This window comes from Candidatus Hydrogenedentota bacterium (genome assembly GCA_035416745.1).
Taxonomy (GTDB): Bacteria; Hydrogenedentota; Hydrogenedentia; order Hydrogenedentales; family SLHB01; genus UBA2224.
Window position 1 is genome coordinate 9575 of sequence record DAOLNV010000009.1, and the last position, 57671, is coordinate 67245.

Here is a 57671-nt window from a genome sequence, read left to right on the forward strand (position 1 = left end):
GCGTGCCTTTCTCATGACGAGACTTCCCTGCGCCCTCATTGGGATTCAACCATTTTCTATACATAATGATACCATCCCGCCCGAGAAACGAAACCAGAAAAGTCCGTGCCCCGGTCCGGACCCGTCCCAGGACGGGGGTTCTCTGCCGCGAAGAAGGCCGAGAATGCAAACCGGACCCTTTTCTCAAATCCGTCAACATCTGGTAGCATGTGCCACAAACCTGAACCGTTACGTGAGCCATCGTGGAGTATGCTCTGGAGGTTCTCCCCCATGATCCATCGCAGACTGCCCACATTCAGGACCATTGTCATTGTCTGCTTGCTGCTGACTGTGCTGGCGCCCGCATCAAGGTCCTATGCCGCTGTTCCCAATTCCCAGCCCATACTCGAGAATGTAGGGCTGCGGGTGGCTTTTGACGGGGCAACCGGCCAACTCGCCGAATTCACCGATACGCGAAATGGCCATGCATTTCTCGACCCTGCCGCCGGCGGCGAACTCTGGTCGCTTCAGTTTCTGCCGCCGTCGCCGATCAGCGAACTCATGCCCGCCAATGCCAAATCCTTTGTCTGCAAACGCCAGGAAGGCCCGAATGACATCCTCGTGCTCACCTGGCAGGAATTCAATGTTGCGGAGGCGCCCGGCCTGCAGGTCACCGTTACGGTCTCGCTCGACACGGAAAACCCCACGGCATACTGGACCATCGCCATCGAGAACACGGCGAACCTCCTCCTTGCTTCGCTTCGGTTTCCGCGAATTCCCGGTATCGCCGCTCAGGAAAGCGAGCGCCTCGCCGCGCCAATCTGGATGGGACAGCTCGCCGAAGACCCGCGCCGCTTCCTCTCTAACCCCGAAAAGCCGGGACGCATGGAGTGGGAGTATCCGGGACTGCTCTCGCTGCAGTGCGTCGCTCTGTATCGCGAGAACGGCCCGGGGATCTTTCTCAGCGCCGATGACACGGCGGCTTTCGCGAAGCGGTTCTGCGTGTTCGGCGGTGCTGGCGGCCGCCTGGGCTTCGAGGTCCTGCACCTTCCCCAGGGCGGATCGGGTGGAGAAAGACGGTATGAGCCCCCGTACCGCTTGGCGCTGGGCGCGTTCGAGGGTGATTGGTTCGCGGCAGCCGAACGATACCGTCAATGGGCCTTGAATCAGCCGTGGGCCAAAGAAGCCCGGCTGAAGACAAATGCCGTCGAGGACTGGGCTGCCGCTACGGGACTCTGGGTATGGAATCGCGGCCGGTCAGCACAGGTCCTTGGCCCTGCCTTGGATTTGCAGGAACAGTCGGGCGTTCCCGTGAGCGTTTTCTGGCACTGGTGGCACGGATGCCCGTACGACATCGGTTTCCCCGAATACCTGCCGCCGCGTGAAGGAGCGGAGGCGTTTCGCGACGCCGTGAAGAAAGCCCGCGACGCCGGAGTCAACGCGATGGTTTACATGAACCAGCGGCTCTGGGGAATGACTACCGCCAGCTGGGAAGCGGAAGGCGCCGAACGGTACGCCGTCAAAGGTCCCGATGGCAAGGTACATCCCGAAACGTACAACACCTTCAAGCCCGCACCCTGCGCGGCGATGTGTATGGGCACTCCGTTCTGGCGCGACAAGTATGCCGGCCTTGCCCAACAAGTCGTGAATGATCTCGGCGTCAGCGCTATCTACATGGACCAGGCTTGCCTGAGCCTTGCGTGCTACGACCCCGCGCACGGCCATCCCATCGGGGGCGGGACATACTGGATGAACGGGTTCCGCATGCTACAGGCCGACATCCGAGAACGGTGCCACGCGGAGCCTGACCCAGCGGCCACAGCCCGCCCCGCCTCACGAAACGTCGTTCTTGCGGGGGAAGGCTGCGGTGAGGCCTGGCTGCCCTACCTCGACCTGATGTTGAGTCTTCAGGTGAGCATGGAACGCTATGCCCAACCGGGCGTCTGGGAGCCCATTCCGTTTTTCCATGCGGTGTATCACGGGTACGCCATCTTCTTCGGCAACTACTCGTCGCTTACCATGCCGCCTTACGATGATCTCTGGCCCGCTGAATTCGCCCCGAAAAAGCCCCTCGAACTGCTCGACACCAAGTTCTCGCAACAATTCCGGCTCGAACAGGCCCGCGCTTTCGTCTGGGGACAGCAACCCACGATTGCCAATTTCCTGCCCGAGCATTTCGGCCAGCGTCCCGCGGAAATTGCCTATCTGACCCGCTTGGCCAAGGTCCGCCTCCAGGGACTTAAATACCTGCTGCATGGAACCATGCTGCGGCCGCCTGCCCTGGGTATTCTCGACCAGGAAATCGACATCTCCCGGCTGTCCATCTATGCGGGACAACAGAACGCGCTCAAACAGTACCGCAAATCCTGTCCCCGCGTGATGGCAAGCGCGTGGCAAGCAGCTGACGGCGGCGTGGCCGTTGTCCTGGCAAACGTGAGCGATGATCCCCAGCCGGTTTCGGTCGACCTTTCTCGCGGGCTCTACCCCATCCCCGCTTCGTGCACGATAGCGCGACTCGACGCTGACGGCAGCCGGGAGATAGGCCCCATCGGGGGCGAGCCCCGTCTGGAACTAACGCTGCCCCCGGCCGAGGCCTGCATCTACGAATTTACTGTAAAATGAGAGGGGCGTCCCCCCGACGGTGCGGTAAGACGCCCCAAATCGTCCAAAGAGCCTATTGTGCCCCCTCCGCGGCGAGGCCTGAAACAGCCTTCTTGAACCACTCCGCACATTCACGGACCTGCGGCAGGTTGTTGTCCCAATTGGATTCGTACTCGATTCCAAACAGGGCGGGAGTGAGGCGGAGTTCGCGAATGGTCCGCAAGACCTTTTCGAGTTCCCCGCACCCTTGCCCCCAGGGCCGGTCCGTCCCGTCAGGCGCGGCCTTGTCTAAATCCTTGAGATGCAATGACATAAGCCGTCCGCCCAGCTTTCGCACCGATTCTGAAGGGTCAAGTCCCGAACGCAACCAGTGTCCGGTATCCGCGCAAACGCCGATGCGCGGGCTGCGTCCTTCACACGCCCGCAACGCCTCTTCCGGACTCCAGTACCGCGACTTGCCTTCGGGATGGTTGTGGATGGCCACGTTGATCGCATATTCGCCGCAGAACCGTTCGACAAGGTCGAAGGCCTCGGGGGCTGGCTCTGAGACAATGTATTGCACACCCAGTTTCCGTGCAAACTTGAATGTGCGGCGGCAAGCTTCTTCCTCGCCCGGGATAGCGCCAATATAGATGCCCGGCAGCGAGACTTTGGACTGTTCGAGCTTGGCGCGGATCTCCTGGATGACCTGGTCGGGCAGCTCGGCAGTCAGCTTCAGGTCGGAATCGGGGCGCACCCGTTGTCCTTCAAACGCCTCGATATAGCCAAGGCCGGCCGATGCGGTCTTGTCAACGGCTTCAAAGAACGAAAACCGGTTGAAGGTCCACGCGGTCGTGCCCACGCGCCACCCGAACGGGGTCTCAGCGCCGGACGCGCTCAACGCCCCCACCAGCATACCCAGACCGGCCAAAAAGGGCACAAGTTTTCCCGTGCGCATGGTTACAGCTTCCATCCGTTGTGCATGTCGCGGTGGAGCCTGGCATTCGCCTCGTCGTTGTCCACGAAACGGGCGGCAGCCGGGTCCCACTTGAGTTTCTGCCCGAGCCGCGCCGAGATATCGGCCAGCATGCCCAGATACGAGGCGATGTGCGCGGCATCGACGTCCGACACCGGGTCTTTGCGGCTCTTCACGCATTCGAGGAAGTTGCCGGCATGATTGGTGGAATCGGTGAGACGGACGTCGCTCTCCTTGAATTCCACCGTCAGCAACGATTCGGGCTCCGCCGAGATTCCTTTGCGGCTCACATGAACCCAGCCCTCGTCGCCAATGAACCGGCAGCCTTGTTTCATCTTGTCGCTGTCCTTGAAAACCATCTTGAGGCCGTCGGGATACGTGAAAAGAGCGTCCCAGCCGTTCACGTTGTCCGTGAAACCCTTGTTGCGATAGTCGGCCTGGCACTCCAGTTCAAAGGGCTGGGTGGCAATCCGGGGGCATCCCCAGTTCGCCTGATCGAGGTTATGGACGCCCCAGTTGCAGATGAATCCCACGCAGTAATCCCAGATCAGGTACCAGTCGGGCCACTCGACACGCCCGGGATTGTACGGATTGTCGGGAGCGGGGCCCTGCCACATCTTCCAGTCAAAACCGTCGGGAACGGGTTGTGGGTCGAGCGAACCCTCGTATTTGGGAACGTACTCGGGGCCCGGCGCGGCGACTTCCAGGGTATGAATTGCCCCCAGGTAGCCGTTCCTGGCAAGCGTGCAGCCCCGCTGGAAATGCTCGAGCGAACGCTGCCACGTCCCCGTCTGGAATACCCGCTGCGTGCTGCGGATGGTGTCGCGGATCAGCAGGCTTTCTTCGAAAGACACCCCGAGCGGTTTCTCGCAGTACATGTCCTTGCCGGCTTTCGCGGCAGCGGTCGCGATCAGGGCGTGCCAATGGTCCTGCACCGCAATGGCCACGGCATCGATATCCTCCCGGGCGATGACCTCGCGGAAGTCGCCGTACATGGCGCACCCTTGATCCCCATAAGCCTCGTCAATGATGCCTTTGGCAATTTCACAGCGGTCCCGGTAGGCATCGCAGACCGCCACGACCCGGCACTCCTTCAGAGGAAGGAAATTCTTCAGGTTGCTCCGTCCCATGCCGCCGACGCCGATGAAGCCGACAGTGATAGTCTCGCTCGGCGCTGGCGCGTCTTCGGCGCCCAAGGCGGATGACGGGATAATGACAGGCATCGCAGCCGCGGCCCCCGCGGCGGCTGAATAGCCTAAAAAGGTACGACGATTGAATTCGCGACTCATAAGCACCTCACTTTTGATGGTATCCGCGCCACTCTGGAACACATGCTCAGCGCACATCCCGGCCTTGGTCCCCCGTGACGCGGCACGAAACACGAACCCGTGTGTTGTACTCCTTGTAGACGGCCATAATCAACAATCCGGATTTACTTATGGTGCGGGCTTCCAGCGCGCTCAAGAATTTTGGCACGATGCCTCCCCCACAACCTCTCATGAACCCGGGAGGAACTCCCTTGGCGACGAGCTACCCCCACGATCGGCCGGTCTTCAGCCAGCCGCTTGAGTCAAAAGTCCTCGCGCCCAGCTCAAGCACCCTATGCCAGGGCGGCGGCCACCTTCTTCACGCCCTGCACTACCCAATCCACGTGCTTCTGTTCGTAACGCTGCGTGATATCGATTTGGATCGAGCGTCCAAGCACATCAAGGGTCTGGGGGCACATGTCCGGGCTGTACCGGCGGCTCTGGTCGTGCAGCGGCGAGGTCCAGGGACGCCCGTGCGCGTCGCCCGAAGTCATTTCCATAACGTACTCCCAGTAGCAGTAGATGTGGCGGTCAGGCACGGACTTGTCGTAAATGCTGTTCGCCGGAATACCCTCCGCATTCAGAGCCGCGGCAAACCGTTTCGTATCTTCTTTGGTCTTACACAGAAGGATGGTGCAGATACCCAGGTCACCGTCAGGGCAGTTCACGGGCGCCAACCGGACGCCGTCAACATCTTCGAGACCCTGGACTATGGCGCGTTTGGCCTTTCGGGTCCGAGAAAGAATGCTCTCGAGACGCTCGAACTGGGCGCATCCCAGGGCGCCCTCCATTTCATTCATGCGGAAGTTAGTGCCGGGAAATGCTTTGACACTGGTCTCTTCCGGACGCCAGAAAAGCATGGCCGAGTCATGCCGCAACGCCGCGCGCTGGAAGACTTCGGGGCTGTCCGTCACCACAATGCCGCCTTCGCCCGCCGTGATGACTTTGTATTGCTGGAGGCTGAAGCAGCCCGCCTCGCCGAAAGAGCCCAGCGGCCTGCCTTTGTACGATCCGCCGCATGCCTGGGCGACGTCTTCGATGAGCAGAAGGTTGTGTTTGCGGGCCAGCGGCACGAGGCGATCCATGTCGCACGGCAACCCTCGCATGTGAACGGGTACGATGGCTTTCGTGCGCGGGGTGATCTTCTTTTCGACGTCCCGGGGGTCCATGGTGAGCGTCTCGTCTATCTCACAAATGACGGGGACCGCCCCACACACTAATACCGCCGCGGCAGTGGCAATGTAGGTATATCCGGGAATGATGACCTCATCACCGTCGCCGATCCCGACTCCCGCGAAACCGCAGACCAGCGCCGCGGTCCCTCCACCGACGGCCAAGGCGTATTCCCGGCCCGTGAGATTCTTGAAATTATTCTCAAGACGCGTACACCACGAGTTCTTGTGATCGAGGAAGCGAAAAACCATCTTGTTGCGCAGAACCGACGTCACGGCCTCTATCTCGGGTTCTCCGATTTCCGCCGGCCCCAGAAAGCCCAACGGGAATGCCTCCTTTGCCACAGGTGTGCCGCCGTCTATCGCCAGTTTTTCTGTCGCTGCCATCCCTTTACATCCTTCTTCAACGGTTGTTTCCACCCCGCCCGTCAGGCGCTCGATGGAAATACCTCCAAACGCGCTCTAATTCATTCCGCGTCCACACGGTCCATCCGGGAAAGACGCGTCGGCTCTATGGTTGAACCGCCGGGGCTCCGGACGGTACAGCAACCCGTGCCCCGGGTATCGGTCTGGATATCGGGACCGCTGCTTCGGGCGCTGCTTCGGGCTCGCCGCCCGGCTCCGCAGGCGCCGCTTCCGGCTCACCGCCGGATTGGTCAGGCATCGCTTCAGGCTCTTCGATGCCTTCCGTCGAATCCTCCGAGGCGCCGGGTTCGGATGGCACTCCGAATTCGTATTGTGCCTCGTTGAATGCTTTCTGCAGTTCAGGGTGTTCCCCAATAAATGTCCCCATTCCAATGAACCCGACCTCGGGATTCTCATTCACGTAATCCCGCACATCCGTGGCGGCTTTTAATTCGCTCTCAGACACTTCGCCATCTTCGAAGGTGGATTGAATCGCGACGAAACACATCAGGATGGCCGGGAACGACGCTTTCTCATTATTTGCCAGGTCCCGCAACTCGTCGAAGAGAGGCTGGTTTTCTTCGGGGATCAGGCCTTTCTGGACGTACTCATCGTATTTCTTGTTCAGTTCGGCAGTAATCTCGCCTTTGCCCTCTTCCATGACCTTGCGTGTGGCAAAATAGGCCAGGCCGCCCATCAATACTATCCCGATGATAGCCGCAACCACGAGGATCCCGCAGCCGATCCCGCACCCCATTAACCATCCGGGAACCCCGCTCTTTTGCCCGGGCCGCATAGTCGGTTCGTATTGTGCCATGAAACGCTCTCCTCCGTTGCTTAGCCGCCACGCCGCGGTGCCCCCACTCTGCCACAGAACCGCCGCCATTATACGAGGAACCCGCCTGGAGACAAAGTCTGACGTCCTTAGGCGCAGACATCACCGTTTGGCTGGGAACGCAGGGCTGCAATGCGTGAATTCAGCTCGATATCTTCCGGATGTTTCGCCTTTTTCAAGCGGCGCGCGGCCCTGCTCCAGGCGTCCTCTCTTCGTCCGGCACGGCGCCGCAGAATACCCCCGAGCCGAAGGCTCGTGCCCCCATTTCGGGCCCGCTATTCTGGTCTGGGGCTTCATTGATAGCGCGCCACCCATGCGGGTCAGCTCTTCTTCGAGGTCTTTACGCCAAAGAGCCCTAACTGTTGCCGGGCCTTGCGACTGCCGCACTTCGGGCATTTGACCCGTTTCTTGTCGTGTTCCGACATGGTCATTTGCAGCGAGAATTGTTTCCTGCACGCATCGCACTGGTATGAGTATGTGGGCATAGCCAGTTCCTCCTGCGAAAGCCCTCAGCCCAGAAACCGCTCCAATGCCCGATATAATAGCATAATGCCCGCCTTTCCGATTGACGCCGGGCACTATTGCCCGGGCGCCTCGCGCGAACGGGAGGCCTGCGACCGCAGCATGGCCGGGATTCCGCCACGCAAACGAATGCGCAGACGCCCTGAACTGAGGCGCCGCCGGTTGCAGGGGCATATTGCGATACGCCCTCCCCGGAGTTCCTCACTGTCCGACTGACAACGACGACCTCATTGATTCCCCTTCCTGCCTCCCGTACCATTTCCCGGTGAAAAGCCCTGCCGCCAGGGAATCTGAACTCGGTATGCACACAAGGAGGAGCCATGGCCGCGACATCCCGGGAACTCGTCCACCAGACGCTGAATTTCGTGAACCCTTCCCGTGCGCCACGCAACCTGTGGACCCTGCCCTGGGCCGAGAAGCGTTTCCCCAAGGCTCTTGAAGACATCCGGCGGGACTTCCCAGACGATTTCGCGGGCGCTCCCGGCCACTATCGCGAAATCGCCAGGACCAACGGCGACCGGTACGGCGTCGGCCGCTATGTCGACGAGTGGGGTTGCGTCTTCGAAAACATTCAGGAAGGCGTGGTCGGGGAAGTTAAGAACCCCCAGATCAAGGATTGGGCGGCGGATGCCGGGAAGGTGCGTTTCCCGCGCGAATGGTTGACCATCGACAGAGACAAGGTTAACCAGTTCTGCGGACAGTCTGACAAGTTTGTCAACGGCGGCTGCTGTCCGCGCCCATTCGAGCAGCTACAGTTCCTGCGCGGCACGGCCAACCTGTACATGGACCTGCTCCATCCGCCTGCGGAGATGAGGGCGTTCGTCGCCAGGATGCATGCGTTCTATTGCGAATTGCTCGAGACATGGGGCGCCACCGATGTAGACGCGCTGAACTTTATGGACGACTGGGGAGGCCAGAACAGCCTGCTGATAGACCCCGCCGTGTGGCGCGCAGTCTTTAAACCACTTTACCGGGATTACGTCCAGCTCGCCCACGGCGCGGGCAAGAAAATATTCATGCACTCCGATGGGCATACTCTTGCGATCTATCCCGATTTGGTCGAGCTGGGCGTAGATGCCATCAACTCGCAGCTCTTCTGCATGGGCGTCGAAAATCTGGCGCCCTTTTCAGCAAAGATCACCTTTTGGGGCGAAATCGATCGGCAGCACCTTCTCCCCCACGCCACGCCCGGGGAGATTGACCGGGCTGTCCATACAGTACACCAAACGCTTTGGCGAAACGGCGGGTGTATCGCACAATGCGAATTCGGCCCCGGAGCAAAGCCCGAAAACGTGCGCCAAGTATTTGCTTCCTGGGACGCCCTCACCTGTCACGCGTAGAACACGAAGATTACGCCGGGTTCGAGCCGGGTATTTCGCGTTCGAGTTCCGACAGTGCCGCGTATTCGAACAGCACCGTCCCCCGACAAATGCTGCGGTTCCTGCAGGAATCCTTCAACCGATTGCGGCTCACACGATACTTCCGGAGAAGAGCCTTGATGACATGAACGGCTTGCTGGGCGCTAATTCTTGAGGCTGTGCAACGGCGCGGGAATACGTCCCCCGTAAGCCACGAACCGGTTGGAATACCCGGCATTGCGCACATCGGCGACCGCCCCTTCGCCGAATAAGCCACCGAATACCGCCCGATCCCCAACCTTCTTTCCGGGTGCGGGGATGATGCGCACGGCGGTTGTCTTGTTGTTGATCACTCCGATCGCCATTTCGTCAGCAATTATGGCGCTGATGGTCTCGGGATCGACATCGCCCGGAACCACCACCATATCGAGGCCCACCGAACACACGCTGGTCATCGCCTCCAGTTTCTCGAGCGTCAACGAGCCTTCGGCTACCGCATTCGACAAGGCTTGATCCTCGCAGACCGGTATGAACGCCCCCGATAAGCCGCCCACGCTGGACGATGCGAAAAGCCCCCCCTTCTTTACCGCATCGTTAAGCAGCGCAATTGCCGCCGTACTGCCCGGAGCGCCGATCTTGACAATACCCATGGTCTGGAGAATCTCGCCAACGCTGTCCCCGACGCGCGACGTCGGCGCGAGGGACAAGTCCACCACGCCGAACTCTACCCCGAGCTTCTTGGCCACCTCCCGTCCCATGAGTTCTCCCACGCGCGTAACGCGAAAACTCGTCCGCTTGATCTCTTCGGCGATATGCCCGAGATCCACGCGCCAGCCGCTCTCGAGAAGCCGTTCCAGCGCCCGCTTGATAACGCCCGGCCCGCTGACTCCGATGTTCGCGACCGTACCGGGCTCCCCCGGTCCGAGAAACGCGCCCGCCATGAACGGGTTGTCCTCGGGAATGTTGGCGAACACGACCAGCTTGGCCGCGCCGAAACCGTCTTTGTCGGCGGTCAATTCCGCGGTGCGTTTGATCTGACGCCCCATGAGCAACACGGCATCCATGTTGATCCCCGACTTGGTGCCCGCAACGTTCACGGAGGAGCAGACCCGCTCCGTATGGCACAGCACCTCCGGGATCGAGTCGATCAGCCGGCGGTCCCCATCGCTGAACCCTTTTTGCACCAGCGCCGTATAGCCGCCGATGATGTCTACGCCGACGCCGCTGGCGGCTTCATCCAACACTCGGGCAAGAGGAATACACACGTGAGCGCCGTGCGCCTCCAACAGCGAACTTATCTTCGAGACCGCCAGACGCTTGTTAACGATGCTTATCCCGTATTTCGCCGACACCTCGTCGCAGCAGGTCACCAGGTTTTCCGCGACGCTATGAATGCGAGACCGGATCTTGCCCACCATGCGGTCCGCATCTCCGTCGGCGCAGCACATCAGGTTGATGCCGAGGGTTACCGCCCGCACGTCCAGGTTTTCGAGCTGAACCATCTCGATCGTCTTGAGAATGTCCTCGGTGGGTATCACAGGTCATCCTCCAGGTCGCGCTCGAGATCCTCGGCAGGGTCATATACGCCCAGCACGAGATAGAGATGCCCTTCACCGTCGAGAATCAGCGTATCCTCGGCGCCGTCCCCGTTCATGTCCTCGCGAACCACCGAAGCCGGTCCCGGCGCCAGTTTAATGTTTTCGGCGATGCTTTGGGGTTTGTCATAGACGCCATCCCCCCGGTTTTCGATAAGGAATATCGAGCCCTTCGTATTCACTACCACAATGTCCTCGCCGGTAAGCGTGTCGGGGTCCGATAAGGCCATGATATGGATGCCGCCCTCGGGGCCCAGCGGGGGCGCGATCTGTTGAGGGCGAGAAGCGAAGACGCCCTTTCCTTCATTCTCAAGGAGCACAATCATCCCTGCCGGTCCCATAATGATCAAATCGTCGTCGCCATCGTAATCGTAATCGGATACTTCAATATCCACGCTTCCCGGCTTATCTTTCCTGAAAGGTCCGGCGATATGCCTCGGCTCGCCGAACCGCCCCCCGAGGTTCTCCAGCACGAAAACCGTGCCGATACCATCGATGAAGACGATTTCCTCATCGTTATCGAAGTCCAAATCAGTGAACACAAAATCGAATAGTCCGGATTTGACGTTTGGAAGCTGCACCATAAGGGAGGCGTTTCCGAAATGGCCGGTGCCGACGTTCTCGATCTTGTACAAAGCGCCTTCCGGAGTCGCCAATACAATGTCTTCATCGTTGTCGAGATCAACGTCCGAAACACGCACCTGAACCAAGCCGCTTTCCTTATTTAACGCATCGGAGATCTTTTGCTTGGGACGGTAGCGCCCGCCGCCCTCCGCGGACACCAGATAGACCTCCCCCATGCTGCTTGAAATCAGGATGTCTTCGTGGTTATCCAGATCAACGTCGGACAGATCGAGCGAAACCGGGCCCGGCACGGCATTCACGGGTCCGGCGATCGACACAGGCTTCGAGAACCCCTTGGTGCGATTGTTCAACATGAGCCGCACATTTCCTAACGCATCCACGAGCAGAATGTCTTCATCGGCATCCTGATCCGTGTCGGTAGTAGCAACCGAGACGTACCGGCACGCGACTTGGCCCGCATCGAGAATCTTCTCGACCACTGTCTCGGTAACGTGTTCATCGTCCAGCAAGGACTCCTCGGACGCCCATCCCGTACCGAATCCAAGTGCCAGGCAACAGAGAACACCTGAGATAACGGTTGTTCGCATCAAAATCACCTCCGAAACTTCAAGGCACTATCCCTGCTCTGGACGCGTATGCACAGACAATGAATTGGTCGCCACGAAGATATCCTGGTGCCGCACCATTAGCGACACGTTCAGCTCTTTGGCGGCGTTTTCAAGTTCATGCCGGACCTCTCCCGGGTCCACAGCCGCCGGAATTGTCACGTGGAAGATAACAATGAACTGTCCTTCCCGCACCTCAAACCAAACGTCGTCGATGTTTATGCCCCTCTGCGAAAAACAGCGGGTCAGCCGCCGCACGATACCGGGCTTGTCTTCGCCCTTCACCGTGACGATAAACGGCTCGCCTTCCAACGGTTTTCCTTCTCTCAACCCATCATGGGGCAGCACGATAGCGCGGTAGTCCCCCGAGCTTTCCACTGCTTCCTTGATTTCTTTGGCGCTCACGCGCCGCGGAAATTCGCCGCAGACGATCATGGTGAACCAGCCCCAAACCACGGTCTGGCTCAGGGCTTCGAGATTGCCGCCAAGCCGGAACAGCGCGTCGCTGACGTTGGCGATAATTCCAACCTGATCGCGCGTCACGACGTTTATGACGTAGCGGGACGTCCCCGTATTCATGGAATGATGCCTGCCTCGCCCTCGAAGGGTTTTATTCGCCAGAACCTACCAAGAACAAGTATGCAAAGACGGCGAGTGCCAATGCAATGCGATAGTAGCCGAAAACCTTGAAATCATGGTGGCGGATGTAGTTCATGAAGAATGCCACAACGCCATATGCCACAACGAACGACACAACGGACCCGATGCCCAGGAGCCCCCACTCCGTCGCGTTGAACGCAGCCCCGTCTTTCGCTATCTCCAACGTGGCCGCCCCAAGCATGGTCGGAATGGCCAGAAAGAACGAGAATTCCGCGGCCGCGGCGCGGCTTGCCCCCAGAACCATGCCGCCAATGATGGTGGCCGCGGACCGCGACGTGCCCGGAATCATGGCCAGGCACTGGAAGAGTCCGACAGCCACAGCCCGCCCATACCCCGCATCGGCAGCCTGCTCAAACACCGGCCGCCGGTCACCTCGCTCAAGCAGGATGAGTACCACCCCGCCGACGAGAAGAGCGATCGCTACAACGGCTGGATTGAACAACTTCTCCTCAATGAAATCGTCGAATAAGAAACCCAGAAACCCCGCGGGAAGGAAAGCGGCCACGATTTTCGTCCATAGCGTCAGAATAGCATTACGCTCTTTTGCCGGCTTGCCGAAAGGCCACAACCGCGGCCAGAAATACACCACCACAGCCAGAATGGCCGGCAGTTGAATAACCACCATGAAGGTGGCCGGAAATCCATCGCTTTGTTTGAACCGCAGAAACTGCTCGACCAGGATTAGATGGCCCGTGCTGCTGATGGGCAAGAACTCCGTGACCGCCTCTACGACGGCCAGGATTACCGATTTGACTACTTCCATACGCTCGACACCAATCCTGTCTTCCGGAAGCCGTGCGCCCAGTCCCTGCCCCGAACACCGCACAAGACCCCTATTGATACGCCCGAAGTATAACCAGCGCAAGCGCGGCACACAACGTATTCAAATAGGGTCACATGGCACTTGGCATTCATGCTGACCCTTTCTATAATAGGAGGTCCAGCAAGCAACAGCAGCAACCACACTCGTGTGGAGGAGGGAGAAGTATGGCCAAGAAAAAAGTGAATGTTGCCATGGTGGGCGCGCAATTCATGGGGAAAGCCCACAGCAACGCGTGGCGCAAGGTCGGGATGTTCTTTGATGCCCCCGTCGAGCCGGTCATGAAAGTCTTATGCGGGAAATTCAAAGAAGAAATCGGAGTCGCGCGAAAGTGGGGATGGGAAGAGGCCTCGCTCGATTGGAAAGAGGTGGTCAACCGTTCCGATATCGACATCATCGACATCTGCACTCCGAATTTCCTGCACCCGAGCATCGCCATCGAAGCCGCTAAGGCAGGCAAGCACATCGTGTGCGAGAAACCGCTCGCCAACACGCTGAAAGAAGCCCAGGACATGCTCAAGGCGGTTGAGAAAGCCGGCGTGAAGCACATGTGCGGGTTCTCGTACCGGTTCGCCCCCGCCGTGCAGACCATCAAGAACATGATCGTCAGGAAAGAGCTGGGCGACATCTACCATTTCCGTGCCGCCTACCAGCAGGACTGGATCGCCGACCCGGATTTCCCCATGGTCTGGCGTTTGAAGAAGAAGCACACGGGCAGCGGCGCACTCGGCGATATCGGCGCCCATATCACCGACCTGTGCCATTTCCTCGTCGGCGATGTGTCGGAGCTCGCGGCCACCATGGAAACGTTTATCAAGAAACGCGTCGTGGCCGACAGCGACGTCGGCGCGTGGGGCGCGAAGGGCAGCAAGAAACAGAAAAGATACGACACGGTGGACGTGGACGATGCGGTCGCGTACGTCGCGCGCATCAAGGGCGCCAATACGATCGCGACCTTCGAGGCAACCCGGTTTGCCCCCGGACGCCGCAACTACAACTCGATCGAGATCTACGGCAGCAAGGGCTCGGTCTTGTGGAACAAAGAAGATATGAACCTGTTCCACTATTACAATTGCAGCGATCCCAAGACGCTTCAGGGCTTCCGGAAGGTGCTCGCGACGGATTCGGGCCATCCCTACACCCACGCATGGTGGCCGCCGGGACATCTCATCGGCTACGAGCACCTGTTCGTCCACGAGATCTACGAATTTCTGTGCGGCCTCAACCGCAAGAAGAATGATTTCCCGACGTTCGCGGACGCCGTCAAATGCCAGAAGGTCCTCGATGCGGTCGAGAGGGCTGCGAAATCCAAGCGATGGGTAACGGTTAAGTAAACGCTGACCCGACTCGGTTACCCAAGGGCGCCGCGGGAACATGTGCCCGGGGCTCCAACGATAAGGCTGACCAAGCCGGGTTGGCTCGAGACAGCGCCAATCCGGCTTGGATTTCCTAATCGTTTTCCGTGTGCTTTCAGCTGTACACGCTTTTTTGCGTGAAATTTCCGGAATGTCCGATTACACTGAACGAACCGCAACTTCAACGGACATTGAGACGGTAGGCGCCAGGCCGGGTGCGCGGCGCATCTTCTCATGTCCACCAGGGTTCAAAAACCAGAGGAGGGAGAACGACCATGAAGTTAGGTTTTCTCACAGCGCTCTACAGCAACATGCCGCTCAAAAAAGTCCTTGAACTCACGCGGCCGCTGGGCCTCGAGGCCATCGAAGTGGGCACCGGCAACTATCCCGGCGATCCCCACGCGCCCCTGCAGGAACTGTTGAAATCCAAGCCCAAGCGCGACGAACTGTTGGCCCTTGTCAAGAGCGAGGGGCTCATCATCAGCGCGCTGAGCTGTCACGGCAACTGCCTCCATCCCGACGAGAACTTCGCTAAGAAGAGCCAGCAGGTGCAGACCGACACCATCAAGCTGGCCGAATTGATGGGCATAAAGACCGTCATCGACTTCTCGGGCTGCCCGGGCTCCGACGAAGGCGCGAAACGGCCTTCCTGGGTTACTTGCCCATGGCCCCCGGAATACCTCGAAGCCCTCGAATGGCAATGGGACAAGAAAGTCATCCCCTATTGGTCCAAACAAGCCAAGTTCGCCAAGGAGCACGGCGTCCAGGTCGCGTTCGAAATGCACCCCGGTTTCGTGGTCTATAACACCGAGACCTTGCTCAAGATCCGGAAGGCCTGCGGCAACAATCTCGGCGCGAACCTCGATCCCAGCCACCTGTTCTGGCAGGGAATGGAGCCCATCGACGTCGTGCGCGCCCTCGGCAAGGCGATCTTCCACGTGCATGCCAAGGATTCGCTGGTCTACCCGCAGAACGCCCGTGTGAACGGCGTGCTCGACACCAAACACTATGGCGACGAAATCAACCGCTCGTGGATCTTCCGCACCTGCGGCTTTGGCCACAGCGTCGAGTGGTGGAAGGATTTCGTGTCCACCCTGCGCATGGTCGGCTACGACCACGTATTGAGCATCGAGCACGAAGATTCGCTCATGTCCAACAACGAAGGCTTGCGCAAGGCCGTCGAGTGCCTGAAACAGGCCATTATCTCCGAGAAAGTTACCGCGATGACCTGGGCCTGAGCCCCCTCCATGCATCGCTTTCGCGGGAGCCCCAACGTGGCGGGCTCCCGCTTTTGTTTTTCCCATGCCCGAAGCGGTGCCGCGATCGCGCCCAATGTGGTAGCATACGCCTCTCGGAAGGAGTGTTATCATGCGGATTTCGGTAATCGGAACGGGATACGTCGGCTTGGTCGTGGGCACCTGTCTCGCCGACACGGGGCATCGCGTGACCTGCGCCGATATCGACGCGGCCCGGATCGAACAGCTCCAGAAGGGGGAGATGCCTATCTACGAGCCCGGTCTCGAAGAACTCCTCACCCGCAATATTGAAGAGGAACGCCTGCGGTTCACCACCACTATCGAGGAGGCCATCGCCGATTGCCTGCTCGTCTTCCTCTGTGTGGGCACGCCGTCTCTCGAAAACGGCGAGCACGATGTTTCCGCCGTGATGGATGCCGCCGAACACATCGCACGGACCATGGACGGCTACCGCATCATTGTGAACAAAAGCACCGGCCCCGTCGGCGCCACGGCCCGCCTTGCCAAGCGCATGAAAGAACTCACCAGCCAGGAGTTCGACGTCGTCGTCAACCCGGAGTTCATGAAAGAAGGCGCCGCGGTAGACGACTTCATGCGGCCCGACCGCATCGTGATTGGATGCGAAGACGTCCGCGTACAGGAAATCATGCGCGAGCTCTATGCCCCCTTCCTGCGGACCGGGAAACCGTTCCTTGTGATGGATCTCGCCAGCGCGGAGATGAGCAAGCTCGCCGTAAACGCCATGATTGCCTCCCGCATCTCCGTCATGAACGAGTTTGCCACCTTCTGCGAGGCATCCGGCGCCGACGTGTCCCACGTGCGCGAGGCCGTCGCAGCCGACGGGCGCATCGGCCCCGCCTACCTGTTCCCAGGATTGGGGTACGGCGGCTCCTGCCTGCCCAAGGACGTCCTCGCCTGCGCCGCCTGGGCCGAAAAACAGGGTCTCGACGCGTTCATGCTGAAAGCGTGCGCGGCAGTAAACGACGGAATGTTGCGCCGTTTTACCGGCCGCGTCCTCTTATTCTACGGCGATGCAATCGCGCAGAAACGCCTCGCCGTGTGGGGCGCAACCTTCAAACCGAGGACCGACGACCTCCGCGGAGCACCCGCGCTCCGGGTCATCGACGCCCTCCTCGGCGCCGGCGCCGCAATCCATGCCTACGACCCCGTCGCAGGCAAGAAACTCGCGGCCCTGTATGGCGACCGTATCCAGGTGGCCAACAAGAGCTACGACGCACTCGCGGAAGTCGACGGCCTCATCATCTGCACCGAATGGAACGAGTTCCGCCGCCCCGATTTTGACCACATGGCCGAACTCATGCGCGGCCGCGTCATCTTCGACGGCCGCAACCTCTATACCCCCTCCATTCTCAAACGCAACGGCTTCCAGTACTTCAGTGTCGGGAGGGTGTAAACCGAGCTGCGGCGCCGGGAAGTAAAACAGGCCGGTAGAAGCGCCAACGGCGCGCTATATACCAGCCCAGCCTGAAGGGCTGGGACACGGCACAACACGGAGGTTGAAGGGCTGAAGGCCCGACACATGCGCGATCCGGCCTCATTTTGAGAATTGAATGCCTCCTGTACCGCGCTCCTTATTCGCCCTTCCATTCACACCCTTTACACCCTTCACACCTGCCATGCGAATCGGCATCAATGACGGCCGGAAAGAGACAAAAATCCACCCATCGTAGGCACTCTCATCCGTTAATAGCCGTCGTTCTTGCGGGGACAGCGCTGTGGCGCGGTCTTTTCCCCAGTCATGCAAGATGCGACGGTTACTCTTCATGGCATTACTATACAAGAACTGAATGGCTCCCAGCCGCGCCAGCCTTTTGCATACTCCCCCGCCGCGTGATAGTATTACGGCTTCCTGGGCACGGTGCGCGTGTCCAAGGTCCAGGAATCCTTAACGTTAGGGGGAGCACAGCATGTCCAAGTATAAGATTGCACTCATGGGTGGCGACGGCACGGGCCCCGAGGTGATGGCGGAAGCAGTGAAAGTCGTTCGAGCGGCCGCCGCGCGCTGCAACATCACCCTGGAAACCACCACCTACGACTTCGGCGGCAACCGCTACCTCGCTACCGGTGAAATTCTTCCGGATTCCGCGTTGGATGAATTCCGCAAACACGACGCGATCCTGCTGGGAGCCATCGGCCATCCGGATGTAAAACCCGGCATTCTTGAAAAAGGCATTCTTCTGCGGACCCGTTTCGAACTCGACCAGTACATTAACCTGCGCCCGGTCAAGCTGTATCCGAATGTCGAAACTCCTATCAAGAACAAGGGTCCCGAGGACATCGATTTCGTGGTCGTGCGCGAGAATTCCGCCGGACTGTACACGGGTTTCGGCGGTGTCCAGAAGAAAAACACGCCGCACGAGGTAGCCGAACAGTGCATGGTCTATACGCGATTCGAAGTGGACCGCTGCCTCAAATTCGCCTTCGACCTCGCACGCAAACGAAACAAGACGAACACGCTCACCCTTTGCGGCAAGACAAACGTGCTCACCTTCGTCTACGACCTGTGGGAACGCGCATTCCACGCCATGGGCGCCGCCGACTACCCCGACATCAAACGCGAGTACGCTCACGTGGATGCCATCACGATGTGGATGGTGAAGAACCCCGAATGGTTCGACGTCATCGTAACCGGAAACATGTTCGGAGACATCATCACGGACCTTGGCGCCATGGTCCAGGGCGGCATGGGAATCGCCGCGGGGGGCAACATCAACCCCGAGGGCGTGTCGATGTTCGAACCCATTGGCGGCAGCGCCCCAAAATACACCGGCCTCAACGTCATCAACCCGCTCGCGTGCATTTTCGCGGGCCACATGATGCTTGACTACCTCGGCGAACAGGAAGCCGCCGATCTAATCGAGAAAGCCTGCATCGGCTTCCTGAAAAGCGGCAAACTGCCCGGCATGTCGGCCAAGGAAATCAAAGAAAGCGGAATGTCAACCACCAAAATCGGTGATGACATCGCAAACCGGGTCGCCACGCTCTGACCCAACGTGGTGGGGCTTTTGTGAACGCCGCTCCTGGAACGCTTTTGCCAGGAGCGGCCCTCTCTTGTGCTCAGGCCGCCGGTTTCACTGGGAGCGCTTCACGTATTGAGACAGGCTCGCATCCGCTGGTGACGGCGGCGCCCGCGGCGTCTTATCCCATCTGCAAGAGCTTTACGATGGCCCGGGCAATGGCGTCACGACGCGCTTCGAGCGGCGCCGGATCCTTGGTGAACTCGGTCAGGCTTTTCGAAATATTGTCGGGGATCTCAAGCAGTCCTTCGTAGACGCTCCGCTCAGTGACCGGAATCTGCTCGCGACGCGAAGCGAACAACTTCGCGAGGATGACGAAATACTCGTAGTCCTCGACCCCGTCGCGCAGCATCTCCCAACGAATACTGTCCACGGGCCCCTCGAGCACCGGCTCCGGCGGGTTGCCGCCTGCCGCCGCCTCGGGCGGGTAGATGAACCGCCCGTCACCGTTGCCCCAGGGATGCCTCGTGCCGGCCGGCGTACTGTACCCCGACACCCAGCCCATCGGATCCTCGTACGGATTCTGGAGGCTGTCCGGATACGCCACGTCGCTCGTCCAGTAGTTGCTCTGCCACACAAGGATGCCCTGGACCTTGTTCTCCCACGTCTGCCACAGCCATACCCGAAGCTCAGTCGCGGGATGATCGATAAACAGGGTCGCATACGGCGCCTTCGGTCCGGTGCAGACATACCACCAGAACATATCGCCGGATGCGCGCCGTTCTTCCGCGACATCGTAGTTATACGCAGGCGTCAGCGGACACCAGATGTTGGGTCCGCCGATCAGTTCGGGCTCGACCTGCTCGGTCAGCATGCGGTTGATGTCCGGCGCGTTCTCCTTGAGCTTCCGAAAACCGTTCATCACGAATTCGTAGTCCTTCGGATCCGGTTCGTCGAACCAGTAAACATAGGATTCGCCGAGCCAGCCCTTTTCGCGCAGATGTTCCTGAAGCCCCTGGAGATATGCCCGGAAGACGTGCTGGTACTGGGGCGTATCCTCGGCGTACCCGAGAAGCGAGGGCTCGCTGCGCGAATGGAAGGTGCCGCCGCCCAGCCCCATCACCGGAAGTTGAAACGAGTTAAAACCGAGTTCGTCAATGGCGTGCGCCATGGCGGCGTCCCAGCCCGCCCAATCGAAGACGGGCTGGATTTGGTCCGGCGCCGTTTCATCAAGGTCCCCGCCTTCGGCAAGTGCCTGCCCTGTGCCCGCATCCTCAATGACGATATCGTCGTACCACATCGACCCGGTCGTGTCGCCGGCATCGGCCCACGTTGTCGGATATGCCGCGAAAGCAACGGTTCGAGCGCCTTCTGGAAACTCCGTGATCACGCGCTCAAATTCCTGCCACGTGCCGTCCCCGCCAATGACGATGTCCCGGTTCCTGCCGGACATCCACGCGCCGCCCGCGTCAAAATGCCGTAACGATACCAGGAATTGCTGGCCCGGCTGGTTCGTCTTGTACCAGAAGCGCAGGCGCAAGCCTTTTTCGGGTATCGCCATCGGGTCCGCATAGCTCATCGATACGTTCAGGTTCGCGTGGGGATCGTCCAGATAGCGAGAGGCGTTCCCGGCATGTTTCGTCTCGGTATCGGGACTCCCCCCCTGCCACTTCGGCAAACCGGCCCAACTCACGCCGATATCGTCCATCGGCGTGGGGTCATAGGGGCTGATGCGGTGCTCGCTGAAATTGGCCAGATACTTGTCCATCACCGCACGCTGCTGCTCAGGCTGTGTCAGCTTCTGATAGTTGAACACAAGGCCGGGGGAGAAGCCGAACGCCGAGACGCAAGTCATGCGCTCCGGAAGCGCAAAATCGTACACCTCGACGTGCAGCGGCGTCTCTGTATCCAAACCATCCGCCTGTATTCGAAGCGTGCCGCGATAGACGCCCGCTGGAATGCTTTCAGGGGTCTTCACCCGGACCCACATAGGCTGGTTCTCGCCCGCCGCCACCTCTATGGGGCCCCGCAAAGGCGGCAAGGGATCGGGCCACGGCGCGGCCACGCCCGTCTCGTCAGTCGGGGTCTGGACATCGACGTAGCGCACACGAAGCACCTCGACGGCCGATGCCGGAAGCTTGGCGCCTCCCGGCCCCTCGAGCTCGCTGGGCGTCACCGTCAGCCCCTTTACCGTTTGTTGAGGGGAGATTACCAGCTGAACAGCCTCGGTTTCGTTCCGCGCAAGGCGCACTTCCACCGCCTCGGCCTGCCTCGAAGGCGCCGGGCGAGTCCTGGCGATCCTCCAACCCGAAGAGGCGCGCCACAGCGTCACAGTGTCCGTCGAACCAGGCACGCGCTCCCCGTACCCCGTCTCGAACAAATGCGGGACGTAGAGGTCTGCGCGAAATGCAAACGCCACCCCGGGTCCGAGCGAGCATTCGAGCACAAACGCCCCCGAACCGGGAAGCTCATAAGGGATTTCGAGCGTGCTGGCCCCCGCCGGAATCTGCACTGCCGGACTGTCCAGAATGACCTTCCCGCCTTCGCCGATAACCGTAACCGAGGGCCTGGCGGCGACAGGGCCGCCCCTGCCGTTCTCGATCCTCAGACGAATGGTATTGTCTCCCCCGGGCATGGCGTCCCCGATGCTCTCGATAGCTGCCTTGACCTTCGCATCGGCCGCCGTAACAGCTACGAACGTGGTCTCGCCCCGTAACGTGACCGGCGCCCCGTCAAGCGTGGCCCGGCAGGTGTACGTGTTCAAGGTGAACGAACAGGGCCCCGAATTCCCGCCCGCCGCGTCTTGGACCATCCCCCGCAGACGGACATAGATTTCCCCGGCCGGAAACAAGGCATCCGGAATCGGAAACGTTGCGGCGCCGTCGGCGAAAGCCTCTCCGAACTGGTGCCAGGCCTGTCCATCCCGCGAGGCTTCGGCCACCAGCCGCCCCCCCGCATAGTACGAAATAGAGACTTCAATCCCGGCTTTGGTCTGGTTCCGGCCCGCGACATGGTGCCGATAAACGAGTTCGCTGCCCGAGCCAAAACTCCAGCGATTGGTGTTGAAATGGCACTGATGGCGAATGAGCGGACGCGACTGATTGCGCGAAACGGAGTAGTGCGGCGCGGCAAACTCGTAAACGTTGCCATCGATGCGCTCCCCTTCGCCCAGGCAAATCCCGTCCTTCTCCGCATAGAGCGGTTGTGCGGCGGAGACGGACACGTTGTCGAACGCCATGGCCCCGCCCACCTGCCATTGGCCAAACCGGAGCCATCCCGCACCGGGTTCCATCGTCGCGGGCGTAAAGAAAACCGAGCTATACGACGCCCAGTCCTCTGTCAGCGAGCCAAGGTCACGGTTGCAGAAATGCGGGCCGCTGATGGCCGTCCCAGTGTCTCCGCCCCAGCTTCGCGCATCAAACGTGACGACATAAACGGAGGACGGCTCGAGAGAAAGCGGCGCTGACTGCCAATAGTTGGTGTCGTTGCCCGTTCCCGTAACCTGTATCGCGCGAGAACCCTCGGACGCTTCGCCTTCCAGCCACGTGCCCGAGCCTCCCGAGAGCGCCCAACCCTCGGGCCCGTCCTGTCCCTGCTCGAAGGAAGCATTGGGTACCTCGATGACTTGGGCAAAACACACCGTGGACACAGCTATGGCCATTGTCAACACGGTCGAACGGATCATTCCACACGGCTTTCTCATCAACACACCCTCCGCGATGATGGAATTCGGTTTAACCTGGCGCACAGTGCATTCTATCAAGCAAGCCAATGGATTTCCTCATGCATCAGTGGACACGGAATCTATTCAGCAATCCCCAGACCGCTCTTGCGGGCCCGGCACCCTCGCCGGTCAGCCCCAGGCCACGTTATCTCTTGGCTCACTCTTCTGTCTGCTTGGCCAACCCTCCCCTTCTCACTCTTCACACATTCACACCCTTCAAACCCCGCCCCCCCTTCCCATCGCCGCTTGCTTGCTCCACACGCAGCAGCTACCATTGTTCCCAACGAACAGGAGGAGACAAGCGATGTTTGCTGCGTTTTTGACCTTAGGCGCTTTCTGTACATCAGGCGCGGCCGAGACGCCGCAGACCGCCGAGGCGGGGCAATCCATGCACGATGCGTACACCATTGCGGCGTACTACTTTCCGAACTACCATCCCGATGCGCGGAACGCGAAACAGCACGGCGAGGGATGGACCGAGTGGGAATTGGTGAAACAGGCCAAACCGCGATTCAACGGTCATCACCAGCCAAACATCCCGCTCTGGGGATACACGGACGAGTCAAATCCCGCGGATATGGCCCGGAAAATCGCAGCTGCCGCTGATCACGGCATTGACGCCTTCATTTTCGACTGGTATTGGTTCGATGACGGCCCCTTCCTGCAGCGGGGTCTCGAGGACGGCTTCATGAAAGCCCCGAACCGCGAGCGCCTCAAGTTCGCCCTGATGTGGGCCAACCACAACTGGCTCGACATTCACCCCGCACGGCTCGAAAAGCAAAGTGAACTGCTCTACCCGGGAACGGTTACCCCCGAGACCTTCGACAAGATGACGGACTACATCATCGAGACCTACTTCAAACATCCCAGCCACTGGCTCATCAACGGCCAACCGTACTTTTCGGTCTACGAATTGCACACCCTCATCCAGAGTTTTGGAACGCTTGACGCCACACGAGAGGCACTCGAACGGTTTCGGGAAAAGACCAAGGCGGCGGGGTTCCCCGGCCTGCACCTGAACGCCGTGACCTTCGGCGTACGCATCCTGCCCGGCGAAACGGCGGTTTCCGAACCCGAAGAGCTGGTTTCCCTTTTGGGCTTCAACAGCGTCACCTCGTACGTCTGGATCCACCACGTCGCCTTGCCCGAGTTTCCGCAGACGCCCTATGATTATGTGCGCGACAAATACATTGACCACTGGAAACAGGCCGCGCCCAGATACAACGTGCCCTATTTCCCCAATGTGACAATGGGATGGGATTCTTCGCCCCGCTGTCATTCCGACGACGCATTCAAGAATACCGGGTATCCCTTCATGGCAACGATCTCGAACAACACGCCCGAAGCCTTCGAGGGCGGCCTGCGCGCCGTGAAGGCGCTCGCGGATACCTTGCCCCCGGGCCCGCGCATCATCACCGTCAACTGCTGGAACGAGTGGACGGAAGGCAGCTACCTCGAACCCGATACCCGCAACGGCCTGGCCTACCTCGAAGCAGTTCAACGGGTCTTCGTAAACGAAAAACAGGCGCGGCCCTGAGCTACCGGGTTTGTCCCGAAGGCGGTACTTTTATGCCGGGTCCCGGCTTCGGATAATCTCTCACGTGGATGGGAATAGCTATCCGCTCCATGCCCGGGATATCGGTCAGAATAACCACCTCTTTACCTTCAAGCGCCCGGTCGACAGGCACATTGCTGAGCTTCACAAGAAGCCGGTTGCCAGGACGCGGGATGATTTCCGCCTGGATGCTCTGCACGGGCGTCTCCACGCCTTTCACGGCAAACTCACGCACGCTCCCTGGCATCACGTTCAAGAAGATCGCCGCCGGTTCCTGCTGGCCGGTTCCCTTGTCGTAGACAACCACTTCCTGGGGAACGACCTCAACTTTGTCGACAACACGCAGCGCTACCGGGATGTCAAATTGCGGATACTCCTGATTGTCCGTAGTTACATGGATTGTCACCGGGTGGGGACCCTTGGGCAGAGGCGGTTTGGTCCGCGCAAGAAGCGTATGCTTCATTCCATCCTCCGATGTTTCCAGGCTGACCTCGACATATTGGCTGTCAGAGCGGACGTCCGTAATCTTGAACTTTGCGGACTCCGCGAGCGATTGGATAGTCACGGTACCCTCGGCCGGAGCATCCATCCCTGAATAGCCCAGATTCAGGGTGCTGGGAGCTACTCGAACGCGCTCGATCGCCTTTCCCTGCATGGTAAGGCGCGTCTTGGTTTGAGAACCGCCAGTTGATGAAAGCACGTAGACCTGCTTCTGGAACGTCCCCTTGCGTCCTTTGAGCGTGACTTCCACCTCGAGCGGGCAGGTCTCGGCGGGGGCCAGGGTCTTTGCGTCCAGTTTGGCAGCGGTGCATCCGCAGGTAGTCATTACGCGGTCAATGGTGATCGGGGTGTTCCCCGAATTGCGCAACTGGAAGGTATGCTTCACCTTAGCAAGGTTGTCGCGCTCTCCGAAGTCGTACACGGGCTGGTCGCAAACAAGAGGCCCCACAGGCTCTTCTTGGTCCGTCAGCTCCGTTTGAGCTGTTGCAGGTGCTTGGGGCGCAGGCTGTTCCACGGCGCCGCCAGCGACACAAAAGACGGCCGAAAAGAGCAGGCACATCGTGACAAAACCTGAGAGCTTGCATATCGGACGAAAATCGTGTTTCATTGAGAAACCTCCGCTGCTCCGGATGGGGCTGTTTTTTGAGTAATAATACCCGTGCGAGGGTAGATTCGTCATCAGAAAGTGAATCTGGGCATCGACAAAGGTATATTCTTATAATCCAGGCGCATGCGAAATGTCCACCAAATAAGGGAAGTCTCGACCCTCTCCTTCAACGAACGCGTCCTGCAGGAGGCCGAGGACCGGCGCAATCCCCCTATGGAGCGGCTGAAGTTTCTTGGCATCTTCTCCTCGAACATGGATGAGTTCTTCAAGGTGCGCGTTGCCAGCGTGCAACGGCGTATCGAACTGGGACACAGCGGGATGCAGGACGTTCTCGAGGTGCTCGCCCACAAAGCGCGAGAGCTGGACGAGCGCTTCCGCGCCGCGTATGCAGACATCACCTCGACCCTGGCCGTCGAGGGTATCAAGATCTTCAATGAACAAGACATAGAGCACTCCGCAAAGGAATTAGGGCCCTGGCTGAATGACTACTTTCGCGAGAACGTGTTGCCAAGCCTCGTGCCGATCATCATTCGCAAGGAACTGCCGTTCCCTCAGCTGATAGACGGCGCCCTCTATTTCGGAGTCAAGATGTGGGGCGAACCCATACGCTACGCCATACTTGAAATACCGGCCGAGCTGCCCCGCTTCGTCGAGCTCCCCAACGGCGCAATCATGTATGTAGACGACCTCATCCGGCATTCGCTGAGCGACATCTTCTACATTTTCGATTATGAACGCATCGGCGCCTACGAGTTCAAAATCTCGCGCGATGCCCAACTGGATATGGATAACGACTTCTCCGAAGGTCATGTGCGCAAAATGGAGCGCGTACTGAAGCAGCGTAAGGGCGGGCGGCCCACGCGCCTGGTGCACGATGCAACAATGCCGATGGGATTGCTGCAGCTCTTACGCGAAAAACTCAAGATTACCAAGTACGACACGCTCATCGCAGGCGCCAGATATCACAACATGAAAGACCTCATGGGGTTTCCAAACCGGCGCGCGGATTTGTCCTTCGAGGAAATGGAGCCCGCGCCGCACCCTGTCCTCGACCGCGGCCGGCGCTCCATGGTGGACGTAATCCAGGAGCAGGACCTGTTGCTCACATATCCCTATCAGTCGTTCGACAACGTGATTCGATTGTTGCGTGAGGCCGCTATCGACCCCGACGTCGAAGAAATCAAGATGACCCTCTATCGCGTGGCGCGCCAGTCTCAGGTCGTCAACGCACTGATCAACGCCGCGCGCAACGGCAAGAAAGTCTTTGCTTCCATAGAGTTGCAGGCCCGTTTCGACGAGAAGAACAACATCAGGATTTCGGAGGTTTTAACGGAAGCGGGGGCGACCGTGGTATATGGCGTTCCGCCGATGAAGGTGCACTGCAAGCTGCTGCTGATCAAACGAAAGAAAGATTGGCTCGCCGGACTGTCCACCGGCAACTTTCATGAAGCGACCGGGAAGCTGTACGTCGACAGCACCTTGCTCACGTCGGACAAGAGTCTGGCCGAAGAAGCCGAAAGGGTGTTCGACTATCTCGACAACGCATCCAAGATGCGCGCGGTTACAGCACCCAGGTTCAAGCACCTGCTGGTGTCGCCCTTCAATGCCAGGAAAGCCATCTTGAAACTGATTAACCGGGAATTGAAAAAGGGGGAACACGGCTACATCTTACTGAAAGTCAACCATTTAACAGATGACAAGATCATCGGAAAACTGCGCGAAGCCGCGGATGCCGGTGTCAAGATGGACCTTGTCGTACGTACAACGTATGCGATGCTTCCTCATCCGAATATTCGTGCGATATCGATCCTCGACCGTTTCTTGGAGCATCAGCGTATTTACATATTCGGCAGGGGCGAAGACCTGACCGTTTACATGAGTTCGGCCGATTTGATGGAGCGCAATCTCGATTGGCGCGTCGAGGTGGCATTTCCCCTCTACGACGCGCGTCTGCAGCAGGAGGCGCTGCGTATCTGCGAAATCCAAGTCAACGATTCTTTCAAAGCGCGCATCCTCGATGAGATCCAGTCCAACCAGTATGTAAGCAACGGGAATGACGGCCTGCGCGCGCAGTACGAAACGCATGCTTACTACCGGCGCTTAGGCGTCGAGACGCCCCGGTTAACCGCGGCGGAAGGCATTTGAAACGGACAACGAAAGGCTGTGCCGTCACAACGTCTTGCGTACGTTTGCGGACGGCGGCTTCTTGTATTGCGCCTCGCATTTCGTTCAGGATTGTCGTTCACTCGACGAACTGACGTTCGCATATGATGCGGTGTGCCGTCCGGTTCGAGAACCGTACGGGGCCCGCTGGTAACTGGGTGATGCGGCTGCACAGCCGGCGGAACCCGTGGCTCTGGACTCTTCAGGAGGGTGTACGTCATGATCTTGGCCATTCTAAGCGCTGTGTTGCTGCACGCCGTCGAGCTTCCCGCGGGTAGCGCGCCCGAGCCGGTGGTGTTCGACCATTTCCCGAGCAGGCTTCACGCCTGCGTATGGCGCAACTGGACGCTTGTGCCGATGGAAACGCTTGCGAAGGCAACCGGTGCGGAAACCGCGGAACTCCTCGATATGGGCAGGGCAATGGGTCTCGAGGGGCCGCCGGAAATCACGTACGATCAGCAGCGCCGGTCCTATATCACGGTGATCCGCCGGAACTGGCATCTTATGCCCTACGAGCAACTGCTCGAGCTGCTCGGGTGGACCAGTGAGGAAATGGCGTATACCCTGCGCGAAGACGATTTCCTTTTCATCAAACTCGGCAGTCTGAAACCCAAATGCGAACCGGTCCGGTATGAAGAGCGCACGCCGCAGGTTCGCGAGGCCGAAGCCCGCATCGCCGGGTGGGTAAAAGAGGCATTCCCGGAAGGTGCCGGCATCCCGGAAGAACCGTTGTTCGCATTCGTGGAACGCCTCTCCCAAATGCCCCAAAAACGGCGTGAGACGCCCCGCGAGAGCCAGTTCAACCCGCGCTACGGACCGTCCTATTTCGCCCTTTACGGCGACCCCCTGTTGGAGGACGACCCGGAGAAAGGCTCCTTCCCGAACGGTTACCTCGCACGTCTGGCGGATTCCGGAGTGAACGGCGTCTGGATGCAGGCCGTGCTATACAAGCTGACGCCCTTTCCCTGGGATGAATCGTTGAGTGAACACTATGAGAGGCGCCTCGAGAACTTGAGGGCACTGGTAGCCCGCGCAAAAACGCAGGGTATCGGCATCTATCTCTATCTGAACGAACCCCGAGCCATGCCCGTGGCGTTTTTCGAAGAACATCCGGATATGAAAGGCGTGGTCGAGGGGGACTACGCGGCCATGTGCACGAGCGCCGGCGAAGTCCGCGACTACATCCGGGGGGCGGTGGAACGCATCGCCCGCGAGGTGCCCGATCTGGGCGGATTCTTCACCATCTCGGCGTCCGAGAATCTCACGAATTGTTGGTCTCACCACCAAGGGCAGAATTGCCCCCGTTGCGGCAAGCGCGCGCCGGAAGAGGTGATCGCGGAATTGCATGCGACCATCCGTGAAGGCATCCAGCGCAGCGGGTCTAACATCCAGCTCATCGCATGGGATTGGGGCTGGCAAGACCCGTGGGTCGAGGGTATCGTGCAACGGCTTCCTCAGGACGTCGCGCTCATGAGCGTGAGCGAATGGAGCATACCAGTGAAGCGCGGGGGCGTCGATAGTATCGTGGCCGAGTATTCGATTTCGACGATCGGGCCCGGACCGCGGGCCACCCGCCACTGGGGATTCGCGAAAGCGCACGGCCTGAAAACCCTGGCAAAAATCCAGACCAACAACACGTGGGAGTTGTCGCCGGTGCCGTACATTCCAGCGGTGGCGAACGTCGCACAGCACGGCGCCAACCTGCGGGAAACCGGCGTGGACGGCCTGATGCTCAGCTGGACACTCGGAGGATTCCCCTCGCCGAACCTCGAGGTAATCGCCGAATTGGGCGCTGACCGTAACCTGAGCGTGGACGGCGCGCTGCTGAAAGTGGCGCGCAATCGGGCGGGCGAGGTCCTCGCCCCCACGCTGGTCGAGGCATGGAAGGCCTTCAGCGTTGCGTTCGGCGAATATCCATACAACGGCGGTCTGGTATACAGCGCACCCGTGCAGATGGGCCCGGCGAATCTGCTCTTCGCCCAGCCTACCGGCTACGCGGCCACCATGGTGGGGATTCCCTACGACGACTTGCAGCGCTGGCGCGCGGTGTTTCCGGCCGACGTGTTCGCGCACCAGTTTGAAAAGATGGCCCAAGGCTTCCAAGAAGCGATCGGCAAGGTGCGCACAACGCTTCAGAGCGCGGAAGTCTCCGCCGAAGAGCGGGCCACGGTCGAGGAGGAGATGCGCGTGGCTGAAGTCTGCGCCATCCACTTCCAAAGCGTCGCCAACCAAGCTCGTTTCGTCATGCAACGGGACGCGCTCAACAACGACCCCGCCGCGGATGCGGCGCACCAGTACGTCGCGGCCTTGAACAGCCTTCTGGATAGCGAGATCGCCCTTGCCCAGAGAATGTATGCGCTCCAATCGCAGGATTCGCGGTTCGGCTTTGAAGCGTCGAATCACTACTTCTATGTGCCGACGGATCTGGTGGAAAAGGTCATCAATTGCCGCAGTCTGCGGGAGGGGTGGCTCGCGAAGAAGCAGTAGGCCAGGTGAGATAGCAGAAACTTTCCGGAGAGCGCCTATGCGGCTGGCAGCGCTGAAAGTATTGTCGGAAAACGAGATCAGGGCGATTCATGACGCGACCCTCGACATTCTCGAGAATTGCGGCGTCGAGGTGAATAGCGCACGCATGCTCGACACGCTGGCGAAGCACGGCGCCGAGGTCGACGAATCGCGGCGCGTGGCATGCCTTCCCCGCGCAATGGTCGAGGAGGCCGTAGACCAGGCGCCGGAGCGAATCGAGGTATTCGACCGAGAGGGCCGCCCGGCGTTCGTGCTGGGCGAGGGGCCTCCGAAAATCGCCGCCGGTCACAACGCTGTGTTCTGGGTGGATTCAGAAACGGGCGTCACACGGCCCTCGACGGTTGCCGATGTCGAACAATTTGCCCGGCTCTGCGAAGAACTTCCCGCCATCGACATGCTCGGAATCCCCGTGATGCCGCAAGATGCTCCGAGCCCCGAACATACTCTGCTGTACGGCGTGAAGGCGTGCATCGAGAACAGCAAGAAGCCCATCTTCTTCTCGACCGACCGCCCCAGCATCAACGGCGGCGTCATCGAGCTGCTGCGAAACGCGTTCAACGGCGACCTGCGGCGAAAGGCATACGGCATCAGCCAGCTGTCGCCCACAAGCCCGCTGTTCTGGGAAGAAAACGTTCTCGAAGCCCTCGCCCAGACCGTGCTGGCGAATGTGCCCCTCGCCATCCTGCCCGAACCCAATGCAGGAGTCTCCGCACCTTATACGCTGGCGGGACTACTGACCATGAACAACGCCGAATGCCTGTCTGGAGTGGTCATGACCCAGCTTCTGAAACCCGGCGCGCCCATACTCTACGCCAATTCGTGGACCACAACGGACATGCGCAAAGGCTATGCGCTCGTGGGGTCCTGCGAAACGACCATCTGCAAAATCGCCGGCACCCAATTGGGCAAATACTACGGGCTGCCAACGCATACCACGGCGCCCAACTCAGACAACCACGCCCACGACGAGCAGAGTGCGTGGGAAAAGGCGCTGGGCCTGTTTTGCGCCGCGGGCGCCGGCAACGACCTGCTCGTGAACTGCGGCATGTTCGCGACCGGAATGACCTGCAGCCACGAACAGCTGATCATGGACGAAGAGATGGCTGCCATCAGCCAGCGGCTCGTGCAAGGGATCGAAGTTTCGGAAGACACGATTGCGGCCCAAGTCATTAAGGAAGTAGGCCCTCACGGCCCCAGTTATCTGACAGCCTTGCACACCCTCGAACATCTTCACGGCGATGAATACGTCGAGCCGCGGGTGTCCGTGCGAGGCCCGAAGGCATTGTGGGACGCCGCCGGCGCTAAAGATACGTATCAGTTGGCCCGGGAAAAGGCGGCCCAATACGCTCAACGTCCGCCATCCGTGCCCCTGGACGAAACGAGGCAGCGCGCACTGGCCGATATCCTGGCTGGATTCGAGTCTGGCAAGCCATGATGGCCATGTTCCTGGAAATTGCCTGACTCAATATCACGGGAGTCACATTGGATGTACGCCAATGCCATAGACATCGCCGCATTTGCCCTCCCCAACACGCCGCCGAATGAAATCTGGTTCGAAGAACCGCAGAACATCGGGTCCATCGAGATTGAGTTCGCCACGCGCAGCCCGCAGGTCGCCGCCATTTCCTATTGGCGAAAGACGTGGCCAGACGTCAACCCCGAACGGATAGTTGACGATTCGGACCCCGCTGCCGCCGGATGGCTTCCTCAGGACGATTGGTTCAACGGTTTCTGGCAATCGGCCTCGATAGGGCTCCAGCGGGAGGGCCATCGCAGGCTGATAGTCACGTTCCATCCCCTTCAAACCGAGTTTCCAGGATGCAAAACAGACGGCGTGTGCTACCGCCGCACTCTGGGTCTGCGTATCGAAATACCTGACGACAGCGTGATCGAGCACGTGGCCGTGTTCACGATGCAAGAAGCCCAACCTCTCCGGCTTCGTGTAACGCTTGATGCCGGGCGCCCTACGCCCTCCCGGTCCGTTCGGCTCGAGGGATACTTTGCGGTGGTCGGCGCGGTACAGACCGGTCTTGGCCTCCAGCGCATGGACGACCGCCTGGAGACTACAGGAAAAGGCGAGCGCAGTTTTACCGCGGCGCTCCGGTACCCCGCGTATACCCTTGGCGCCTCGTGCCCCTTGCTGACGCTTATCCTTGAAAACAACCGTTTCACCATCTCATTGCAGGACCTGGAATGGGAGCCCGTCTGGTGCGAGCACCTGGGCATCTTGATCGTGGCCCTCGACGAAATGGACCCTGACGGGAGCACGCTCGAATCGTACCAGGCGCGGCATTGCCGCGAGTCCACGCTTGCGAATCGCGTCAAGGCGCATAAAGAGCAATCCCTCGCGGGAGCGATGAACGGCCAGCCTCGCCCGCACAGCGGCAATTATGCCATCGGTTGCACGCATGCGCGCCAGAACTTCCGCATCGAACCCAACGGCGACATCGTGTTGTGCTCGCCGGCCGTGACGCGCGTCCCGGGGCGCGACACGCCGCGCGCCAAACACAAAAATGCCGCGCGGTTCTTTTTCGGCCTCGAGAGGTGGTCGCATACAGCGCGATATCCGGACCCCGACCCCGTTCTCGCATACAACATCGAGGTCCGCAAAGGCGGCATGACCCTTTCGCAGAAGAGCATCGCTATACCCCTGAAAGGCTCGATCCAGAACGAAGCGTGGGCCAGCGACGACCCCATGGTGGCGTTGCTTCGGTTTCGCTTCGAAAACAGGGGAGAGACGCCGTTGACGGCCAGGCTCCCCATTCGCTATTCCGACGATTCGTTCCGTACGGAGAACCGGTACCGAAGCGGCGGCTCCGAATCAGCAGACGATCTTGTGCCTCGCAGTCCCTTGAACGTGCTCATCCTGGATGGAAAACGGGTCTACAGCCACTGGGAAGGCGTCCCTGCGTTCAGATGCCTCTTGGACACATCGATGACTGCCGCGGCTGGCGGCGAAACCGTCGAACTGTCGCAGGAACTGGCCCCGGGCGAGTCGTGCGTGGCCGTGGTGAAGGTCCCCTACGTTGCATTAGACACCGAGGAGGAATTGGCTGCTCTGGAGTCCGTGGCGTTCGAGCAGAGCTACGCGGATGTGCGTGCGTACTGGGCCCGCAAGGCCGGCCAAGGCGCAACGGTGCGCACCCCTGAGCCCCAGCTGGAATCGCTTCACCGGTCCCACCCCTGCCATGTATACATCACCGATTTCGAGATGCCCGGCGGCAGCGGTCTCGTAAACACGTCGGTAGGAACCGCAACGTACGGCAACTTCACCAACGAATCCTGCATGATCGTGCACGACCTCGACCAGCGCGGCCTGCACGACGAGGCCCGCCGCAGGCTGATGCTCTGGGTAGAATACCAGGGAACAGCCGAACAGCCGGGCAACTTCACCGATTATCAGGGCATGTTCTACGGCGCGGGAGGGTTCGAGTCGGGCGCCTATAACCAGCACCACGGCTGGGTGCTGTGGTGCCTCGCCGAACATTTCTTCCTCACCCGCGATGCCGAGTGGTACCGAAGCGTGGCGGATGCCGCGGTCGCGGGAGCGGATTGGGTGTTCCGGCAACGCAAGAACACCATGAAACCCCTCCCTCATTCGCGCGGTTGGGAACACGGATTCCTCCCCGCGGGAAGTCTCGAGGACGTCGAGGATTTCCACTACTGGCTCTCGACGAATGCGCTCACCTGGCGTGGAGTGGAGTGGACCGCGCGCGCATTGGAACGCATCGGGCACCCCGAGGCATACCGGGTACGCAACGAAGCCGGCGCCTACAAGAGCGACCTCATCGAAGGTTTCGAAACCATGCGCCAATACGCGCCTCTGGTACGCCTGCGCGACGGCCGCTGGATCCCCCACTATCCCAGCCGGTTGTACCGCCGTGGACGCGACTTCGGCTGGATCAGGGAGACGCTCGAGGGCTCGATATACCTTTTGCTCTCCGGCCTCTATCCCTCCGGCGGGACAGAGGCGGATTGGATACTTGACGACTACCAGGACAACCGGTACCCGGAACCGCCCTGCGGCTATCTCATTCCCCATTTCGAACAAACCTGGTTTGACCGGGCGGGATTCTCGATCCAGCCGAACCTCCTGGCGGGCCTGATGCCTTACCTCGAGCGCGACGAGCCCGAGGTCTACCTCTGGATGTTCTATAACGCGTGGGCGGCCTGCCATCGCGAAGAACTCAACGCCATGGTCGAGCACCCTCTCCCCTTCCTGGGCTTCTCGAACGCCGCGAACTTCAAAACCAGCGACCAGGCCAATGCGATGACGTGGCTGCGCTACATGTTCGTGTACGGCGCGCACAATCTGCTTCATCTCGGCCGGGCGATCCCGAGGGCGTGGTTTGCCCAGCCCGAACCGTTTGAAGCGCGCGGTGTGGCCACCTATTTCGGCACGGTGGGAGTCCGGTTCACGCCGTCAGCAGAACGAGACGTGCTGGCTGCAACGGCTTTCCTCGATCTCGACGAGTCCCCCGCCCGGCTCCTGCTCCGATTCCGGCATCCCGGGAAGAAACCTATTGCAGAGGTGCTGGTCGACGGCGCGCTGCATCCGGCGTTCAACGCGGAAAGCGGCGATATCGACCTGACAGGCAAATCCGGCGTCGTCGAGGTTGAAGCCCGTTACGGCAAATGACCACGCCCCCTGCCCTCGTCACGCGTAATGGCGAATGGTCGCGCGGAGAGCGTCCAATTCCCGGTGGACCTTGTCGAGGGTCTGCATCCCTGTCTTGAACAGGCACAGGCGCTTCCTGTACTCCTCGACATTTGGGCAATCGCCTTCCCGGTAGGCTTTCACGCTGCCTTTGTACCGGGGATCGAAATTAGGCGCCCGGTCCCGGGCTCCGTAGAAATTCAGGTTTTGAAACACGGGCTCGAGGTGCACGGGCGTCCACAACCCGTAGAGGCCGTCCCCGCCCTTTTCGATATAGGTCTTGCGGAAATGGCGCCAGTCCACCCCCAGCTTCTTCTCGTCCAGTTTGCACGTGTAACACCAATAGGAGTGCACGCAGTCCGCGGGCGCATACGGAGGCACGAGCCACTCGCATTTTTCGCCCCGGATAACGCTCTCGTACTGCCCGGCGATGTACATCCGGGCGGCCACAAGATAGTCGAGACGTTCGAGCTGTCCAAGAGCAAGGGCGGCCTGGGGCGCGGACATGCGGAAGTTGTAGCCCATCGCATCGTGCCGGCAGTAGCTCCAATCCTGGCGCACGTCTCGCGGAACCATGGTCGACCCCGGCTTGGCGTCCACGGCGGCATAACCCACGACAGCGGCCTTTCGGATGCGCCGAGCATAGTTCTCATCGCTGGTAATCACCATGCCGCCATCCCCGCCGCTGGTCATGTGTTTCGACGCCTGAAAGCTGAAACTGGCGGCACGGCCGATTGTGCCAACCAGCTTGCCTTTGTATTCACCCAGGAAGCATTGCGCATTATCTTCAATAACCGTAAGAGCATACGTACGCGCAAGGCCCATGAGCGGGTCGTAATCCGGAGCCAGGCCGAATACGCTCACCGGGATGATGGCCTTCGTGTGTTCGCTGATTTTGCGCTTCACGTCGTTCGGCTCGATCGTGAAACGGTCGGGGTCGCAGTCAGCGAACACCACCACCGCGCCGCATTGCACCACAACAAACGCCGTCGAAGCCATGGTGCTCGCAGGCACAATGACCTCGTCCCCGGGACCCACCCCCGCCGCCAGCAGACACGACTGCATCGTGCCCGTCCCCGAATTGTGGGTGATGGCGAATGGGACTCCGAACTTTCGGGCGAAAGCTTCCTCGAGACGTCTCAGCATCCCAGCGGATTCGCCCTTGTTGCTGAATCCCGAATCGAGGATCTCAGCCATATAACGCCGTTCCGCGTCACCAACGCGGTTCGCGGGCAACCCGCCAAACAAGTCCCCGGCGCTGTGGCTGGCAAGTATCTCGCGCGGCGTCATGGCGCTAATCCGGTATCAGAACGTGGACGCGCTGGCCGGGGAGCGTCATGGTAATAGCGCCATCCCTGACGGTAGCTTCATCTTCGGTATAGTTTTCCACATACCGCGCGCCGTTGAAGTCATCCAGCCCGCCGATGGTGTACGTCAACGGCTCCGTCCAGTCGTTCACCACAAGAAACCAGACTTTGCCCGATATGACTTTCGGGAGAATGCGAATGCCGCGGTCCACCGACCCGAACGTCTCCGCGATGCCTACGGGAAACGGCTCGGGAGCATCGGGCGCCGACAACACGGGCTGAAGCGCCTTCAACTCGGAAACCACGGTTAGAAGGTCCTGCCACAGTTGCGAATCCTTTTCGATCCGGTACGTTCCCCAGTACAGAATGCCGCGCGCGCCGTGCACGATGGCATCGTATGCCATGAACCGCGTTTCGTCCAGCGTCGGACGCCGCCCCTTATTGGGGTCAGGATCCGGGTTATCGCTGAGATCGCGCCACCCGAACCCCTGCAGCACCATCCACACCGGTTTGTCGGGAGATGCGCCGACTTTACCAAGCGCGGCGGCCTGCATGCGCCCGGTGTAGGCGCCAACCGCGGCAGGCGTGCGCTCCATGAGGTCGGAATGGCCCGTCTCGAAGGCAGGCACGGGATAGATGTCGCAGCCCACGATATCGGCGGCCCGGTTGAACGCCGCCAACTGGTTCAACTGGTTGCGCGGCGCGTGGTTCATCCAGACCGGGTGCCCGGGATCGAGTTGTTTGAGAAACTCGTAACCCTGGACCATCCCCGCGCACATCTTGGCCGCCCGTTGCGGCGCGTTCGAGACCCCGAGGTCCGGGTTTGGCGGCTCCTCGCCCAGTTTTCGCCACACGGCGTTCGCCGTTTCCTCCGATTCCGAGTAGCGGCCCCGGCTCCAGAGTTGGCTGGAGCGCTGCATCATCTCACGGAGTTCGGTCTGGAGTGCCGTGTCCGTGAGCGCATCGATCTTGGCTTGCTGCTGCACCGGCTCCTGCTCTCGCCGCCATTGCGTAGCGCCGTAGAAACAGTTCCAGAGGGCCTCGTCGGGCACTTCCCACACAAGCAGGGCCGGATGCCCCGCAAACCCGGCCGCCATGGCTTTCAGTTCGTCTTCCCGGGCCGCCTGGTTCTCACTGAAATCGATACTGTACCCCGTATTGATCCAACCCCGCAGGTTATGGGCATGCAGACGGTCCAGGGCGGCCGCATCGGCGCTCGCATGCACCAGGTTGAACCCCGCTTGCGCGGCAGCATCGAGCAAAGCGTCTTCGCCGGGGTTCTCATAGAGTCCGATAACAAAGGTCCGCTCGCCGTCAACAACCAGCATACGGTCCGCGGCAATCGTGGCCTTCGCGGCGTGCGCGGCAGCACCCGCAAGAAGAAAAACACCTAGCAGGCATACGAGTTGAAAGCAGCGCATGATTCTACTCCTTGTGTTCAACTCCGTTTTGTGGCATAGCGAGCATCGTAGTGCATCCCAAGGCAATATGACAAGCCGCCGGTTTCAAGAGATGGTTCAAGCGTCTCTTCTTCTATTCCCCGGGTGTGCTTTAACAAAGTCCAGCACGAATGATCTGAAGTAAGAGCCCGCGACATAATAAGATAGCGAACGTCGACGCATTGCGCCAGAAAATGCCTGTGACTGTACGTTGACGCCGCGGGCAGTTTGTATGTGCCCCGCCGCCATCGGTATCATACACCGTCTATAGGCCGACCCGAAACGCTCGCGCAAAAGATAATGTCTAAATCGATGGTCCTGTAGACCTGGTGCAGACAGGTCGTTCCAGAGAGATCGTCAGGCAAAACACACTGCTTACAGGAAACCGTGACTCGACGTCATAAATCAACGGAACGTTTCACGCCGTTCCAAAGGATTGTGGCCATTTGGGTAGCCGTCGCAGCGGCGATCGTGCTCGCGCTTATCCTTACGCCGCGGCGGGAACCTCCGCCCAAGCCGTCCACCATCTCGTTTGGCGACCGCCCGAGTGACAGAGCCGGCCGGTCCCGGCGCGGAGATGCCTTCCGGCGCGGACGTTCCGGTTCGGCGAATTCACCCGGCTCAACCAGCGGGAAGGAGGCCGAGCAAGATCCCTTTGTCATTTTCGGCGTGGTGCGTGCCGCAGATTCGGGGAAACCGATCCAGGACGCCTACATCCGCTCCCTATTGGTACCCGCCCCGGAGGACGGCGCTAGCGATGGGGATTCCAAACAAGAGGTAGAAATAACGCCGGCGATGATGGATTCGGCGCGCGGGCTTCGAAGAAGCACCAAGTCGAATGAGCAGGGCCAATATGCCTTGCCTGCGCCAAGACCCGGTAAGTACGTGGTTCAGGCAAGCCGCGCCGGATTCCTCACCCGCCAGGAAATCGTCGAGATTCCCGAAGGCGCGGAGAAAGAACAGCGCCTCGACATCACGCTGTCGAAAGGGGCCTCGATCACAGGACGCGTCACCGAGGCGGGCAATAACAAGGGCATCCCCCTTATCACCCTCAACGCCAACAGCGACAGCGGAACAAACAACGCCGAAGGAGAATCCAACGCCGACGGAACGTACGAGATCAGCGGTTTGTTGCCGGGAACTTACCAGGTCTCCCTGGATTTGACCCGGCAGCCCTATAAAGCGCCGGGCACAATCCCCGTCCGCAACGTAGTCATCGAGACGCCCGATCAAACCGTGAAAGATGTCAACTTCATTCTCTCGCCGGCCGGGACGGTGTGGGGGTATGTCACGGACACCAGCAAGCAGCCGGTGCAAAGGACTCAGGTCTATCTGTGCACGTCCGAGAGCCTCATTTCGCAAGCGCTGGACGCGATGGTGCATCGGGCGCCTCCCCTCCACAGCCGTTCCGAGGAAGACGGATACTACGAGCTGATCGGGGTGCCGTTGAACCAGGAATGGCGGGTTTATGCGGACTCCGATGAACACGCGCCGCAACTCACCGACCCGTTCCTTCTGACCGAGGCGGCACGGTCCGCCCGGGTGGACATCCACGTCATGTCGGGCACGTCGGTATACGGCCGCGTCATCGACCAGAACGGCAGCCCTGTTGCACGGGCAAGCGCGCTCTGCGTACCCTCCTACTCGAAACTTTTCCAGCGCATGAACGAAGCCCGCGCGTTCCGCAACTGCAAAACGGAGGACGACGGCAGCTTCGTCATCGCAAACCTGCCGCCGGGTGACTACCAGCTCCTCGCGCAGAAGGAGGGTTACAAGATCGCGGTCATGGGGGACCCCGTATATGCGGATGGTTTCAACGACATCCACGGTTTTGACGTGGTTTTGTCGGCTGTGGACAGCGGCAACTTCGTCGTGTATGGAATTGTCACCGACACAGCGGGCCGGCCCATTCCCGGAGTCAAACTCACACTTGCCGGCCTGGGAACCGAATCCATGAGCGCGACCGAGTTAGACACCGAAACCGACCAGCTCGGCGAGTTCGGGTTCTACGGCGTCGAAGCGGGATTTCTCGTATTGACCGCGCATAAGGAAGGGTATGCCTCCAAACAAGTCAACGAAGTGAAGCTGGACACGCCGACCAGCATCATCATGGAGGCGTGCGGGTCGGTCCGCGGAACCGTGTTGGTCCGGGAAACCGGGCGGCCTCCGGAACGGTACAACCTGCGAGCCGTGCCAGCGGACTCGCAAGAGGGAGGACTCGGACTGGCTCTCTTCTCCTCCGGAGATATGAGCAATTCGCGCAGTTTCGACAAACCGGACGGAAGCTTCGAGCTGTCGCTCTCGGCAGGTGCTTACACCGTCGAGGCCAGCGCGCAAGGGTTCACCCCGGGCCGCCAGGAAATCACTGTGGCGGAGGGACAGCGTCTTGAGGGCGTAAACCTGTATGTAAGCCAGGCGGGCGGCGCTATCGAGGGGCAGGTGCGGACCACGGATGGCGGGGTGCCCGCGGGGGCGACTGTATGGATTACCGCGGCGGGCGCGTCGCAATTCGGCCGTCTGGCCGATATGATAGCCCAAACGCAGCGCGGCGGCGTGCAGGTGGGCGCGGATGGACGATTCGAATTCCGCAACCTCGCTGACGGCACGTACACCGTGTATGGGCAAGCCGAAGGGTACGCCCAGGGCAACAGCGGCCCTGTGCAGATCGCCCAAAGCCGGACCGTCTCAGGGGTAGTCGTGTCGCTAGGCGGAGGCGGACGCCTGCAGGGCTACGTCACCCGCAATGGCGCATATCTGCCGGGCGCCATCGTCACGGTCATCGGAAACGGCATCAGCGAAATGGCGTCTGCCGACCAGAATGGCCAGTATGTCATAGACGGCCTTGCGGCAGGCTCGTACATGGCCACGGCAGTCTCGTTCGAAGGCCGGGGCACAGATCTCTTCTCGCCCATGCACGCGCAGGTCGTGATCCGGGAAGGCGAAACCACCGTGCACAATTTCGGAGAGGAGGGCGGCGCCACCGTTCAGGGACTGTGTACCCCCGCCCCCACGAGCGGCGTTCTGGGATTCGCCATTGTGCGGATCCCGGGGAGTTCAAGCGCGATGACCGGCCTCAACCTGACCAATCCGGCTGACTGGTTCAGCGGCCAAGGGGCGGATGGGGCGCCTTCCGTCATCGGCATGTCGCCCATTCGCGGCGATGGCTTCTTCCAAGTCGAGAACTGTCCCGACGGCAGTTACCAACTCGATATCATGTACGTGAATATCGGAGAGGCGATGGCCGGAACAGGCCGGCCCCGCGCCAGTTTGCCCGTCACCATCCAGAACGGCGAGACTGTCGAGCTGAACGTCACCTTACCGGAATCATGAGTGCGCCATGGCCATTATTGAACTGACTGACGTGGAAGTTTCGTACGGCGCGGTCAAGGCGCTGCAGGGCGTGACGTGCGCCGTGCAGGGCGGCGCCGTGGGACTGCTCGGCCCCAACGGCGCAGGAAAAAGCACCCTCCTCAAGACACTGCTGGGATTCATCCGCGCCGATGCAGGAGAAGCCGCGCTCTTCGGCTTCAAACTCCCTGAACAGGCATTAGAGGCGCGTCAGCGGCTCGGGTATATGCCGGAACGGGACGTCGTCGGCCGCAAGGTGAGCGCGGTGTCCTTTCTGACGTACTGCGGGTGCTTGTTCGGCATGAAACGAACCGACGCCATGGAGCGCGCCCACGAGGTGCTCAATTACGTGGGCGTGGGCGAAAGCCGTTACCGGAAGATGCAGACCTACTCGACGGGAATGTGCCAGCGGATCAAATTTGCCCAGGCCCTCGTGCATGATCCCAAGCTGCTGCTCCTCGATGAACCCACCAACGGACTCGACCCGGAAGGCCGCATCGAGATGCTCCAGCTGATCAAGGAACTGGTGCACAAGCGAGGCGTAACGGTGCTCCTGTCGTCGCACCTCCTTCCCGACGTGGAACACGTGTGCGACCACGTCCTGGTGATCCACAAGGGCCGGATTGTGCGCGAAGGGAGTATCGGCGATCTCACGACAGCCCGCGAGAACCTGTTCGAGATCCGGGTGCGTGAAAACAAAGAGGCGTTTCGACAAGCCCTGGAGCAAGCGGGCTGCACGCTGCAGACCCACCCCAACGGCAACCTTCTCGTCGAGAAACCGGCGGCCATGAACCCCCGGCTATTCTTCGAGATCGCTCAGCAGAAGAAAACCCAGGTGCGGCACTTCGTCCCCGTGCGGCATCGCTTGGAGGAAGTGTTCATGCAGGCCATCGGGAGACGCTAAGTGCCCATTTACGAACAAACATACCGGGCCTATGAGGGAAAAACGCTGCGCGGTTTCCGGTGGTGGGTCATGGTCAAACAGGAGTTGCGCGTGCTATTTGCCACGCGGCCTTTCCTTTACCTCCTCATTGTGGCGGTGATCCACGTGAGTTTCCGCGTATTTCAAATCACCGTCTATGACATGGTCAGCATGGCCAACCAGAGCGCCGCCCTGATGGCCCTGCGAAACATTGCCATGATGCAGGTCGATGAACGCACCTTCTTCGATTTCCTGCGCATCCAGAGTCCCCTCGTCTTTCTCGTCACGCTGTTTGCGGGGTCCGGCATGATCTGCAACGATTTCAGCGATAATCTCATCGAGATCTACTTCTCGAAACCCTTGACCCGTTTGGACTATATCGCCGGGAAAATCGCTACCCTTGTACTGGTAGGGGCCATCCTGACGGCGATTCCAGACATCCTTCTTGTCGTGCTGCACAACCTGCTGGCGCCTGGCAGGGAAACCCTGCGCGAGACGTATTGGATTCCGTTTTCAATCCTGGCATTCTCCGCGTGCATCGTGCTGCCGTGCGTGCTCGGAATCCTGGCCAGTTCGGCGCTTTTCTCGAGCCAGCGGTACGCCGGCATCGCGGTGTTCATGCTCCTGTTTGGCGATTCCGCGCTGGGAAGCGCGCTGCCGGGACTGGTCCGCAATCCCAATTTCTCCGTCTTGTCGCTTCCCATGGCCATCAACCGGATGGGCGAAACATTGTTCAACCAGCCCAAGAAGACCTTTCCCTTGCACTGGGGCTGGTCGGCCCTGGTGATCGCCCTGGTGTGTGCGGCAGCCTATTGGGCGCTGGCCTCGCGAATTCGCCGCGCGGAGCGGGCATCATGAGTGTGGTTATCGAAGCTAAAGAACTCTCTAAATGGTTCGGCGAAGTCGTGGCCGTCAATAATCTCGACGTGACCATCGAATCCGGCGTCACCGGACTGCTTGGCCCCAACGGCGCGGGGAAGAGCACGTTCATCAAGCTGGCTATGGGCTTGTACGGCCCCAGCCGCGGTACAATCAAGGTCTTCGGCCAGTCGCCCCGCAACAACATGGATGTGTTGCGGCGCATCGGCTACTGCCCCGAGTTCGACCGGTTCCCCGACAACACCACGGGATTCGAGTTCGTCTATTGGCTCAACCGGTTCTACGGCCTGACCGGCGGCGAAGCCACCAGACGCGCCGAAGAAGCATGCGAACGCGTCAAGATGACCGACCGCATGGACGATCTAATCGAGACATACAGCCGGGGCATGCGCCAGCGCATCAAGATAGCCCAGGCATTGGCGCCGGCGCCCGAATTGCTCTTTCTGGACGAGCCCATGGCCGGACTCGACCCCGAAGGGCGCGAAGAGCTGTTCGCCCTTATCCGTGCACTCGGCGAGGAAGGCCGCGCCGTCATCGTCTCGAGCCACATCTTATACGAAATCGAACGGGTTACCAGCTACATGGTCTTGCTGCACAACGGTTGTATCCTGGCGCGCGGCAAGGTTCATGACGTGCGCGAACTCATGGACGAGCACCCGCTCGCCGTAACCGTGGAATGCCGCTCGCCACGAGCATTGGCGGCCCATTTTGCGGGAGACGACACAACGTTGAGCATCGAATTCGAGAATGGCCGCGTAACCGTGCGCACAAGAGATCCCAACGGCTTCTTCGACAAATTGAACCGGTTGATTACCGAGAACGCGGCGGAGGTCACGAGTTTTGCTTGTGCGGATGCCGATTTACAGTCGGTATTCCAATATCTGGTGCGGTAGGAGCCCGATGAACGAAGGACACGAAACAGCCCAGAAATCAGCAATCGAGAAAGCCCCGTATATGCGCTTCCTCGGGGCATCGATGCATCACGCCCTCGTGACCACGCTGCGGCGGAAGCGAACCATTCTGGCGGGTGTTATAGCATTGCTGCCCGTTGTGATTCCGCTGCTGTTGACGGTGTTTACGGAGGGCGCCTTCGGCCAAGAGGGCAACAAGCTGTTCGTCATGCTTGTCGAGGACATCTATGTCAAGGCGCTCCTGCCGCTGCTGGCGATGTTTTTCGGCACCATGCTGATCGGAGAAGACGTCGAATCCCAGACCATTCCGTATCTTCTCACTCGGCCGTTTCCCCGGTCGGCCTTGGTTTTAGGGCGATTCGCGGCGTATATGATCATCGCCACCGCGCTGGTCCTCCCCGGGATTTTCCTCACGTTCGCTGCATGCACGGCGCTGGGCAGTTTCTCGTTTTCGCCAGCCAATCTGCGGCTCATGCTCCATTACGATGGCGCGCTGATAATGGGTCTGATGGGTTACGGCGCGTTCTGCATGTGGCTCGGCGCGTTCTTCAAGCGACCTATCATTGTCGGGGTGACGACGCTGTTCGGCTGGCAGCGTCTCGCCTTCTTCGTGCCCGGCCTCATCGATTTCTTTACCATCGAGAAATACGTGACGGCTCTGCTGCCGCCCCTCGCCGAGGCGCGCGAAACGCCGACGCTGCGCACCGCCCTCGCCGAGTTTCAGAAACAGCAGTTCCTGATCGGCGCCGCGAAGTCCGTGGCCGCGCTATGCATCATCACCGCCGCGATGATTGCCATCACCGTGTTCGTCGTCCGGTGGCGCGAGTATTCCCAAGCCAAAGCCATGGAGAGTTGATATGAGGCGGACGCGGGGGCGGAAGTCACACCGCGAGAGGCGCACAATTCTCGTCCTTGCCGCAATTGTCTGCGTTCTCGCAGTGGCTGTTCTTTGGGCGCGCTCCCGCGATCCCGAGGCGCTGAGGCCCCCGCCCCGCCCCCCCGAGATGCAAGCCCGGACCGCGGCGCCCGAGAATGCATACCATGTGCTCGGAGAAGCCCTGTATCTCCTTCCGGCCGAGAATCCCATGCCCAAGAAGTACCCCGTTCCCGGCAGACCCGGCCTGGAGGCTTTCTACTCGACCGAGGTGAATTCCATCGCCCGCGAACTCGATATTTGGGCTCCGGACGACGGCCCGGAGGTCGCCGCGTACCTTGAGCAATGCCAGCCCGCCATCGAAAAGGCCAGGCAGGCCCTTGCGTGCCCCTATTTCCTTATTCCCCAGGAGGCGGGACAGGCAAAGAGCGCAATTGGCGACCCCGCTTTCACAACGCTTCTCCACGCCTCCTGTCGTCACGCATGGGAGATCCGCAACGATAAACAAACGGCCCTCGATCTTTTCTTCGACGCAGTTCGCCTGTGCCGCCTGCTCCGGCAAGACGGAGCAGCCAATGAGCTATCCTGGATCCAGTTAAAGGAACAGAATCTCTGGCGGCAATTGGCTGATTATGTCAAAGAGACCGGCGACCCCGCCATACTGAACCACGCGCTCGACAGGCTGATGGAGTTGGAGGAACCGCCGCCGCTCGACTGGAATCTGATACTCGACGCGGAGTGGCGGTCCGAATGGGAATATCTCGAGCGGATGCGCGCGCAAGGGTCTCTCCAGGGACCGGCAACGCTGGCAAACGTGCTGCGCATGCGCCACGAACGCCGCATGATCCGCAGCATCATCAACAAGGGCGGAATATGGACACAGACGCTTTCTCTCCCTTACCCCCGTTTTGAAGAGGCGCTCGGCGGAAATCCGGGCGGTCCTCTCGCCGCTGCCAAGGACTACGGCGGCTGCGAAAGCGTGTGGTACCGCCTCTGGGAAGCCAAATTGGGACAGACGTGTTGCGCCGCTATGCAACGCCAACTGCTGCTGCTTGCACTTCTGGAATTGCATCGCCTCGATAAGGGACAATACCCGGAGGCGCTTGCCGGTGCGGCGGCGGGTCGTCTGGAGATGCTTCCCGTAGACCCCTTCACGGAAGAGCAATTCCAGTATAACCCCCTGACGCCGGAGCGCCTGCTCGTCAGCCCGGGACCGAAAACATATCCGCGTTCCTTGTTCCGCCCTGATTTGAACTGGCGCGCGGAGATTGTCAACGGAGTGGTTGGCATTCAGACGACCCCTAAAGAGGATTGATCTTGCGCCGAAGAACAAAACAGACCAGCGCGAAGCGAAGGATATTCCTCTTCCTCGGCCTGTTGCTTGTGTTTGCCGGTCTTGTGGTGGCGGCCCGCTTCTACCGCACGAAACCCCTCATCGAACCCGAGTCCCCCGAAATGGCAGCCAAACGCATGTCGCCGGACAACGCGTACTATGCCCTGCTCGAGGTGGCGAAAGACCTGCCGGCTCCGCCGAAGAACCTGCGCGGGGAAATAGGCCCCTCCGTAATCGCGTCCCAAATGGCAGTTCGACGTCCGGACGACGATCCCGAGATGATTGACTACTTTGAAACCACCCGCCCGGCGGCCGAAGCGATTGTTCAAATCCTCGACCAAAAAGCCTACTACTGCGCCCCTTTGGAATCCCTGGAGCGCAACCGGCAAGTCTTGGATTCTTTCCAGCAGCTGGCGCGCATTCTCTGTGCCCACGCGCTGTATGCCGCGAAAAAGGGGAATCCGGAGCAGGCTTCAAAGTTCGCCCTATCCTGTCTGCGGCTCGGCGGTTCCGTGGCAAAGGACGGGCCGTTCGACAATGTTAACAGCGGCTGCGAGATCGTTGACCGGGCCGCGGCCTGCGCCATGTGCCTGCCGTGGGCCGATTATCCCGAAGAAAGTCTTCGCTCTTTTTCGAGCGCGCTCGATGCGTTGCGGCCTGCCGAAATCGACCTGTCCAGCAGCGTGGATTGGGAGTTTCGCCTGGTTGAAGCAGGGGGTATCTACGCCTTTTCGGAAGAAGACGGCAACGGCGAACTGATGGCCAGCATGCGGGAAGCCGCGTTGCGGCGCTTTCTTCGCAAACATGAGGCGGCGCTCCGCAAGGCCGCCCAACTCTCGTATCCCGAACTGCCTGCGTGGAGCGGCCGGCAGCGACGCACCCGGCATATCGAGCACAGGGTTCTGCCAACGCGTCTCATGCGAGCCGTGGAAAGCAGCGTCGTTAACGTGACCCGCGCCCGCACGTCCGTCGAAGGTTTGCGGGCGGTACTGGCCCTGGCGCTCTACAAAATGATGCGGGGAACATATCCGGAATCGCTCGAAGCCCTCACGCCCGAGTTCTTGGATTCCGTTCCCGTGGATGCGTACATGGCCGCACCCTTGCGATACTCGGCCGCCAACGGCACCTATCGGATGTACAGCGTGGGCCTCCTCGGAAAAGACGACGCCGGCGATCCCAGACAAGACGTGTTGTTTCCGCCGCCAACGGCCGCGGTCTTTCAAGCGTCTCTGAAGAGCCCTGATGAATAGGCGAGCCCCACTGGCCGGGGTCCTGGCTGTGGCGATTGCAGCGGCCATGTGCCCGGGCCGTTTCGCGGCAGCCGCGTATCAAGAAGCGCCGGTGCTGCGTGCGCTGGTCGAGCGCGGGCAGCTTCCGACGGTCGCGGAACGCCTTCCCGAACACCCCATGATCGTGAAACCGATTGAGAAGATTGGACAATACGGCGGCACGTGGCGGCGTTTCAGCCTTGGAAACCGCGACTTGTTGCTCAATACCCGCATGGGGTATGAGCCGCTTGTCCGCTGGGACCTCGATGGGAAGACGGTCGTCCCCAACCTGGCCCACCGCTGGGAGGTCCTCGACAATGGTTGCACCTACGTATTTCACCTGCGAAAAGGGGTGAAATGGTCCGACGGCCAGCCGTTGACGTCCGAGGACATCGACTTCGTCATGAACGATTTCTATGCGAATACGGATCTGTCGCCCATATATCCATCGTGGCTCACGATCAACGGCAACCGCGTGAGCTTCAGCGCTCCCGACCCTTGCACGGTGGTGTTCAGGTTTCCCGAGCCTTACAGCATCTTTCTCGAGATGATGGCTTACAACGGCAACCTGATCGTCTTGCCCAAGCATTATCTCAAACAGTTTCACGCGAAATACCAGGACCCGGACGAACTGCAGCGGCTAATCGCGAAAGCCAGCTTGAATCGCTGGTTCGAGTTGTTCCATCGCATGGCCGATCCAAACCAGAACCCAGCTTGCCCTACGTACCGCCCCTTTCAGCTCGTGACCGAACTGCCCGCTCAACGCATGGTCGCGCGCCGGAACCCGTATTACTGGAAAGTCGACCCTGAAGGCAACCAACTGCCCTACATCGATGAAGTGGCCTACACGGACGTGCAGAACAACGAGATCGTAACCATGAAGGCCATGGCGGGGGAGACGGATTTCCAGGCGCGCCGCATCGATGCGTCGAACTACGCCCTGTTTATGGAAAACCGCAAGCGGGGCAATTACCACGTCATGCGCGACATGAGCCCCGGCACCGAAGTCCTTTACGTCAATCCACACAGCAAAAACGAGGAGATCCGGCCCTTTCTGGCCCAGCGCGATTTCCGGATCGCCCTCTCATTGGCGATCAACCGTGCTGAGATCAATTTCATCCTGTTCTCGGGCACGGCCGTGCCGTCAAGGGGCATCGCGTCTCCTTACGATCCCTATTACCTGCCGGAATTCGATGAAAAATACCTCGATTACGACCCGCGGCGCGCTGAAGAATTACTGGATGGAGTTGGGCTGAAACGCGGCCCGTCGGGCATGCGCTGCCTGCCCGACGGCAAGCGTTTCCGTCAGATTATCTACATCTTCGCCACCGAAATAGGAACACCGGTCGAAATGTGGCAGCTCGTGGCCGACTATTTCCGCGAGGTGGGACTCGATTTCGTCGTGCAGGTGGACGCGGTCGCGTTGAGCCCCATGCGAATGTGGAACGGCAACACGGACTTCTGGGCCTACAGCACCGCCGGAATACACTGGGTGCTGGACCCGGTATGGTTTGTCCCGTGCCGGAGCGCCAGCTATTTCGCCCCGTTATACGGCCGCTATATCGCCAGCAATGGCAAAGACAAAATGGGGGTGAAACCGCCCGAAGAATATCAGCGCATCTACGATTGGTACCAGGAACTGCTGGGTGCTACGGATGAGCAGGAACGGCTCGAACTGGGCCACAACATTCTGCGCCAATGGTCCGAACAGTGTTACACTGTCGGCATCTGCCGCCAAGAACTGCTCACGATCGTGCGGAATGAGTTCAAGAATGTGCCGGCCACAATTATTCACGATTACCGGGTTCTGACGCCCGGCTATATCGGCATCGAACAGTTCTACATCGAGCAGGGGGAGCAAGAAACCAAATGATCGGCTACATCATCAGGCGCGTGTTGCTCATGATACCAACACTGTTTGTGATCTCGGTCATCACGTTCATCATTATCCAGCTTCCGCCGGGCGATTACCTCACAACCTACATCGCCAACCTCCAGGAAACCGGCGAGGAAGCCGACGAGGCCCTCGTGGAATCCCTGCGCGTCCGGTATGGCCTCGATAAACCCCTCTACGAACAGTATTTCATCTGGATGCGCGGCATGCTCCTCAGGGGCGATCTCGGCCAATCCTTCTCGATGAACAACAAGCCTGTAACCGAACTCATCGGCGAACGCGTCGCTCTGACCGTGGTGGTCACTTTCTTCGCCATCGTCTTCACGTGGATTGTCGCCATCCCCATCGGCATTTATTCCGCGACGCACCAGTATAAAGTCTCGGACTATTTCATTTCAGTCTTGGGATTCATCGGGATGGCTACGCCCGAATTCTCGCTCGCATTGCTCGTGATGTATTTCTCGTCGGAAATGTTCGGCGTGAGCGTCGGGGGCCTTTTTTCAGACGCTTATATCGACGCGCCGTGGTCCTGGGCCAGAGTTGGCGATCTGCTCGTGCATATCTGGGTTCCGGTGGTGATCCTGGGCGTGGCGGGCACGGCGGGAATGATCCGCACCATGCGCGCCAACCTCCTCGATCAGCTCGAGATGCCCTACGTCGTCACGGCGCGCGCGAAAGGCGTATCAGAGACGCGCCTGCTCGTGAAATACCCCGTGCGCGTGGCCATCAATCCTATGATTAGCACCATCGGCTGGATGCTCCCCGCGCTCTTCTCGGGCAGCGCCATTGTGGCCATGGTGCTGGGCCTGCCCATGATCGGACCGCTCCTCCTGCGCGCTCTCATGGAGCAGGACATGTATCTGGCCGGAAGCCTGGTAATGATCATGAGCGTGCTCACGGTCATAGGCACGCTCATCTCCGACATCCTTCTGGCGTGGGTCGACCCGCGTATCCGGCTCGAAAGGCAGCGGTCATGAGCAGGCGCAAGACAAAAGACGAGAAACTGTATCTCGCCTCGCAGTGGCGTCTGATGTGGTGGAAATTCCTCGACCATCGCCTGGCGGTCTTTTCGTCCTGCGTGCTTATCCTCCTGTATGTTGTTGCTGTCTTCTGCGAATTCGTCGCGCCATGCGAGCCGAACAAGCGGGCCAAAGAACGGAGTTTCGCCCCCCCGCAGACCATCCACATATTGCATGAAGGCCACATCCACCGGCCTTTCGTTTACGGCCAGACGCAGCACCGCGACCCCGAGACGCTCAGGCTCTACTACTCCCCCGATACCGAGAGGCGTATCCCGGTCAGGTTCTTCGTGAAAGGCGACCCGTACAAGCTCTGGGGGCTGATCCCCATGGAACGGCACCTCTTCGGCCTGGGACGGGTCGAAACTGTCAACGACAATGGCGAGACAATCACAACCGTCGCGCGATTCAATCTGATGGGCTGCGACCGTCTCGGACGGGACCTGTTCAGCCGCATCATCTATGGAAGCCGTGTTTCCCTCTCGATCGGCCTCGTAGGGGTATTCTTCAGTCTCGTCCTGGGGGTGGTCATCGGCGGGATCTCAGGTTACTACGGCGGCCGTCTCGATATCCTGATTCAGCGATTCATCGAGGTATTGCGCTCTTTTCCGCAGATTCCCCTCTGGATGTCATTTTCGGCCGCCATGCCGGCCACCTGGTCCCAATTGACCGTCTACTTCTTCATGACCGTCATCCTGGCATTCATCACGTGGACCAGCCTGGCCCAGGTCGTGCGCGGAAAGATCCTGTCGCTGCGCGAGGAAGACTACGCCATGGCGGCGCGTGTGGCCGGACGCAAAGAGTTCTCCATACTGATGCGGCATCTGATGCCGGGTTTCCTGAGCCACATCATCGTCAGCGTGACGCTACAGATCCCGGGCATGATCATTGCCGAGACCTCACTGAGCTTCCTCAAACTGGGACTGCGGCCGCCGACGATAAGCTGGGGCGTGCTCCTGCAGGACGCTCAGAGCGTAAGCGCCATTCGCCTCTACCCCTGGCTCATGTGGCCTATCGCGTTCGTAATCGTGGCAGTGCTGATGTTCAATTTCATGGGCGACGGTCTGCGCGACGCAGCCGACCCCTACAGTCACTGAGGAGCCGCCGTGAACAGCCTGATCGAAGTGAAAAACCTCGAAATCCGGTTCGACCTCAAGGAAGGCACTGTTCGCGCCGTCAATGGAGTCACGCTGGACGTGGGCCACAATCGCAGCCTCGGCCTCGTGGGCGAAAGCGGCTGCGGCAAAAGCATCACGGCAAAAGCAATGATGCGGATCCTGCCCAACCGCGCAAAAATCGTGCGCGGCTCCATCCGCCTGGCCCCCCGCAAAGACACCGCCAGACCCATTGACCTGACGGCGTACAAACCTACGGCGAGAGCCCTGCGAGCCATACGCGGCGGCGACATCTCGATGATCTTCCAGGAGCCCATGACCTCCCTGTCCCCCGTTCACACCATCGGGAACCAGATCATCGAAACCATAAAGCTGCACCAGCACGTCGGTAGGAAGGAGGCGCGCAACCGCGCGCTCGAGATGCTGCACCTCGTCGGCGTGCCATTGCCGGAACGGCGCGTGGACGCCTACCCCCACGAGCTGTCGGGGGGACTGCGCCAGCGCAGCATGATCGCCATGGCGCTCGCGTGCAACCCCAGGCTCCTCATTGCCGACGAGCCCACCACCGCCCTGGATGTCACCATCCAGGCGCAGATCCTGACCCTCATTGCGCGCTTGCGCGAGGAATTGGGCATGTCCGTCGTCATGATCACCCACGATCTCGGCGTCGTGGCGGAAACGACCGACGAGGTGGCGGTGATGTATCTCGGGCTCGTGGTCGAGCGCGCTCCCGTGCGCGAGATCTTCTTCAATCCCAAGCACCCCTATACAGTCGCGCTTCTCGAATCCATCCCGCGCATGGGGAAGGGCAACAAGCAACGTTTGTCTTCTATCACCGGCTCCGTGCCTGACCCGTTCAGCACGCCGCCCGGATGTCCGTTCCATCCTCGTTGCGGCCACGCAATGAACGGCACGTGCAACGTCGGCGCCCCTCCCTCGGTGCGCTACACCGGCCAGCATCACGCAGTAGCCTGCCACCTGTTTGATCAGAGCAGGCCCGTTTCCGAAGAACCGGCGACACAGGAGAGACCATGACGCAGCCACTGCTCGAAATCGAGGGCCTGACAAAGTTCTTCCCGATTACGGCCGGCCTTCTTCGAAAGCAAGTCGGCGAAATTCGCGCCGTCGACGATGTCTCGTTTCACATCAACCAGGGCGAGACGCTGGGACTCGTGGGCGAGAGCGGCTGCGGAAAAACAACCACCGGCCGCATGATTCTGCGCCTGATCGAACGCACCTCGGGAACCATGCACTTTCAACTCGACGGCCAGAAGGCAGATCTGGGAAGCCTACAGGGCGAGAAGCTGCGGCAATTCCGCCGCAACATGCAGATGATCTTCCAGGACCCCTTCTCTTCCCTCAATCCGCGCATGACCGTGCTCGACATAATCGGGGAACCGTTGAAAGCGCTCGGATACGGCAGCAAGAGCGAGATCGAGGAGCGTGTGCGCTGGATCACCAAGGCCACGGGATTACAGGTCGAGTTTCTGCGGCGGTATCCGCATGCGTTCAGCGGCGGCCAGCGCCAGCGCATCGGTATTGCCCGCGCCCTCGTGTTGAACCCGAAACTGATCGTCTGCGACGAGCCGGTGTCCGCCCTCGACGTTTCCGTGCAGGCCCAAATCATCAACCTGCTGAAGGACCTGCAGGAAGAGTTCGGGCTGACCTATCTCTTCATCGCACACGACCTGTCGGTCGTTGAAAACATCAGTTCGCGGGTAGCGGTAATGTACTGCGGGCGCATCGTCGAGCTGGCTGAGACCAACGAGCTGTTTCACCGGCCCCGGCACCCGTATACCGAGGCCCTCATGAGCGCCGTGCCGAAACCCGACCCCGACCGCGCCGGAAAGCGCGTCCTGCTGCAGGGGGAAGTGGCCGACCCGTCGAATCTTCCCCCAGGATGTGCATTTCATCCCCGATGCAGCTATGCTCAGGATATCTGCAAGCAAGAACGCCCGGAGTTGCACGACATTGGCGCGGGTCACTGCGCCGCGTGTCATTTCGCCCGAGAGCTGGATCTCAAGGGCGTGGAAGATGCCTTATCGGCGCCGCCAACCGCTTGAGCCGAGCAGCCTGATCGGAGGAACGACCTATGGAGCGCATGACCGCACGCAGCACTGAACAATCCTGGGCCAAGTACAAGCATTACCGCAATTTCCTCGCGACCGGCACGGGAACCCTCTCCAAACGGCCTCGGTTCGAGCCCGAAGAACCCTGCTACATGGACTACGGCAAGGGCTGCCGCCTTTGGGATATCGACGGCAACGAGTACATCGATTTCCGCAACGGTCTGGGGCCCATCTCGCTCGGGTACTGCTACCCGGCCGTAAACGATGCTGTCGCGGACCAGCTCAAGAAGGGCACTGTGTTCTCGCACCCCTGCACGCTCGAGGGGGAAGTCGCGGAACGTATCGTGGAAATGGTTCCATGCGCTGAGAAAGTGCGCTATCTCAAGACGGGCGGCGAGGCCTGCGCTGCCGCGTTCAAGATTGCGCGCGCCGCAACCGGCCGCGACATCATCGCCCAATGCGGCTACAGCGGCTGGCTCAACAGCCTGGCGTCCGGCGCAAACGTCTTGCCCCGAGTCAGGGAAGACGCCCCCAAAGGCGTGCCCGTCGAGATCTCCAGGCTGCACCGGGCCATGCCATGGAATGACATGGCGCCCTACGAGGAACTGTTCGCGGAAGAGGGCGGCAATGTCGCCGCGGTCGCGGTGGCCATGGACTACGCCACCGCCGACAAAGGCCAGAAATTCCTCACGAAGCTCAGGGAGCTCACGCAGAAACACGGCGCCCTTTTGTTTCTCGACGAAATCGTGTCCGGGTTCCGCGTCGCACTTGGGGGATATCAGGATTACTGCAACGTCGATTGCGACCTCGCGGTATTCGCGAAGGGTATCTCGAATGGCCTGCCGCTATCGGTCATTGCCGGGAAGGCCGCCGTCATGGACGAACTCGAACGGGCTGTCGTGAGTTCGACCTACTCGGGCGAAGCGCTGTCGCTCGCCGCGGCCAAGGCCACCTTGAACATCTATCGCGAGCATGACGTTATCGGCCATTTCTACGCCATGGGCAAGCGTTTCCAAGCCGGCGTAAACGCGTTGTTCGAGCAGTACGAGTATCCCCTCGAAGCGCGCGGCCTCGCTCCATGTCTGGCCCTGGTTGATTGCGAACGGGGCAGAACCGTCAAAGACGCCACGAACGAGCTGTTCCGTGAGTCCTATGCCCACGGCCTCTCCCTGTATTCGGTGTGCTACATCAACTTCTCGCACCAGCAACACGATATTGACGAGGCGCTGTCACGCCTGGAAGACACGCTCAAGGCGCTGGCGTAGCTGTCTTACGAATTACGAAGGCATGCAAGGCACAACCGAATCTCGGTATCGCTGAGATCGCCGCCCGCGTACTGGCGGATGGACTTGATGCGCGTGCCGATGACCTGTCCGGCTGCCTCGGCCACGCGCGAGAACGTTTCTTCATCGACCCAGGGATAGGGCGACATGCGGCCGGCAGCGCGTAAGAACTCCTCCAGTTCACGCGCGACCCAGCGCTCGCTGCGTCCGAGATGGCGGCATACGTCCTCGACGGAGGCGTCCTGCTCAAAAAGTCCGCGTGCCGCGGCCCGGGGCGGTTTTGCCTCGCGTGACATGGCGCCCTCGGACAAGAACACGCGTTTCTTCCCCCCCTGCATGGACCCTTGGCCGGCATCCTCGAGATGTTCGCGGATCACTGTGCAGAAGACCCGCCAGTAATCGCGGCTCTTCTGTTTGCCTACACCGTGTACTCGTGCGAACGCGGCCTTGGCGACGGGTTTCTTGCGAACCATGTCGTGGAGCGTTGCGTCGCCGAATATGCGGTAGGCGGGCAAACCGCGGCCGCGCGCCTCATCCCGGCGGGTGCGCCGCAGCTTCTCGAAGAGGACCTCGTCCCAATCGCCCCCTTCGTCCAGTGACGGAACACTGGCTGGCTCGATCTGTTCCAGACGCGCGAAGACAGTATCGGCAGGTTCCTGCGACGTCCTTCCTCGATCCCTGTCGATACAGCTATCGCACGCGCCGCACCGTTTGCCCGGGTACTCCTCTCCGAAATAGTCCAGGATGGCCCGCCGCCGGCAGATCCCCTCGCCGCACGCTGCAAACATCGACTCGAGTTTCGCATCGCTGATGTCCCTCAGCTGCCGGTCCTGTTCGCCCTGTATGGCGCGCCACGTCTCGCGATCGGTGTCCTCGTAGAGGAGATAGCAGTCGGCAGGAAGGCCGTCCCGTCCGGCGCGGCCGCTCTCCTGCTGGTAATGCTCGAGCGACTGCGGCATGGCGGCGTGGGCTACGAACCGCACATCGGGTTTGTCTATACCCATGCCGAACGCGACCGTGGCAACCACGATGGCGGATTCATCGCGGAGGAAACGCTCCTGGTTCCGCTTCCGCGCATCGTCGGCCAATCCCGCGTGATACGGCAGCGCGTGATAGCCGGACCGTTTCAGAAACGAAGCCAATTGCTCGGCATCCGTCCGCCGGACGCAGTAAACGACGCCTGACTGTCCGCGATGCCTGCCCACGATGAGCTTGATTTGCTCGTGGAAGTTTGTGCGGCGGACAAACCAGTAGGTCAAGTTCGGCCGATCGAAGGAACCAACGAGCACGCGTGGAGCTTCGAGGCCCAAAGACCCGCCGATATCTTCCCGCACGCGCTCGGTGGCCGTGGCGGTATACGCATGGATCCGCGTCTCGGGGAATTGGTCCTTCAGACAACGCAGCGCACGGTAACTCGGCCTGAAATCGTGCCCCCACATGCTGATGCAGTGCGCTTCATCCACTACAAAATAGGATACGCCCTGCTTTCGCAGAAACTCCAGGAACCGCGCCTGCGTGAGACGCTCCGGCGACGCGTAGAGCAATCGTATCCAGCCGGACTTGGCCTCCGCTGACACCTTGCGGCGCTCCTCGGGAGATTGCGCGCTGTTAAGATAGCCTGCCGGGATGCCCCGTTGTCGCAGCCTATCCACTTGGTCTTTCATGAGGGAGATCAACGGCGACACAACGACCGCAAGACCGCCCAGAACCAGAGAAGGCGCCTGATAGCAAAGAGATTTGCCCCCGCCCGTCGGCATCACCACGAGAGAATCCCGCCCACTCAAAATGGCATCCACGGCCTCCCGCTGAAGCGGGCGGAAAGCATCGAATCCCCAATATTCGCGGAGTATGCGTCTGATGCGGTCCATACAGGGCGAAAGAGTACCAGATCAGGGGGAGGCAGCCCAAACCGCGGCATCACCAAAAACGGCTTCACCGGAAACAGTACACGGCCCCCGTATCGGTGCTTACGTAAAGGGCCCCATTGGCGGCCGCGAGCCCGTGGGCAAGCCCCTCGACGGCAAGCGTCGCCATGCACCGCCCGTCCTGCGTGTCAAAGGCCGCCACGGCGTTCCCCCCGCCCGCGAACAGCACGTTGCCCGCAAGAATCAGCGTATAGGGATGGTTTGTCTCCGTGCGCCAGAGGGTCTGGCCCGTAGCGCGCTCGAGGGCCAACAGTTCCGTGTCCTTCAACACAAATGACCGGGTCTCGGTAACAACCATCGCGTTTCCCAGGGAGACCGTCGCGATCTTGTCGCGGGTATCGGCGTTGCTGAGCGTGATCCAGCCTGTCTTGTTGCCGGGCCCGTGAGCGATCTGCATGTCAGGCGTCAACAAGGCGAACACCCCGCCGCCACCCTCCAGGTTACCAAGGTGACCGCCCGTTTCGCGGTCGAAAACCATCGGCGCGCTGCGGCCCTGGGGCATGTAGAGCTTGGCGGGCGACGCGAGCATCGCCCCTTCCATCGTAACGTTGTTCATGGTCTTGCAGTACAGGCCCGAACCTTCGGGCACGCCGGTGGCCGCGTCCACGGCGCACAGGTACGCCGCTTCCCACGGCAACAGCGCCGCGCCGAAATAGGCCTTCCCACTATCAACAAGCACGCCCGTGCGCACAGGCCATAGCGGAATCATCTTGCCATCGTTGGGAATCAGACGTTGCTCCGGCGCCGGCGAGTACTTCCAGACCAGCGCCCCGTCAGACGCCTTGATGCAGTAGGCGTAACCATCGTCCGAACCGAAATACAGGTTGCCGCGTTCCCAGGACGGTGCAATACGCACCGGGCCGCCGGTCACAAATACCCACCGCACATTGCCGGTCGCGGCATCAAGACTGACCACGCAGTCCTCGGCCGACGACCCGAAATAGACCGCGCCCTCGGCCACGATTGCGTGAAAGACGGGATCGTAGTTGCGCATCGAGCGCAGCCCCACGATGCCCGCGTAGGAATCCCACTTCGCGGGTCCCGACCATGCGGGCTGAGGAGGATATGCCGGCGTATGCACCCACGCCTTGGACAGGCCGGCCGGGTTCAGCTCTTCCGCGGTTACGCCGCTGCGCTGATTGTCATGGCGGTAGGTCGGCCAATCCTCGGCGCCAGCCACTCCGAGCATACCAACCACGAGCATCGCCGTTGTCATACATCGTATCGTCATTGTCGTTTCCATGGTTATTCACCCGCCGCCGCAACACGCGGGTCGGGCTCCCTGCGAATGAAGGCCAGAGACGTTTCCAGCCAGCCGCCGCAACTGCAACCGCCGCCGCCCTCGGGAGACAGCACCATGCCGC

At 60.4% G+C, this 57671-nt stretch carries 41 protein-coding genes (1 of these 41 cut by a window edge); 24 read left to right on the top strand and 17 right to left on the bottom strand.

The features are described 5' to 3' along the window. Nucleotides 1–270: 270 nt before the first annotated feature. A complete protein-coding gene (locus PLJ71_05115) occupies nucleotides 271–2601 on the top strand; it encodes a DUF6259 domain-containing protein (GenBank protein ID HQM48044.1) in 2331 nt (776 codons plus the stop codon). Between the two features lie 52 nt (nucleotides 2602–2653). Here PLJ71_05115 and PLJ71_05120 read toward each other — a convergent pair whose 3' ends face one another. From PLJ71_05120 to PLJ71_05145, 6 genes are all read right to left on the bottom strand, one after another. After that, nucleotides 2654–3517, bottom strand: coding sequence for a sugar phosphate isomerase/epimerase family protein (locus PLJ71_05120; protein HQM48045.1), 864 nt, complete (start codon nucleotides 3515–3517; stop codon nucleotides 2654–2656). 2 nt (nucleotides 3518–3519) lie between these two features. Next, nucleotides 3520–4824 carry a Gfo/Idh/MocA family oxidoreductase gene (locus PLJ71_05125; GenBank protein HQM48046.1) on the bottom strand — a complete coding sequence of 435 codons (1305 nt, stop codon included), beginning with the start codon at nucleotides 4822–4824 and terminating at the stop codon, nucleotides 3520–3522. A gap of 46 nt (nucleotides 4825–4870) precedes the next feature. Further along, nucleotides 4871–5011 (bottom strand): hypothetical protein, encoded by a 141-nt coding sequence (locus PLJ71_05130; GenBank protein HQM48047.1) that lies wholly within the window; start codon nucleotides 5009–5011, stop codon nucleotides 4871–4873. Nucleotides 5012–5135: 124 nt separating this feature from the next. Continuing rightward, nucleotides 5136–6401 (bottom strand): DegT/DnrJ/EryC1/StrS family aminotransferase, encoded by a 1266-nt coding sequence (locus PLJ71_05135; GenBank protein HQM48048.1) that lies wholly within the window; start codon nucleotides 6399–6401, stop codon nucleotides 5136–5138. A gap of 124 nt (nucleotides 6402–6525) precedes the next feature. Next, nucleotides 6526–7236 carry a hypothetical protein gene (locus PLJ71_05140; GenBank protein HQM48049.1) on the bottom strand — a complete coding sequence of 237 codons (711 nt, stop codon included), beginning with the start codon at nucleotides 7234–7236 and terminating at the stop codon, nucleotides 6526–6528. Between the two features lie 338 nt (nucleotides 7237–7574). Then, nucleotides 7575–7739 (bottom strand): zinc ribbon domain-containing protein, encoded by a 165-nt coding sequence (locus PLJ71_05145; protein ID HQM48050.1) that lies wholly within the window; start codon nucleotides 7737–7739, stop codon nucleotides 7575–7577. A 357-nt stretch (nucleotides 7740–8096) separates the two neighbouring features. Here PLJ71_05145 and PLJ71_05150 point away from each other — a divergent pair, with 357 nt between their 5' ends. After that, on the top strand, nucleotides 8097–9116 hold the full coding sequence (locus PLJ71_05150) for a uroporphyrinogen decarboxylase family protein (protein HQM48051.1): 1020 nt from the start codon (nucleotides 8097–8099) through the stop codon (nucleotides 9114–9116). A 182-nt stretch (nucleotides 9117–9298) separates the two neighbouring features. Here the strand turns inward: PLJ71_05150 and PLJ71_05155 are convergent, their stop codons facing one another. Genes PLJ71_05155 through PLJ71_05170 form a run of 4 tightly spaced genes read right to left on the bottom strand, consistent with a single transcriptional unit; the run spans nucleotide 9299 to nucleotide 13342 of the window. Next, a complete protein-coding gene (locus PLJ71_05155; GenBank protein HQM48052.1) occupies nucleotides 9299–10672 on the bottom strand; it encodes a PFL family protein in 1374 nt (457 codons plus the stop codon). Then, on the bottom strand, nucleotides 10669–11901 hold the full coding sequence (locus tag PLJ71_05160; protein HQM48053.1) for a VCBS repeat-containing protein: 1233 nt from the start codon (nucleotides 11899–11901) through the stop codon (nucleotides 10669–10671). Before PLJ71_05160 ends, PLJ71_05155 begins: the two co-directional genes overlap by 4 nt. A 27-nt stretch (nucleotides 11902–11928) precedes the next feature. Further along, complete coding sequence (locus tag PLJ71_05165) at nucleotides 11929–12498, bottom strand: ACT domain-containing protein (protein ID HQM48054.1); 570 nt, start codon at nucleotides 12496–12498, stop codon at nucleotides 11929–11931. Nucleotides 12499–12529: 31 nt separating this feature from the next. Then, entirely contained in the window at nucleotides 12530–13342 is an 813-nt protein-coding gene (locus tag PLJ71_05170; protein ID HQM48055.1) for an undecaprenyl-diphosphate phosphatase, read from the bottom strand. Nucleotides 13343–13566: 224 nt separating this feature from the next. Between PLJ71_05170 and PLJ71_05175 the strand changes: the two genes are divergently transcribed. The 4 genes from PLJ71_05175 to PLJ71_05190 all read left to right on the top strand — a co-directional run bounded on the left by PLJ71_05175 (nucleotide 13567) and on the right by PLJ71_05190 (nucleotide 19018). Beyond that, nucleotides 13567–14733 (top strand): Gfo/Idh/MocA family oxidoreductase, encoded by a 1167-nt coding sequence (locus PLJ71_05175; GenBank protein ID HQM48056.1) that lies wholly within the window; start codon nucleotides 13567–13569, stop codon nucleotides 14731–14733. Nucleotides 14734–15029: 296 nt separating this feature from the next. After that, the gene (locus PLJ71_05180) at nucleotides 15030–15992 is read left to right on the top strand and encodes a sugar phosphate isomerase/epimerase (protein ID HQM48057.1); all 963 of its coding nucleotides are present in this window, start codon (nucleotides 15030–15032) and stop codon (nucleotides 15990–15992) included. Nucleotides 15993–16122: 130 nt separating this feature from the next. Next, nucleotides 16123–17424 (top strand): UDP-glucose/GDP-mannose dehydrogenase family protein, encoded by a 1302-nt coding sequence (locus tag PLJ71_05185; GenBank protein HQM48058.1) that lies wholly within the window; start codon nucleotides 16123–16125, stop codon nucleotides 17422–17424. 514 nt (nucleotides 17425–17938) lie between these two features. Continuing rightward, nucleotides 17939–19018: a 3-isopropylmalate dehydrogenase gene (locus PLJ71_05190; protein ID HQM48059.1), complete on the top strand. Its 1080-nt coding sequence runs from the start codon at nucleotides 17939–17941 to the stop codon at nucleotides 19016–19018. Nucleotides 19019–19169: 151 nt separating this feature from the next. On the opposite strand, the gene PLJ71_05195 is transcribed toward PLJ71_05190, so the two are convergent. Next, a complete protein-coding gene (locus PLJ71_05195; GenBank protein ID HQM48060.1) occupies nucleotides 19170–22691 on the bottom strand; it encodes a DUF6067 family protein in 3522 nt (1173 codons plus the stop codon). A gap of 325 nt (nucleotides 22692–23016) precedes the next feature. Here PLJ71_05195 and PLJ71_05200 point away from each other — a divergent pair, with 325 nt between their 5' ends. Further along, nucleotides 23017–24249 (top strand): glycoside hydrolase family 99-like domain-containing protein, encoded by a 1233-nt coding sequence (locus PLJ71_05200; protein ID HQM48061.1) that lies wholly within the window; start codon nucleotides 23017–23019, stop codon nucleotides 24247–24249. A gap of 1 nt (nucleotide 24250) precedes the next feature. Here the strand turns inward: PLJ71_05200 and PLJ71_05205 are convergent, their stop codons facing one another. Next, a complete protein-coding gene (locus PLJ71_05205; protein HQM48062.1) occupies nucleotides 24251–25375 on the bottom strand; it encodes a DUF1573 domain-containing protein in 1125 nt (374 codons plus the stop codon). A 123-nt stretch (nucleotides 25376–25498) separates the two neighbouring features. Here PLJ71_05205 and ppk1 point away from each other — a divergent pair, with 123 nt between their 5' ends. The 4 genes from ppk1 (at nucleotide 25499) to PLJ71_05225 (ending at nucleotide 34703) form a co-directional block, all read left to right on the top strand. Beyond that, on the top strand, nucleotides 25499–27520 hold the full coding sequence (gene ppk1, locus PLJ71_05210; protein HQM48063.1) for a polyphosphate kinase 1: 2022 nt from the start codon (nucleotides 25499–25501) through the stop codon (nucleotides 27518–27520). Nucleotides 27521–27757: 237 nt separating this feature from the next. Continuing rightward, a complete protein-coding gene (locus PLJ71_05215) occupies nucleotides 27758–30025 on the top strand; it encodes a hypothetical protein (protein HQM48064.1) in 2268 nt (755 codons plus the stop codon). 37 nt (nucleotides 30026–30062) lie between these two features. After that, nucleotides 30063–31499 (top strand): trimethylamine methyltransferase family protein, encoded by a 1437-nt coding sequence (locus tag PLJ71_05220; GenBank protein HQM48065.1) that lies wholly within the window; start codon nucleotides 30063–30065, stop codon nucleotides 31497–31499. A gap of 51 nt (nucleotides 31500–31550) precedes the next feature. Continuing rightward, nucleotides 31551–34703 (top strand): hypothetical protein, encoded by a 3153-nt coding sequence (locus tag PLJ71_05225; GenBank protein ID HQM48066.1) that lies wholly within the window; start codon nucleotides 31551–31553, stop codon nucleotides 34701–34703. Between the two features lie 18 nt (nucleotides 34704–34721). On the opposite strand, the gene PLJ71_05230 is transcribed toward PLJ71_05225, so the two are convergent. After that, nucleotides 34722–36011 carry an aminotransferase class I/II-fold pyridoxal phosphate-dependent enzyme gene (locus PLJ71_05230; GenBank protein HQM48067.1) on the bottom strand — a complete coding sequence of 430 codons (1290 nt, stop codon included), beginning with the start codon at nucleotides 36009–36011 and terminating at the stop codon, nucleotides 34722–34724. 4 nt (nucleotides 36012–36015) lie between these two features. Next, nucleotides 36016–37449 carry a hypothetical protein gene (locus tag PLJ71_05235; protein ID HQM48068.1) on the bottom strand — a complete coding sequence of 478 codons (1434 nt, stop codon included), beginning with the start codon at nucleotides 37447–37449 and terminating at the stop codon, nucleotides 36016–36018. A gap of 405 nt (nucleotides 37450–37854) precedes the next feature. On the opposite strand from PLJ71_05235, the gene PLJ71_05240 reads away from it, so the two are divergent. The 13 genes from PLJ71_05240 to PLJ71_05300 are packed head-to-tail and all read left to right on the top strand — an operon-like array spanning nucleotide 37855 to nucleotide 54364. Next, the gene (locus PLJ71_05240) at nucleotides 37855–40797 is read left to right on the top strand and encodes a carboxypeptidase regulatory-like domain-containing protein (protein ID HQM48069.1); all 2943 of its coding nucleotides are present in this window, start codon (nucleotides 37855–37857) and stop codon (nucleotides 40795–40797) included. A 7-nt stretch (nucleotides 40798–40804) separates the two neighbouring features. Beyond that, nucleotides 40805–41719, top strand: coding sequence for an ABC transporter ATP-binding protein (locus PLJ71_05245; GenBank protein ID HQM48070.1), 915 nt, complete (start codon nucleotides 40805–40807; stop codon nucleotides 41717–41719). Further along, nucleotides 41720–42595, top strand: a complete 876-nt coding sequence (locus PLJ71_05250) for a hypothetical protein (GenBank protein HQM48071.1) — start codon at nucleotides 41720–41722, stop codon at nucleotides 42593–42595. Then, nucleotides 42592–43509 carry an ABC transporter ATP-binding protein gene (locus PLJ71_05255; GenBank protein HQM48072.1) on the top strand — a complete coding sequence of 306 codons (918 nt, stop codon included), beginning with the start codon at nucleotides 42592–42594 and terminating at the stop codon, nucleotides 43507–43509. Before PLJ71_05250 ends, PLJ71_05255 begins: the two co-directional genes overlap by 4 nt. A 7-nt stretch (nucleotides 43510–43516) precedes the next feature. After that, a complete protein-coding gene (locus PLJ71_05260) occupies nucleotides 43517–44383 on the top strand; it encodes an ABC transporter permease (GenBank protein HQM48073.1) in 867 nt (288 codons plus the stop codon). A gap of 1 nt (nucleotide 44384) precedes the next feature. Then, nucleotides 44385–45716: a hypothetical protein gene (locus PLJ71_05265; GenBank protein ID HQM48074.1), complete on the top strand. Its 1332-nt coding sequence runs from the start codon at nucleotides 44385–44387 to the stop codon at nucleotides 45714–45716. A gap of 2 nt (nucleotides 45717–45718) precedes the next feature. After that, nucleotides 45719–46984, top strand: a complete 1266-nt coding sequence (locus tag PLJ71_05270) for a hypothetical protein (protein ID HQM48075.1) — start codon at nucleotides 45719–45721, stop codon at nucleotides 46982–46984. Next, the gene (locus tag PLJ71_05275; GenBank protein ID HQM48076.1) at nucleotides 46977–48875 is read left to right on the top strand and encodes an ABC transporter substrate-binding protein; all 1899 of its coding nucleotides are present in this window, start codon (nucleotides 46977–46979) and stop codon (nucleotides 48873–48875) included. Before PLJ71_05270 ends, PLJ71_05275 begins: the two co-directional genes overlap by 8 nt. Then, on the top strand, nucleotides 48872–49873 hold the full coding sequence (locus PLJ71_05280; GenBank protein ID HQM48077.1) for an ABC transporter permease: 1002 nt from the start codon (nucleotides 48872–48874) through the stop codon (nucleotides 49871–49873). The genes PLJ71_05275 and PLJ71_05280 overlap by 4 nt, the downstream gene beginning before the upstream one ends. Continuing rightward, on the top strand, nucleotides 49870–51012 hold the full coding sequence (locus tag PLJ71_05285) for an ABC transporter permease (protein HQM48078.1): 1143 nt from the start codon (nucleotides 49870–49872) through the stop codon (nucleotides 51010–51012). Before PLJ71_05280 ends, PLJ71_05285 begins: the two co-directional genes overlap by 4 nt. 9 nt (nucleotides 51013–51021) lie before the next feature. Further along, a complete protein-coding gene (locus tag PLJ71_05290; GenBank protein ID HQM48079.1) occupies nucleotides 51022–52065 on the top strand; it encodes an ABC transporter ATP-binding protein in 1044 nt (347 codons plus the stop codon). Continuing rightward, nucleotides 52062–53093, top strand: coding sequence for an ATP-binding cassette domain-containing protein (locus PLJ71_05295; GenBank protein HQM48080.1), 1032 nt, complete (start codon nucleotides 52062–52064; stop codon nucleotides 53091–53093). The genes PLJ71_05290 and PLJ71_05295 overlap by 4 nt, the downstream gene beginning before the upstream one ends. A gap of 29 nt (nucleotides 53094–53122) precedes the next feature. Next, complete coding sequence (locus tag PLJ71_05300) at nucleotides 53123–54364, top strand: aminotransferase class III-fold pyridoxal phosphate-dependent enzyme (GenBank protein ID HQM48081.1); 1242 nt, start codon at nucleotides 53123–53125, stop codon at nucleotides 54362–54364. Between the two features lie 5 nt (nucleotides 54365–54369). Here the strand turns inward: PLJ71_05300 and PLJ71_05305 are convergent, their stop codons facing one another. From PLJ71_05305 to PLJ71_05315, 3 genes are all read right to left on the bottom strand, one after another. Beyond that, nucleotides 54370–56250, bottom strand: coding sequence for a RecQ family ATP-dependent DNA helicase (locus PLJ71_05305; protein ID HQM48082.1), 1881 nt, complete (start codon nucleotides 56248–56250; stop codon nucleotides 54370–54372). A 64-nt stretch (nucleotides 56251–56314) separates the two neighbouring features. Beyond that, the gene (locus tag PLJ71_05310; GenBank protein ID HQM48083.1) at nucleotides 56315–57538 is read right to left on the bottom strand and encodes a PQQ-binding-like beta-propeller repeat protein; all 1224 of its coding nucleotides are present in this window, start codon (nucleotides 57536–57538) and stop codon (nucleotides 56315–56317) included. A gap of 14 nt (nucleotides 57539–57552) precedes the next feature. Beyond that, on the bottom strand, nucleotides 57553–57671 hold the end of the coding sequence (locus PLJ71_05315) for a PQQ-binding-like beta-propeller repeat protein (GenBank protein HQM48084.1). 2701 nt of this gene lie beyond the right edge of the window; 119 of the gene's 2820 nt are visible here — the last part of the coding sequence; its start codon lies beyond the right edge, outside the window; the stop codon is at nucleotides 57553–57555.

Coding starts and splice junctions, on each gene's coding strand:
- PLJ71_05135 (HQM48048.1), bottom strand. CDS start 6,401: ATGGCAGCGACAGAAAAACTGGCGATAGACGGCGGCACACCTGTGGCA.
- PLJ71_05195 (HQM48060.1), bottom strand. CDS start 22,691: ATGAGAAAGCCGTGTGGAATGATCCGTTCGACCGTGTTGACAATGGCC.
- PLJ71_05125 (HQM48046.1), bottom strand. CDS start 4,824: ATGAGTCGCGAATTCAATCGTCGTACCTTTTTAGGCTATTCAGCCGCC.
- PLJ71_05300 (HQM48081.1), top strand. CDS start 53,123: ATGGAGCGCATGACCGCACGCAGCACTGAACAATCCTGGGCCAAGTAC.
- PLJ71_05285 (HQM48078.1), top strand. CDS start 49,870: ATGAGCAGGCGCAAGACAAAAGACGAGAAACTGTATCTCGCCTCGCAG.
- PLJ71_05220 (HQM48065.1), top strand. CDS start 30,063: ATGCGGCTGGCAGCGCTGAAAGTATTGTCGGAAAACGAGATCAGGGCG.
- PLJ71_05230 (HQM48067.1), bottom strand. CDS start 36,011: ATGACGCCGCGCGAGATACTTGCCAGCCACAGCGCCGGGGACTTGTTT.
- PLJ71_05150 (HQM48051.1), top strand. CDS start 8,097: ATGGCCGCGACATCCCGGGAACTCGTCCACCAGACGCTGAATTTCGTG.
- PLJ71_05190 (HQM48059.1), top strand. CDS start 17,939: ATGTCCAAGTATAAGATTGCACTCATGGGTGGCGACGGCACGGGCCCC.
- PLJ71_05255 (HQM48072.1), top strand. CDS start 42,592: ATGAGTGTGGTTATCGAAGCTAAAGAACTCTCTAAATGGTTCGGCGAA.
- PLJ71_05180 (HQM48057.1), top strand. CDS start 15,030: ATGAAGTTAGGTTTTCTCACAGCGCTCTACAGCAACATGCCGCTCAAA.
- PLJ71_05185 (HQM48058.1), top strand. CDS start 16,123: ATGCGGATTTCGGTAATCGGAACGGGATACGTCGGCTTGGTCGTGGGC.
- PLJ71_05165 (HQM48054.1), bottom strand. CDS start 12,498: ATGAATACGGGGACGTCCCGCTACGTCATAAACGTCGTGACGCGCGAT.
- PLJ71_05260 (HQM48073.1), top strand. CDS start 43,517: ATGAACGAAGGACACGAAACAGCCCAGAAATCAGCAATCGAGAAAGCC.
- ppk1 (HQM48063.1), top strand. CDS start 25,499: ATGCGAAATGTCCACCAAATAAGGGAAGTCTCGACCCTCTCCTTCAAC.
- PLJ71_05200 (HQM48061.1), top strand. CDS start 23,017: ATGTTTGCTGCGTTTTTGACCTTAGGCGCTTTCTGTACATCAGGCGCG.
- PLJ71_05225 (HQM48066.1), top strand. CDS start 31,551: ATGTACGCCAATGCCATAGACATCGCCGCATTTGCCCTCCCCAACACG.
- PLJ71_05235 (HQM48068.1), bottom strand. CDS start 37,449: ATGCGCTGCTTTCAACTCGTATGCCTGCTAGGTGTTTTTCTTCTTGCG.
- PLJ71_05175 (HQM48056.1), top strand. CDS start 13,567: ATGGCCAAGAAAAAAGTGAATGTTGCCATGGTGGGCGCGCAATTCATG.
- PLJ71_05215 (HQM48064.1), top strand. CDS start 27,758: ATGATCTTGGCCATTCTAAGCGCTGTGTTGCTGCACGCCGTCGAGCTT.
- PLJ71_05265 (HQM48074.1), top strand. CDS start 44,385: ATGAGGCGGACGCGGGGGCGGAAGTCACACCGCGAGAGGCGCACAATT.
- PLJ71_05145 (HQM48050.1), bottom strand. CDS start 7,739: ATGCCCACATACTCATACCAGTGCGATGCGTGCAGGAAACAATTCTCG.
- PLJ71_05310 (HQM48083.1), bottom strand. CDS start 57,538: ATGACGATACGATGTATGACAACGGCGATGCTCGTGGTTGGTATGCTC.
- PLJ71_05120 (HQM48045.1), bottom strand. CDS start 3,517: ATGCGCACGGGAAAACTTGTGCCCTTTTTGGCCGGTCTGGGTATGCTG.
- PLJ71_05205 (HQM48062.1), bottom strand. CDS start 25,375: ATGAAACACGATTTTCGTCCGATATGCAAGCTCTCAGGTTTTGTCACG.
- PLJ71_05305 (HQM48082.1), bottom strand. CDS start 56,250: ATGGACCGCATCAGACGCATACTCCGCGAATATTGGGGATTCGATGCT.
- PLJ71_05245 (HQM48070.1), top strand. CDS start 40,805: ATGGCCATTATTGAACTGACTGACGTGGAAGTTTCGTACGGCGCGGTC.
- PLJ71_05170 (HQM48055.1), bottom strand. CDS start 13,342: ATGGAAGTAGTCAAATCGGTAATCCTGGCCGTCGTAGAGGCGGTCACG.
- PLJ71_05275 (HQM48076.1), top strand. CDS start 46,977: ATGAATAGGCGAGCCCCACTGGCCGGGGTCCTGGCTGTGGCGATTGCA.
- PLJ71_05295 (HQM48080.1), top strand. CDS start 52,062: ATGACGCAGCCACTGCTCGAAATCGAGGGCCTGACAAAGTTCTTCCCG.
- PLJ71_05140 (HQM48049.1), bottom strand. CDS start 7,236: ATGGCACAATACGAACCGACTATGCGGCCCGGGCAAAAGAGCGGGGTT.
- PLJ71_05115 (HQM48044.1), top strand. CDS start 271: ATGATCCATCGCAGACTGCCCACATTCAGGACCATTGTCATTGTCTGC.
- PLJ71_05160 (HQM48053.1), bottom strand. CDS start 11,901: ATGCGAACAACCGTTATCTCAGGTGTTCTCTGTTGCCTGGCACTTGGA.
- PLJ71_05280 (HQM48077.1), top strand. CDS start 48,872: ATGATCGGCTACATCATCAGGCGCGTGTTGCTCATGATACCAACACTG.